This is a genomic window from Chitinophagaceae bacterium, from assembly GCA_016710165.1.
Taxonomy (GTDB): domain Bacteria; phylum Bacteroidota; class Bacteroidia; order Chitinophagales; family Chitinophagaceae; genus Ferruginibacter.
Map to the genome: position 1 here is coordinate 2,249,187 of JADJLJ010000001.1, position 57,671 is coordinate 2,306,857.

The 57,671-nt window shown below is 46.3% G+C and carries 50 protein-coding genes and 1 pseudogene (2 of these 51 cut by a window edge); 26 read left to right on the top strand and 25 right to left on the bottom strand.

What is annotated here, in order from left to right:
- Positions 1-76, bottom strand: the 5' end (the start) of a protein-coding gene (locus IPJ02_09865) for a TIGR04255 family protein (GenBank protein ID MBK7375841.1). It extends 734 nt beyond the left edge of the window; the window shows 76 of its 810 coding nt (coding positions 1-76); it begins with the start codon at positions 74-76; its stop codon lies beyond the left edge, outside the window.
- Positions 77-323: 247 nt separating this feature from the next.
- Here IPJ02_09865 and IPJ02_09870 point away from each other — a divergent pair, with 247 nt between their 5' ends.
- The 9 genes and pseudogenes from IPJ02_09870 to IPJ02_09910 all read left to right on the top strand — a co-directional run bounded on the left by IPJ02_09870 (position 324) and on the right by IPJ02_09910 (position 6,942).
- Positions 324-2,651: a UvrD-helicase domain-containing protein gene (locus IPJ02_09870; protein ID MBK7375842.1), complete on the top strand. Its 2,328-nt coding sequence runs from the start codon at positions 324-326 to the stop codon at positions 2,649-2,651.
- Positions 2,652-2,936: 285 nt separating this feature from the next.
- Positions 2,937-3,536, top strand: a complete 600-nt coding sequence (locus IPJ02_09875) for a NifU family protein (protein MBK7375843.1) — start codon at positions 2,937-2,939, stop codon at positions 3,534-3,536.
- 114 nt (positions 3,537-3,650) lie between these two features.
- Complete coding sequence (locus IPJ02_09880; GenBank protein ID MBK7375844.1) at positions 3,651-4,241, top strand: YdeI/OmpD-associated family protein; 591 nt, start codon at positions 3,651-3,653, stop codon at positions 4,239-4,241.
- Positions 4,220-4,855 carry a M23 family metallopeptidase gene (locus tag IPJ02_09885; GenBank protein MBK7375845.1) on the top strand — a complete coding sequence of 212 codons (636 nt, stop codon included), beginning with the start codon at positions 4,220-4,222 and terminating at the stop codon, positions 4,853-4,855. Before IPJ02_09880 ends, IPJ02_09885 begins: the two co-directional genes overlap by 22 nt.
- On the top strand, positions 4,852-5,481 hold the full coding sequence (locus IPJ02_09890; GenBank protein MBK7375846.1) for a nicotinamide mononucleotide transporter: 630 nt from the start codon (positions 4,852-4,854) through the stop codon (positions 5,479-5,481). The genes IPJ02_09885 and IPJ02_09890 overlap by 4 nt, the downstream gene beginning before the upstream one ends.
- Positions 5,478-6,025 (top strand): annotated as a pseudogene (locus IPJ02_09895) (DNA-3-methyladenine glycosylase I). Before IPJ02_09890 ends, IPJ02_09895 begins: the two are co-directional and overlap by 4 nt.
- A complete protein-coding gene (locus IPJ02_09900; GenBank protein ID MBK7375847.1) occupies positions 6,015-6,191 on the top strand; it encodes a hypothetical protein in 177 nt (58 codons plus the stop codon). Before IPJ02_09895 ends, IPJ02_09900 begins: the two are co-directional and overlap by 11 nt.
- Positions 6,192-6,196: 5 nt before the next feature.
- Complete coding sequence (locus IPJ02_09905) at positions 6,197-6,376, top strand: hypothetical protein (protein MBK7375848.1); 180 nt, start codon at positions 6,197-6,199, stop codon at positions 6,374-6,376.
- A 2-nt stretch (positions 6,377-6,378) separates the two neighbouring features.
- Positions 6,379-6,942 (top strand): ATP-binding protein, encoded by a 564-nt coding sequence (locus tag IPJ02_09910; protein ID MBK7375849.1) that lies wholly within the window; start codon positions 6,379-6,381, stop codon positions 6,940-6,942.
- On the opposite strand, the gene mtgA is transcribed toward IPJ02_09910, so the two are convergent.
- Genes mtgA through IPJ02_09925 form a run of 3 tightly spaced genes read right to left on the bottom strand, consistent with a single transcriptional unit; the run spans position 6,932 to position 9,108 of the window.
- The gene (mtgA, locus tag IPJ02_09915) at positions 6,932-7,813 is read right to left on the bottom strand and encodes a monofunctional biosynthetic peptidoglycan transglycosylase (protein ID MBK7375850.1); all 882 of its coding nucleotides are present in this window, start codon (positions 7,811-7,813) and stop codon (positions 6,932-6,934) included. The genes IPJ02_09910 and mtgA overlap by 11 nt on opposite strands.
- 32 nt (positions 7,814-7,845) lie before the next feature.
- Positions 7,846-8,403 carry a hypothetical protein gene (locus IPJ02_09920; protein MBK7375851.1) on the bottom strand — a complete coding sequence of 186 codons (558 nt, stop codon included), beginning with the start codon at positions 8,401-8,403 and terminating at the stop codon, positions 7,846-7,848.
- 45 nt (positions 8,404-8,448) lie between these two features.
- Positions 8,449-9,108 (bottom strand): LysE family transporter, encoded by a 660-nt coding sequence (locus tag IPJ02_09925; GenBank protein ID MBK7375852.1) that lies wholly within the window; start codon positions 9,106-9,108, stop codon positions 8,449-8,451.
- Positions 9,109-9,498: 390 nt separating this feature from the next.
- On the opposite strand from IPJ02_09925, the gene IPJ02_09930 reads away from it, so the two are divergent.
- The gene (locus tag IPJ02_09930; protein ID MBK7375853.1) at positions 9,499-10,245 is read left to right on the top strand and encodes an outer membrane beta-barrel protein; all 747 of its coding nucleotides are present in this window, start codon (positions 9,499-9,501) and stop codon (positions 10,243-10,245) included.
- 27 nt (positions 10,246-10,272) lie between these two features.
- On the opposite strand, the gene IPJ02_09935 is transcribed toward IPJ02_09930, so the two are convergent.
- Positions 10,273-11,808, bottom strand: coding sequence for a GH3 auxin-responsive promoter family protein (locus IPJ02_09935; protein ID MBK7375854.1), 1,536 nt, complete (start codon positions 11,806-11,808; stop codon positions 10,273-10,275).
- 177 nt (positions 11,809-11,985) lie between these two features.
- On the opposite strand from IPJ02_09935, the gene IPJ02_09940 reads away from it, so the two are divergent.
- The 4 genes from IPJ02_09940 to IPJ02_09955 all read left to right on the top strand — a co-directional run bounded on the left by IPJ02_09940 (position 11,986) and on the right by IPJ02_09955 (position 15,866).
- Positions 11,986-14,148, top strand: coding sequence for a S46 family peptidase (locus IPJ02_09940; protein MBK7375855.1), 2,163 nt, complete (start codon positions 11,986-11,988; stop codon positions 14,146-14,148).
- 222 nt (positions 14,149-14,370) lie between these two features.
- The gene (locus IPJ02_09945; GenBank protein MBK7375856.1) at positions 14,371-14,685 is read left to right on the top strand and encodes a rhodanese-like domain-containing protein; all 315 of its coding nucleotides are present in this window, start codon (positions 14,371-14,373) and stop codon (positions 14,683-14,685) included.
- Positions 14,686-14,721: 36 nt separating this feature from the next.
- On the top strand, positions 14,722-15,240 hold the full coding sequence (locus IPJ02_09950; GenBank protein ID MBK7375857.1) for a class IV adenylate cyclase: 519 nt from the start codon (positions 14,722-14,724) through the stop codon (positions 15,238-15,240).
- 113 nt (positions 15,241-15,353) lie between these two features.
- A complete protein-coding gene (locus IPJ02_09955) occupies positions 15,354-15,866 on the top strand; it encodes a GAF domain-containing protein (protein MBK7375858.1) in 513 nt (170 codons plus the stop codon).
- A gap of 77 nt (positions 15,867-15,943) precedes the next feature.
- Here the strand turns inward: IPJ02_09955 and IPJ02_09960 are convergent, their stop codons facing one another.
- From IPJ02_09960 to IPJ02_09995, 8 genes are all read right to left on the bottom strand, one after another.
- Complete coding sequence (locus IPJ02_09960) at positions 15,944-16,594, bottom strand: DNA-3-methyladenine glycosylase 2 family protein (GenBank protein ID MBK7375859.1); 651 nt, start codon at positions 16,592-16,594, stop codon at positions 15,944-15,946.
- Positions 16,595-16,715: 121 nt separating this feature from the next.
- A complete protein-coding gene (locus tag IPJ02_09965; protein MBK7375860.1) occupies positions 16,716-17,678 on the bottom strand; it encodes a fasciclin domain-containing protein in 963 nt (320 codons plus the stop codon).
- Positions 17,679-17,820: 142 nt separating this feature from the next.
- A complete protein-coding gene (locus IPJ02_09970) occupies positions 17,821-19,308 on the bottom strand; it encodes a cysteine--tRNA ligase (protein ID MBK7375861.1) in 1,488 nt (495 codons plus the stop codon).
- A gap of 163 nt (positions 19,309-19,471) precedes the next feature.
- Complete coding sequence (locus IPJ02_09975) at positions 19,472-20,602, bottom strand: endonuclease/exonuclease/phosphatase family protein (GenBank protein MBK7375862.1); 1,131 nt, start codon at positions 20,600-20,602, stop codon at positions 19,472-19,474.
- Positions 20,603-20,767: 165 nt separating this feature from the next.
- Positions 20,768-21,694 (bottom strand): rhomboid family intramembrane serine protease, encoded by a 927-nt coding sequence (locus IPJ02_09980; protein MBK7375863.1) that lies wholly within the window; start codon positions 21,692-21,694, stop codon positions 20,768-20,770.
- 55 nt (positions 21,695-21,749) lie between these two features.
- The gene (locus IPJ02_09985; protein MBK7375864.1) at positions 21,750-22,382 is read right to left on the bottom strand and encodes a rhomboid family intramembrane serine protease; all 633 of its coding nucleotides are present in this window, start codon (positions 22,380-22,382) and stop codon (positions 21,750-21,752) included.
- Between the two features lie 16 nt (positions 22,383-22,398).
- Positions 22,399-23,286 carry a 23S rRNA (uracil(1939)-C(5))-methyltransferase RlmD gene (rlmD, locus tag IPJ02_09990; GenBank protein ID MBK7375865.1) on the bottom strand — a complete coding sequence of 296 codons (888 nt, stop codon included), beginning with the start codon at positions 23,284-23,286 and terminating at the stop codon, positions 22,399-22,401.
- A 79-nt stretch (positions 23,287-23,365) separates the two neighbouring features.
- A complete protein-coding gene (locus tag IPJ02_09995) occupies positions 23,366-23,911 on the bottom strand; it encodes a class I SAM-dependent RNA methyltransferase (GenBank protein MBK7375866.1) in 546 nt (181 codons plus the stop codon).
- A gap of 129 nt (positions 23,912-24,040) precedes the next feature.
- Here IPJ02_09995 and IPJ02_10000 point away from each other — a divergent pair, with 129 nt between their 5' ends.
- Entirely contained in the window at positions 24,041-25,483 is a 1,443-nt protein-coding gene (locus tag IPJ02_10000; GenBank protein ID MBK7375867.1) for a DUF4369 domain-containing protein, read from the top strand.
- Positions 25,484-25,496: 13 nt separating this feature from the next.
- Positions 25,497-27,437: a peptidylprolyl isomerase gene (locus tag IPJ02_10005; protein MBK7375868.1), complete on the top strand. Its 1,941-nt coding sequence runs from the start codon at positions 25,497-25,499 to the stop codon at positions 27,435-27,437.
- Between the two features lie 478 nt (positions 27,438-27,915).
- Here IPJ02_10005 and IPJ02_10010 read toward each other — a convergent pair whose 3' ends face one another.
- Entirely contained in the window at positions 27,916-29,154 is a 1,239-nt protein-coding gene (locus tag IPJ02_10010; GenBank protein MBK7375869.1) for a hypothetical protein, read from the bottom strand.
- Positions 29,155-29,471: 317 nt separating this feature from the next.
- On the opposite strand from IPJ02_10010, the gene IPJ02_10015 reads away from it, so the two are divergent.
- Positions 29,472-29,933 (top strand): hypothetical protein, encoded by a 462-nt coding sequence (locus IPJ02_10015; GenBank protein ID MBK7375870.1) that lies wholly within the window; start codon positions 29,472-29,474, stop codon positions 29,931-29,933.
- A 67-nt stretch (positions 29,934-30,000) separates the two neighbouring features.
- The gene (locus IPJ02_10020; protein MBK7375871.1) at positions 30,001-31,074 is read left to right on the top strand and encodes a hypothetical protein; all 1,074 of its coding nucleotides are present in this window, start codon (positions 30,001-30,003) and stop codon (positions 31,072-31,074) included.
- A gap of 317 nt (positions 31,075-31,391) precedes the next feature.
- On the opposite strand, the gene IPJ02_10025 is transcribed toward IPJ02_10020, so the two are convergent.
- Entirely contained in the window at positions 31,392-32,345 is a 954-nt protein-coding gene (locus tag IPJ02_10025; protein ID MBK7375872.1) for a methylenetetrahydrofolate reductase, read from the bottom strand.
- Between the two features lie 55 nt (positions 32,346-32,400).
- Positions 32,401-33,024, bottom strand: a complete 624-nt coding sequence (locus IPJ02_10030) for a hypothetical protein (GenBank protein ID MBK7375873.1) — start codon at positions 33,022-33,024, stop codon at positions 32,401-32,403.
- 311 nt (positions 33,025-33,335) lie between these two features.
- Between IPJ02_10030 and lptB the strand changes: the two genes are divergently transcribed.
- From lptB to fabG, 3 genes are read left to right on the top strand one after another with little or no spacing between them, the layout of a single operon-like run.
- Positions 33,336-34,100, top strand: coding sequence for an LPS export ABC transporter ATP-binding protein (gene lptB / locus IPJ02_10035; GenBank protein MBK7375874.1), 765 nt, complete (start codon positions 33,336-33,338; stop codon positions 34,098-34,100).
- A gap of 20 nt (positions 34,101-34,120) precedes the next feature.
- Entirely contained in the window at positions 34,121-35,641 is a 1,521-nt protein-coding gene (locus IPJ02_10040; protein MBK7375875.1) for a GH3 auxin-responsive promoter family protein, read from the top strand.
- 38 nt (positions 35,642-35,679) lie between these two features.
- Positions 35,680-36,435 carry a 3-oxoacyl-[acyl-carrier-protein] reductase gene (gene fabG / locus IPJ02_10045; GenBank protein MBK7375876.1) on the top strand — a complete coding sequence of 252 codons (756 nt, stop codon included), beginning with the start codon at positions 35,680-35,682 and terminating at the stop codon, positions 36,433-36,435.
- A gap of 49 nt (positions 36,436-36,484) precedes the next feature.
- Here the strand turns inward: fabG and IPJ02_10050 are convergent, their stop codons facing one another.
- The 5 genes from IPJ02_10050 to IPJ02_10070 form a co-directional block, all read right to left on the bottom strand.
- Positions 36,485-38,341, bottom strand: coding sequence for a hypothetical protein (locus IPJ02_10050; GenBank protein MBK7375877.1), 1,857 nt, complete (start codon positions 38,339-38,341; stop codon positions 36,485-36,487).
- Positions 38,342-38,558: 217 nt separating this feature from the next.
- Complete coding sequence (locus tag IPJ02_10055; protein ID MBK7375878.1) at positions 38,559-41,087, bottom strand: DUF2309 domain-containing protein; 2,529 nt, start codon at positions 41,085-41,087, stop codon at positions 38,559-38,561.
- A 47-nt stretch (positions 41,088-41,134) separates the two neighbouring features.
- On the bottom strand, positions 41,135-41,824 hold the full coding sequence (locus IPJ02_10060; protein MBK7375879.1) for a carbonic anhydrase: 690 nt from the start codon (positions 41,822-41,824) through the stop codon (positions 41,135-41,137).
- 37 nt (positions 41,825-41,861) lie between these two features.
- Complete coding sequence (locus tag IPJ02_10065; GenBank protein MBK7375880.1) at positions 41,862-43,412, bottom strand: SulP family inorganic anion transporter; 1,551 nt, start codon at positions 43,410-43,412, stop codon at positions 41,862-41,864.
- Positions 43,413-43,549: 137 nt separating this feature from the next.
- Complete coding sequence (locus IPJ02_10070; GenBank protein ID MBK7375881.1) at positions 43,550-43,924, bottom strand: hypothetical protein; 375 nt, start codon at positions 43,922-43,924, stop codon at positions 43,550-43,552.
- 223 nt (positions 43,925-44,147) lie between these two features.
- Between IPJ02_10070 and IPJ02_10075 the strand changes: the two genes are divergently transcribed.
- Positions 44,148-44,783: a carbonic anhydrase gene (locus tag IPJ02_10075; GenBank protein MBK7375882.1), complete on the top strand. Its 636-nt coding sequence runs from the start codon at positions 44,148-44,150 to the stop codon at positions 44,781-44,783.
- Positions 44,784-44,788: 5 nt separating this feature from the next.
- On the opposite strand, the gene IPJ02_10080 is transcribed toward IPJ02_10075, so the two are convergent.
- Positions 44,789-45,547 carry an enoyl-CoA hydratase/isomerase family protein gene (locus IPJ02_10080; GenBank protein ID MBK7375883.1) on the bottom strand — a complete coding sequence of 253 codons (759 nt, stop codon included), beginning with the start codon at positions 45,545-45,547 and terminating at the stop codon, positions 44,789-44,791.
- Positions 45,548-45,621: 74 nt separating this feature from the next.
- On the opposite strand from IPJ02_10080, the gene IPJ02_10085 reads away from it, so the two are divergent.
- The gene (locus tag IPJ02_10085) at positions 45,622-46,485 is read left to right on the top strand and encodes a DUF389 domain-containing protein (protein ID MBK7375884.1); all 864 of its coding nucleotides are present in this window, start codon (positions 45,622-45,624) and stop codon (positions 46,483-46,485) included.
- Between the two features lie 7 nt (positions 46,486-46,492).
- Here the strand turns inward: IPJ02_10085 and paaZ are convergent, their stop codons facing one another.
- The 3 genes from paaZ to IPJ02_10100 all read right to left on the bottom strand — a co-directional run bounded on the left by paaZ (position 46,493) and on the right by IPJ02_10100 (position 49,836).
- A complete protein-coding gene (paaZ, locus tag IPJ02_10090; protein ID MBK7375885.1) occupies positions 46,493-48,577 on the bottom strand; it encodes a phenylacetic acid degradation bifunctional protein PaaZ in 2,085 nt (694 codons plus the stop codon).
- 70 nt (positions 48,578-48,647) lie between these two features.
- Positions 48,648-49,115 (bottom strand): DUF1569 domain-containing protein, encoded by a 468-nt coding sequence (locus IPJ02_10095; protein ID MBK7375886.1) that lies wholly within the window; start codon positions 49,113-49,115, stop codon positions 48,648-48,650.
- A 145-nt stretch (positions 49,116-49,260) separates the two neighbouring features.
- Entirely contained in the window at positions 49,261-49,836 is a 576-nt protein-coding gene (locus IPJ02_10100) for an adenylate kinase (GenBank protein ID MBK7375887.1), read from the bottom strand.
- A gap of 235 nt (positions 49,837-50,071) precedes the next feature.
- On the opposite strand from IPJ02_10100, the gene msrB reads away from it, so the two are divergent.
- The 3 genes from msrB to IPJ02_10115 form a co-directional block, all read left to right on the top strand.
- Positions 50,072-50,557, top strand: coding sequence for a peptide-methionine (R)-S-oxide reductase MsrB (msrB, locus tag IPJ02_10105; protein MBK7375888.1), 486 nt, complete (start codon positions 50,072-50,074; stop codon positions 50,555-50,557).
- A 73-nt stretch (positions 50,558-50,630) separates the two neighbouring features.
- A complete protein-coding gene (locus IPJ02_10110) occupies positions 50,631-53,885 on the top strand; it encodes a hypothetical protein (GenBank protein MBK7375889.1) in 3,255 nt (1,084 codons plus the stop codon).
- A gap of 315 nt (positions 53,886-54,200) precedes the next feature.
- Positions 54,201-57,671, top strand: partial view of an FG-GAP repeat protein gene (locus IPJ02_10115; protein MBK7375890.1) — the 5' portion only. The gene runs 957 nt beyond the window's last position; 3,471 of the gene's 4,428 nt are visible here — the first part of the coding sequence; it begins with the start codon at positions 54,201-54,203; the stop codon falls past the right edge of the window.

A 57,671-nucleotide genomic window follows, 5' to 3' on the forward strand; every position in this document is an offset into this window, starting at 1 on the left:
AGAAAGTACTTATTGTTGCTTCTTTTATTGAATGGCGACCGCTAAATGGTTTGATTTTTTCTATAAGGCTACTCATGTTCGAGTCATAGTTGACTCAAAAGTAAGTACTTCCATTAATAAAATCACATTCCCTACTTAATATTTAACGTTCTTTGTTTTATTTATGTCATTGTCAACATGCTATCCCAATCCCTTTAAAATGTTGAGTTTCAAAACGTGATTCTTCGTTTTGACTTAACTGCCCTATATTAAACTCACGTATACAACACCAAAATATTTCTTAACAATCAATCTCCCAAACCTCCAATTCGTAACTTCGCCCCATGACGAATTATTTAGACGAGCTGAATGAACCGCAACGGGAGGCGGTAACACATGTGAACGGGCCCATCATGATCATTGCCGGGGCAGGCAGCGGCAAAACCAAAGTGCTCACCACCCGTATTACCCACCTGATGGCGGCACACAAGGTTGATTCGTTCAATATACTGGCGCTTACTTTTACCAATAAGGCGGCGGCTGAAATGAAGGAAAGGGTGGAGCGGATACTGGGTAATACCGAAGCCAGGAACTTATACATCGGCACTTTTCACAGCGTATTTGCAAGGATACTGAGAGCGGAGGCTTCTAAACTGGGTTACCCTTCCAACTTTACCATTTATGATACGGATGATGCAAAGTCTGTTGTAAAGACCGTTATCAATGAGCTGGCGCTGGATGACAAGCAATACAAACCCAATGTTGTTTACAACCGGATCTCTGCAGCCAAAAATTCACTCATCGGCCCGGCAGAATACCTGAACGACTGGGCCCTGCAGCAGGAAGACAACCGGGCCAACCGCTCTGCCACCGGGCTGATATACGACGCCTATGTGAAACGTTGCTTTAAGAACGGCGCCATGGATTTTGATGACCTGTTATTAAAGATGTACCTCCTGTTAAAAAATTTCCCGGAGTCACTGAGCAAATACCAGCGCAAATTCAAGTATATACTGATCGACGAGTACCAGGATACCAACCCGGCACAGTACGAGATCATAAAACTGCTGGGGGCCATGCACGAGAATGTTTGTGTAGTAGGCGATGATGCCCAGAGTATTTACAGCTTCCGGGGCGCCACCATTGAAAATATCCTGCAATTCCAGAAAGATTATGATGAAGTGAAGCTGGTGAAACTGGAACAGAATTACCGGAGCACCAAGAACATCCTTCATGTTGCCAATGAAATAATCGGCAATAACAAGAACCAGATAGAAAAGAAATTATTTACCGACAATGGCGAGGGAGAAAGGATCCGCCTGGTGCGTACCATGACGGATAATGATGAAGGGAAAATGGTGGCCGATACCATACAGGAACAAAAGCTCCGCAACCATTATTTCAATAAGGATTTTGCCATCCTGTACCGCACCAATGCCCAGAGCCGCAGTTTTGAAGAAGCCCTGCGCCGCATGGGCATTGCCTACCGCATTTACGGCGGTATGAGTTTTTACCAACGCAAGGAAGTAAAGGATTTCATTGCCTACCTGCGCCTGGTGGTGAATCCAAGGGATGAAGAAGCCCTGAAACGCATCATCAATTTCCCGGCACGGGGCATTGGCAAAACCACCATCGACAAAACTGTTTTGTATGCCAATGAAAACAACCTGAGTGTGTGGGATATCATCAGCAATGCAGCCATGTATGGTTTCCGGAGTGGAACACTGGAAAGCCTGGACAATTTTGTAACGATGATCAAAATGTTCCAGAGCGAGCTCACAAAAAAGAATGCCTACGACCTGGCCGTGATCGTTGGCAAGAGCACCAATATTGTCAAAGAACTATTCAACGACAAAACAACCGAAGGCCTTGCCCGCTATGAGAACGTACAGGAATTACTGAACTCCATCAAAGAGTTTACCGAAACTCCCTTGAATGAAGAAGATGGAGAAGTGGGAGATAAGAGCCTGGGAAGTTATTTACAGCAGATCGTATTGCTTACCGATGCCGATGAGGACAAAGAAAATGCGGATGTGGTTAAACTGATGACCATACATGCGGCAAAAGGCCTGGAGTTCCCGGTGGTATTTGTAGGCGGACTGGAAGAAACGCTTTTCCCAAATGCCATGTCCATTAATACAAGGGAAGAGCTGGAGGAAGAACGGCGCCTGTTTTATGTGGCCATCACCCGGGCAAAAGAGAAACTGTGGATGAGTTATGCCAATGCCCGCTACCGCTTCGGGCAGTTGCAGCAAAATGACCCAAGCCGTTTCCTGGAAGAGATCTCTGAAAATTATTTAGATAAAAGTTATGCAGGAGGCGGTTTAAGGGACGGCAAGGCAAAGAACAACTGGTTTGGCGATGACCGGAATTCCGGAGGCGGAAACCAGTGGGCAACCAGCGGCAGGCCCGTTGTTGAAAGCAGGAAGCCTGCCTATGTTGTACCCGCTGCAAGGCCCCAGGTGAAAGAACATACGCCATCAGAGAATTTTAGGCCCAGCGATACCAGCAACCTGCAGGTTGGAAATAAAGTAGAACACCAGAAATTCGGTTTTGGCGAAGTGACCAAAATGGAAGGTTCGGCACATAACCCAATCGCTACGGTTAAATTTGAGTTGAATGGAGAGAAAAAGATCATGCTGAATTATGCTAAGCTTCGCATCGTTGAATAAAGGCCCCTCTCTATCTCTCCCCAAAGGGGAGAAGAAATGAAGAAGATAAAAGCGAAGACCATGTTTTGTGATACAAACAGGGTTTGCTTTATTGATGAATACCCTTTGCGGCTGATTTGTAAGATAAAATGCCTGGATTTGCACAAGATTACCGCCCCTTTTCATAAGAGAAGGAGAAGGAATGATGTCTTTCGAAATCCGAAAAATCTCCCTCTTAAGGCCGATTTCAGGCTTAAACAGCCCGATTCTTGTTAATTTTGCATTGAAATTCTTAAAAACCGTTTTATGATCAAGACAGGAAACCCGGTCATCAGTATCTATACCGAAATGACGCCCAACCCGGAGACCATGAAGTTTGTGGCAAACAAACTCCTATACCCCGGCAAGAGCATAGATTTTTCAGATGAGGCAAGTGCGAAGCCATCCCCGCTGGCGCAGGAACTGTTTACCTTCCCGTTCATCAAAGCGGTCTTTATTGCCAGCAATTTTGTTACCCTTACCAAAACAACCGAAACCGAAGACTGGCAGGATGTGATCCCTTCCATTAAACAGTTCTTGAAAGAATACCTGGAAGAAGGTAAAGTGGTGGTGAATGATGAAGACGTGGCCGCCATGAAACCGGAGAGCAGCAATGCCGTAAGCGCTGATGACGACGATGTGGTAAAGCGTATAAAAGAACTGCTTGAAAATTATGTAAAGCCAGCCGTTGAAATGGATGGCGGCGCCATACAGTTCAAAAGCTATGAAGATGGAAAGGTGAATTTAATGATGCAGGGATCCTGCAGCGGTTGCCCCTCCAGCATGATCACGTTAAAGGCAGGCATTGAAGGAATGATGAAGCGGATGATCCCGGAAGTAAAGGAAGTGGTGGCAGAGTCGGAATAGTTAATCGGCTGATCGGTTAATTCGTTTATTTGTAAAGCGCTTCGTGAATGGAGTGCTTTTTTATTGGGCGTAAATTTTATTTTAACTTCAATCAAATAAGCGCATCCGTTAAACATGGAAGTTAAACGCAACGAATATTATCCCAGGAACCGGAAAGCATGGAGGAACTGGTTGCAGAAAAACCACGCCCGCCGGAAACATGTGTGGCTTGTTATGTATAAAAAAGGTACGGGGAAACCAACACTCCGGTATGAAGAGGTGGTGGAAGAAGCCCTCTGCTTTGGATGGATAGACAGCGTATCAAACAAACGGGATGAGGAAAGCCGTTTTCTTTATATCACAAGCCGGAAACCAAAAAGCGGCTGGAGCGCCCTGCATAAAAAACGTATTGAAAGATTGACGGTAGAAAATAAGATGACCCCAGCCGGCCTGCAGAAGATCGAAGCAGCTAAAAAAGATGGTTCATGGTCTGCGTTAGATAAGATAGAAGCATTGGAAATGCCTGCTGTTTTAAAGAGGGCGTTTGCAAAGAACAAAAATGCGCTTTCCGGTTTTGATCGGTTTCCGCCAAGTGCAAAGAAGCAGCTCTTTTATTGGGTGGAAAGCGCCAAAACAGGCTCCACGAAAGAAAAGAGGGTTACAGAAACCGTAACACTGGCCGAAAAAAATATCCGGGCCAACCAATGGAAACCAAAAAAATCATGATGCCCCGCAGTGTACTTTTTTTATGCTCCCTGTTCTTTGTCCTGGCATTGATGAGTTGCGCTGTCAGCAATAATCCACAGCGAACGGAAATAAAAATGCTCCAGAAAGGGGTCATTAAAGACGATACAAGCTTTGTGTACCAACTGCCGTATGAAGCAGGCAGGACCCACATCCTGGTACAGGGTTATTTCAGCCGCTTATCACATAAGGAAAGGGCGGCCCTTGATTTTAAAATGAAAAGGGGAACCAATATCTGTGCAGCAAGAAGCGGTGTGGTGGTACGGGTGAAGGAAGACGGCAATAAAGGTGGCTGGAAAAAAGAATACCGGCCTTATGGAAATGTGATCGTGATACAGCACGAAGACAGTTCAAGAGCCGGGTACTGGCATTTGCAATTGAACGGGGCATCCGTGAATGTGGGCGACACCGTAAAAGCGGGCCAGGTGATCGCCCTGAGCGGGAAGACCGGTTACGCATTGTTCCCACACCTGCATTTCATTGTATGGAAGTCCGGTGGCCGGGGCCAGTGGAGGCAGGTAGCCACCCGTTTTCAAACCTCCAGAGGGATCCGTTATCTTCGGCCCTTCCGGTTTTACCGTGATAAAAAGCAATGAGTTTAGCAGAAATATACCAGCAGTTTGTTTCCGACATGTATCGCACCAGCTGGTACGAATACCTGGCAGTTTTTGCCGGCATCGCCAGTGTCTGGTATTCCCGGGCTGAAAATATCCTGGTGTACCCGGTCGGACTCATCAACACCATCATATACATCTTCATCAGTGTAAAAGGACATTTGCTGGGTGAGGCAACCGTGAATTTGTATTATACCATCATGAGCATTGTTGGCTGGTACATGTGGATGAAAAAAGATGCAAGGCAGGAAGTGGTTCTGCACATCACCCGTTCGTCCGGCAAGGAATGGATGCAGCAGGTCTTGTTCTTCCTGTTCTTTTATACCAGCATCTTCATCGCCCTCACGTATTTTAAACACGCTTTCTTTGAAGGCGTGATCCCCTGGGCCGATGCATTTGCTTCGGCAACCGCTTTCACCGGTATGTGGCTGATGACCAGGAAGAAGGTGGAAAGCTGGTACTGGTGGATCGCAACCAATATTGCATCTGTTCCGCTGTATTTTGTAAAGCACTATGTGTTTACCAGTGTATATTATGTAGTATTGCTGGTAATGGCGGTGGCAGGTTTGATGGAATGGATGAAAAAATCAAAAACAAACAAAACATGAGTTACTGCAAGGCGATCAATACCATGAAGGATACGGAACGGAATGTTCATAAAGTATACCACGACACCCAATATGGTTTTCCCATTGAGGATGACAATGAATTGTTCTGCCGGCTGATCATGGAAATAAACCAGGCCGGCCTTAGCTGGACCACCATCCTGAACAAACAGGAAACATTCCGGAAAGCCTATCATAAATTTGAGATCAGGAAAGTGGCGGCTTATAAAGAAAAAGATGTACAGCGGTTGCTGAATGATGCCGGTATCATCCGCAACCGGCTTAAGGTGAATGCCGCCGTTGAAAATGCCAAAACCATCCTGGCCCTGCAGAAGGAATTCGGTTCCTTTAAAAAATGGCTGGCGCATCATCATCCCAAAAGCAGGGAAGCATGGACAAGCCTGTTCAAAAAACCTTCCGGTTCACCGGCGGTGAGATCGTAAATGAATTCCTGGTCAGTACGGGTTATTTGCCCGGCGCACATGACGCAAGCTGCCCGGTGCATAAAAAAGTACTGAAGGCCAAACCCAAGTGGAATGAGAAATAAAAAAACCTGGCTGATCATCAAGGCCGTACTGATCCTGTTATTTACCCTTGTGATCTTTTTAATGCCCACAGAAGATGATTTCAGGAAATGGCTGCGCTTTGCCATGCTGGTGGTTTTCGTGATCAGTTTTTTACTTGACCTGAATAATTACCGGAAAAGCAATTGATACCCATGAATATTTTTAAAGGAAAGCCGGGAATTATTTTTAAGGGTTCCCTGCTATTGCTTTACATCCTTCTTGTGTTACTGGCTGACAAAAGCGATCCTTTTAATAATTTCATGCGGATATCATTTATCCTTTTCTCGCTGATCATTCTGGTGATAGATATTTATGACCACAAACAGAAATAACTTTGAAAAAGATCGTCGTCATAGGACCTGAATCAACCGGCAAAAGTTTTTTGTGCGAACAGCTTGCCAGGCATTACAATACGGTTTGGGTAAAAGAATATGCCCGTGAATATCTTTTAAAGAACGGCACTGATTATACTTTTGAAAACCTGCTCGACATAGCAAAGGGGCAGATCCAAAGTGAACAGTTGGCCGTTGATCGTTGGCCGTTGGCCGGGAATACCCCCGGCGAACAACGATCAACGAACAACGATCAGTTTTTATTCATCGACACCAACATGTATGTAATGAAAGTATGGTGTGAGTTTGTCTTTGATAAATGCCATCACTGGATATTGAACCGGATCGCCGAAAGAAACTATGACCTGTACCTGCTTTGTAACACGGACCTCCCCTGGGTAAAAGATGAATTAAGGGAATACCCCGACCTGGAAACCAGGGAAAGACTTTTCAGGCACTATAAAGACATCATGGTTAATCAAAACGTTCCCTGGGTGGATATCCGTGGTGGTTATGAAGAACGGCTGCAGGAAGCGATCAAAGCCGTTGATGCCATCACCGGGTGATTGCCTGCACATCCGCATCTCCCGCCAGGTTATTCATTTGCCGCATGATATCATCATACCGGCCGGCAACATACCTGCTCAATGGCTTTACGGTATATCGTTTGGGGTTGGGCAAGCAGGCAGCGATCTGCGCCGCTTCTGCCATGGTCAGGTCTTTGGCGTTCTTATTAAAATATTTTTTTGCGGCGGCCTGCACACCAAAAACGCCCCGGCCCATTTCGGCAATGTTGAGGTAGCGTTCCAGGATCGTTCTTTTTGACCAGCCTGTTTCAATGGTGAATGTATAGAACATCTCCAGGCCCTTCCTGAATTTGCTTCTTCCCTGCCAGAGAAAGATATTCTTTGCTGTCTGCTGGCTGATGGTGCTGGCGCCGCGTACTTTACCCGGGTGCCGCTTATTGTATTTTATTGCCCGCTTGATGGCTTTCAGGTCAAACCCGTCGTGATCCGGGAACTGCTGATCTTCGCTGGCTATTACCGCTAATTTTATGTTTGGCCCCATCTCATCAAAGCCAATATAATCCCTTGACAGGCCATTTCCCTGCAGCAAACTTCCTGCCTGTGTGAGCGTAAGGGGAGGATTGAATACAAAACCAAGCAGGAAATAAAAGAAGGAGAGGATGTATATGGTGTAAAAAAGATCCCACACAAAGAAGGTTATTTTTTTTACCCTCCTGTTTTTCCGCAGCCAGAAATAATATACAAGCGCAATCACCGCCACCCCCGAGATCAGTATCAGCAGGTTTTGTTTACTGTCCTTTATCTCGATGGCTTCTGAAAGATCTGCAAAAACAAAGAACAGGAACCAGCTTACATGGATGATAAGAATACCCAGGAATATTCTTTTTATCCAATTCCATGTTTTTTTCATCCGTGGTGGTTTAGGTTGCTGCAATATAAAGATTAACCCTTTTTATTGCTCATGTTCATGTACACCAGCCTGTATTTTTTACCAATGATCATGGCGCCCCCGTTCTTTCTTCCTTTTGCCATAAAGTAACCGATCGTTCCCAGGCCAACAGAAGCCAGCAGGAGCGGGGCACTGAACTTACTCCGGTCGGCAATATATACCACGCCGCTTGCCAGGGTAAGCAGCACTCCGCCGCTAAGCAATGCAGCACCGCTGCCCCTGGTATTGAAGTTTGTTCTTTCCTTCCGTCCGATGGCTGCCACCTGGTTGTAGTGGTACGTATAGTGATAACTTCCAAGTGTATCAATAATATAGGTGCCGATGGTGGTAGGCTGGTAGCGGATGATGAACTCCTGCAAAAACAGCGTGTCGTTCTTAATGCCGTTGATGGTTGCATTTATGAAAGAACCCCTGTCTGTGGTAAACGCAATATTGCCCCCGCTGTAAAAGGTCTCTATTGTTTTGTTTTTCTTTTTCAGCAGGATGAAATCGGCAGATTGGGCAAAGGAAGCGACCTGGATAAAAAGCAGTATCGGCAGTAAAAATTTCATGCAGCAAAATAAACCGGTGGATTTTTTACTTCCTAATGAAGGATGTTAATCTTTTATCAATGTATAAATGATGCCGGCGAGTATCACCACCCCAAACACCAGGTATAATATCCCCGAAATGCGGTTGATGAGCAGTATCACCCGGTCGCTCAGCCTTTTACCGATATAACCGGCACCCATCACCTTACCCACATCTGCCAGGATGGTCACTCCAAGGCAGGTGGAAAAAATGATGATGCGGTCGTGTAAAGAATAAACAGAAGCGAGGGAAGCAGCCATCAGCACCCAAAATGAGATCACGGCAGGGTTAAGGGTGTTAATGATAAAACCGGAACTCAGGATGGCAAAATAGTTTGTCCGTTTTCCTGCAGGGGTGATCTCGTCGCCGGCAATTTCAGCTGGTTCCTGCAGGCGGCGGGGCTCTATTTTTTTCAAAAAAGCAAAATAAATACCCATGCCTATCAAAAAACAGCAGCCGGCAATGCCAATGGGTATTTTAAAATCCAGCAAAACCTTTATCGCCTCGCTGAAGCCATTACTGAGAACCACCCAGATAATATCGCTTAACCAGACACCGGCAATAAAACTAAAACCGCCCCGCCTGCCATGGTTGATGCTTTGCTTGATGGTGGTGAATATGACAGGGCCTACCGAAAAGATCAGCAGCAAACCGATTGCAAGTCCTTTTAAAACCACATCAACCATGCGCTAAATGTAAGAAAGGATTCTTAGAAGTTGTCTAAGAATCAATTTTTCGTTTCCCATCTTGCGGTTGGTGAGGACAGCAACCGCGGCAGAACATCGTGGCTGCTGTCCTCACCGGCCACGTTTTCAATTATTGAAAACCCTTGTTCTCAGCAACGTCTCCGATAGGGATGTTGCGTAATGCCGAGACGAAACTTCTTCAGCCTTACTTAGAGAGACATTGCCTGAAAAACCAGATACACTATTCTTATTATAAATCATTTAACATTTCAGACAAAATCAGTAAGGCTATTTGCCGTTTAAAGAAAAACGCACCAAATGGATACAATGCTACCCGATTAATTACCTCAACGCTGCTTTCATTTCATAATCCGTAAAAAAGAGTACCATTTGAAAGCAAAAAGAAAGATCCTGGTCATTGTATCATTCCTTTTAATCATTGCCGGTAAAAGCCAGGCCCAGTTCTATAAAGACATGAGCATCGGCCTCAATGCAGGAATGTATGTTTACCAGGGCGACCTTACCCCGGACCCGCTGGGTTCTTTCCGGACCATAAAGCCGGGCCTGTCCCTGTTCGCAAAAAAGCCCATCAACCATTTCCTGGCTGCCAGGCTGCACATGAGTTTTGCCAGCCTGCAAGGCAACGACAGCCGTTACAGCAAACCCGATTACCGGCAGCAGCGTAACTTTTATTTCTTCACTCCGTTAATGGAATTTTCCGGGCAATTGGTATGGAATATACGGGGAAGGAATTATGACGACTATGGGATACAACCCTATGTTTTCACCGGGGCTGGCGTTTCTTTTGTAAGGGTACAAAAAGATTACAGCCGGATGAATGCCGCTTATTTCGGCGAGTCATCAGATATATATGCCGGGCTTGTTGCCGATGATGCACACGGGACTTCGCCCGCCCTGTTATCTGTTCCGGTTGGTGTGGGGGCAGAATACCCGCTATCCGAACGGTTTTCTATAAACCTTGAAACCTCGTACCGGTTCATTTTTACCGATTACTTAGACGGATTCAGTCAATCAGCCAACCCAAAGTTGAAAGATCACTACCACAGCACTTCCGCAGGGTTAATATATAAGTTTGGAAAAAAGAAAAAGGGCATTGGCTGCCCCTCTGTAAATTAAACATCTATGAAACAGGTAAAAGAAAAATTATGCCACGGTTTCCTTTTGAAGGAACTGTTCCCAGTCTTCAAGCATTTTCCCTTTAAGCACCCGTGGAAACTTATGCTGGCCCCCCACTTTTCCCTTGACTTTCATAAAGTCCATAAAGGTCTTTTCGGGCAACACTTTCACCAGCACATCCTTTAATGCATGCCGGCGTTCCACTTCATAGTCGTCATTCAGTTCCTTCAGTTTTGAATCAATGCGGCGGCGCAGGTCATCCGCATCGGCTTTATCGTCGGTAGCCACATACCACTGGTGGGCAAAGAAGTTGCCATAGGGGATACCCGCCACAGTAAACTCGGGGATAAAGATATTCAGGTCGTCGCTGACCATTTCAATGGCCTTATTCATATTGTCAACACTCATGTGTTCGCCAACAAGGCTTAAGAAGTGTTTGGTACGGCCGGTGATGATGATCTCACTCCTTTCCCGGTCAACCAGCCTTACCGTATCGCCAATGGCATAACGCCATGCCCCGGCATTGGTGCTGATGAGGATGGCATAATCCCTGTTCTCCTCTATTTCGTGTATCATGTATGCTTCCGGGTCTTCCACCATATTTCCCTCGCTGTCGAAATTCTTTTCGTCAAAGGGAATGAATTCAAAGAACACATTATTGTTGAGCGCCAGGTGCATACCGGGGGCATCCTGCCGGTTCTGGTAAGCCAGGAAACCTTCACTGGCCAGGTAGGTCTCAATATACGTGATGGGCTTTCCCAGTATTTTCTCAAATCCTTTTTTATACGGCTCCAGCGCCACTCCGCCATGAACATAAAAAGCCAGGTTGGGCCATAATTCATGAATATTCTTCAGATTGTACTTCTCAATGATCTTTTCCATGCACAACTGCAGCCAGGCGGGCACCCCCACAATAAAACCGATGTCCCAGTTGGGCGCATTGTTCACCACTTCTTCCAGCTTGGTAGCCCAGTCTTTTACTTTAGCAATTTTTTTTCCGGGCTTATAAAGTCCCAGCCCCTGGAACCAGAACGGGATATTCTTTTGCTGGATACCGCTCAGGTCGCCGGCAAAATAGGTTGGGCCTTTTTGCAACTGTGTGCTGCCTCCTAAAATAAGCCAGCCTTTTCCCACAGCACTTTTGGGAACATTCTCGTACTTGGTCAAACTCAGCAACTGTTTAAAACTGGTGATGGTATTGCTGCGTATCAGGTCTTTGGTGATGGGTATGTATTTGCTGGTGGCATCGCTGGTACCGCTGCTGAGGGCAAAATATTTTATCACACCCGGCCAGCATACATCCGGGATCCCTTCTTTGGTCTTATACCACCAGGAGTCGTATAACTTGTTGTAATCGTATGCCGGGACCAGTTGCTGGAATTTTTTCCCGGGGTGGCTGCTCAGGAGAATATCATCAAATCGGTAGCGCTGTCCGAATTCGGTGAACCTTGCCTTGCGGAGAAGTTTTTTCAGCACCTTTATCTGCTGCCTCCGGGGATCGCTGATGGGAATATTGAGCGCCCGCGCAATGGATTTTGGAAGTTTGATGTCAAATATCGCCATCTGCAGTTATAAAGGTTAAAGTGAGCAAATATAGTTAAAAACACCTCACCCCAACCCCTCTCCCTTAAGAGATGGGAAGGGGGTGAGGTTCAATAGCGAAACTGATATAATTCATAAAAAGGGCGGGACGGCCGTATCTAAAAAATGAGTAGGTTTGTCATCCAAAAATAAAACTATATGAAAAGGATTTTAATTGCTGTCGTGTTATCAATCAGCGTATTTAAAGCCAGTGCCGATGAAGGTATGTGGTTACCCATGTTGCTTGGCCAGCAGGTGTACAACGACATGGTGAAAAGAGGACTCAAACTCACCAAAGAACAACTTTATTCCATCAACAGATCGTCCTTAAAAGACGCCATCATCATTTTTGGCGGCGGCTGTACAGGTGAAATTGTAAGCAGCCAGGGATTGATATTCACCAACCACCACTGTGGGTATGGGGCCATATCAGCAGCCAGCACAGTGGAGCATAATTATTTAAGGGATGGATTTTATGCCTATAACAAGGACCAGGAATTAAAAAGCCAGCTAACCGTTCAGTTCCTCGACCGGATCGTGGACGTTACCAAAGAAGTAGAAGAAGGGGTGAAGGGCCTTGCCTGGGCTGACCGCGTTAAAAAACTGCCGGAGGTTTATAAATCCATCACCGATAAAGTGGCCGACAAAGAGAACGGGCTGACCGGGAGGATATACAGCATGTTCAAAGGAAACCAGTACATCATGTATGTGTACAAAATATACCGTGACATCCGCCTGGTAGGTGCACCACCAGAAAGTGTGGGCAAGTTTGGCGGCGATACCGACAACTGGGAATGGCCCCGTCATACCGGTGATTTTTCTGTCTTCCGGGTATATACCGGCAAAGATGGCAAGCCGGCCGATTACAGCAAAGACAATGTGCCCCTGAAGCCAAAACATTTTTTACCGGTAAGCATCAAAGGTTTTAAAGACGGCGATTATGCCATGATCTATGGTTATCCCGGCAGCACCAACCGCTATGAGACCAGCTACGGTATCAAACTGAAAAATGAAATTGAGAACCCTGCATTGGTTGGTTTGCGTGACATGCGCCTGAAGTACATGTACGAACAAATGATAAAAGACCCCGCCGTGAAATTAAAACTGGCAGATAACTATGCCGGCGTTGCCAACTACTGGAAATTCTTCGACGGCGAAACAAAACAACTGGTCAAGTTCAATACCTACGGGCAAAAGCAGGATTATGAGAACCGGTTCAATGCCTGGGCAAAGGGAAAACCCGAATATGAGAATATTCTGGCTGAGTATGCAAAGAACTATGCGGCCTGGACCCCTTACAGCAAACACCGCCAGTATATCAACGAAGGCATTGTTGGCTCCCCGCTGATCGCTGCTGCCGGCGGACTTATTTCTTTAGAAGATAAGCTGCTCAAGAACAATACAGCAGCTGCCGATATTAAAAAAGCAACCGATGCAGCCACCGCAAACCGCAAAGGCTTTTTAGAACATGAAGACCTTCCCAGTGATGAGAAGATACTGGCTGCTGTTTGCATGATGTTTTACAACGATGTGGATAAGAGCCAGCACCCCATTGGTTTTTACGAAGGACTTAAAGCCAGCTACGGCGACCTGAAAGAGGAAGCCACCTATAAGAAATGGGCGCATGACGTGTTTACAAAGACCCTGTTGCTCGACGACGCCAAATGGAATGCCTTTGTGGCAAACCCGGATGGCGCTGTGCTGCAGGCCGACCCGGCATTTGCCTTTGCATCGGCTTTTATTAAGAATTACAATACCAAGTATTCCCCCCTCTACACGGCGTTCGTTAACAAGAATAATGAACTGGGCCGCAGCTATATGAAGGGCATCATGGAAATGAACCCGGCTGCCGTGAACAAGATGTATCCCGATGCAAACTTCAGCATGCGGGTGAGTTATGGCAATGTAAAAAGTTACCGCCCCCGGGATGCGGTATTCTACGATTACGTGACCACCAGCAAGGGCATACTTGAAAAATACAAAGCAGGCGACTATGAATTTGACCTGCCTGCCAAACAGGTGGAGCTTTTGAAGAAAAAGGATTTTGGCCAGTATATCGACAAGCGTACCAATGACCTGGTTGTTGGTTTCATCACCACCAACGATATCACCGGCGGCAACTCCGGCTCCCCGGTCATTGATGCCAATGGTAATTTACTGGGACTTGCTTTTGACGGCAACTACGAAGCCCTCAGTCATAAGATCGCATTCGACAAAGACCTTAACCGCACCATTTGTGTGGACGTACGTTATGTGCTTTGGTGCATTGACAAACTGGGTGGTGCAAAGAATATTATTGATGAGTTGAAACTGGTGAGGTAAGAGGTTTATTGTGATTGAATTAAACCGCTCCAACGTATTGGGGCGGTTTTTTATTTCTTAGTGCCGGAGCTTCTCCGGTCATTTTTTCAATGTAACATTTATCACCAACCGCCTGCCCCCTGGCTGGTACTTTTGCTGCACCGGTCTTCCTGTTCCTTATTAAGCAAAACAGGGAAAGAACTGGTGGCAGATTACTGTACGGTTCATTTTAAAAAAACCATTATGATCAATACATTAAAAAAACTACTGGGCATTGGCCCGAAAACGAATTATGCCGAACTGGTAAGGCAGGGCGCCCTTATCATTGATGTACGAAGCAGGGGTGAATATGCCGGCGGGCACATTAAGGGTTCTGTCAACATTCCGGTTGATAAGCTCCGGAATAACTTCGGTAAACTGAAAGACAAGAACAAGCCAATCATCACCTGTTGTGCATCAGGTATGCGGAGCGCTTCGGCCAAAGGCCTGCTCAAGGCAAATGGTTACGGCGAAGTGTATAATGGCGGAAGCTGGGGAAGCCTGAAAAATAAACTGTAAGGAAACCGGAACGGGTGGTTTGTTTATCTTTAGCACATGCCAACCCTTAATATCGAATTTAAGGCAACTACCCGCCGGCTTGCAGAACTGGAAGCGCTGCTTCAGCAATACGATCCCTTATACATGGGAGAAGACCACCAGGTGGATACCTATTTCAATATTCCTTCCGGCCGTTTAAAACTACGGGAAGGTAATATTGAAAATGCACTGATCCATTACGAACGGGAAGATACAGCCGGTGCCAAAGCCAGTCATGTTCTATTGTATCATCACAAGCCCGATAAAGCATTAAAGGATATCCTCATCAAGACGCTGGGTATAAAAGCCGTGGTAGATAAACGGCGGAAGATCTATTTCATTGAGAATGTAAAATTCCATTTTGATACCGTGGATGGCCTGGGAACATTTGTGGAAGTGGAGGCCATTGATAAGGATGGAACGATCGGAAAAGAAAAGTTACAGATTCAATGTGAGAAATATGCTTCCTTGTTTGGCATTGCTGCGATGGATTATTGTTCGGGTTCCTATAGTGATATGATCTTGAAAAAAGTTTAATTTCTTTCTTTTACCACAGATTTGCACAGATTGTTTTCACAGATTACACAGAATCTGTGGTTATCTGTGACCTTGATCTGTGGCCATCTGTGGTTAAAACATATCTTTGCCCCATGGCAGAAGACTTAACGATCATACAGGGAAGCAAAGCCGAGATTTATCAATCACTCATCCCTCAAATAAAAGGGTTATTATACGGTGAACCCGATCTCATTGCCAACCTGGCCAATGTTACCGCAGCACTTAAAGAGCAGTTCGGCTGGCTATGGGTGGGATTTTACCTGGTGAAGCCTTCCCCCGCTGAAGTTTCGGAGGATAAAAACGAATTGGTGCTGGGACCCTTCCAGGGGCCGGTTGCCTGCACAAGAATAAAAAAGGGAAAAGGCGTTTGCGGAGCGGCCTGGCAAAAAGCAGAAACACTAATCGTTGATGACGTGGAAAAATTCCCCGGCCATATCGCCTGCAGCAGCTTATCCAGGTCCGAGATCGTGGTACCCGTCATCCGTAATAATGAAGTGATTGCTGTGCTGGATGTGGACAGTGAATCGCTGGCCCAATTTGACGAAACGGACAAAAAGTATTTAGAAACGATTATAGAAGCGATTCCTTTTGCCCCTGTCCCCTAAAGGGGAACTTATATTGTTACACTATGATTTTATTCTGATAATAATAAAATCATAGCTACCAAATAAAGAAAAGAGCTTTAACTTTTTTTACTCTTAGTTCCTCCGCCAGCTGGCGGAGGCGGAGGGGGTGGTACATTATCCTTCCATCCCCACAAATACCTGCAGGCATAGGTTCTATACGGGCTCCATTTTTTTGAAACAGCCAGCATCCTTTCCTTCATCGCTTTCTTATCCTCCGCATCGATCTTATACAGTTTGCATATGGCCTGTTGTATGCCCAGGTCATCCAGGGCAAAAACATCCTCTCTTCCTAACGTGAACATGAGTACCATTTCCACGGTCCACTGGCCCACCCCTTTTATCTGCGTAAGCTGTTTTATCACTTCTTCGTTACTCATCTTATGCAGCTTTGCATCGGTGATCTTTTCTTCAATAAAAAACCGGCACACATTCAGTACATAGTTTGCCTTGGCATTGCTGAGACCGATGCCCCGCAATGTTTCAAACGGTGTTCCCACGATCTGTTCCGCTTTTGGTTCTTTGCCATTATACAGGTCAAGGAACCGGCGGTGGAATACATCGGCAACTTTGGTGCTCAGTTGCTGGCTCATGATGGAATAGCAGAGATGCAGGTACACTTTTTCTCTTTTCACCAGCACATGAGGCTTCTGCTGGTCGATGATCTTTTTTAATTTTTTGTCTTTGGAAAGATGGGCAATATGCTGCATCAGCAATTAATTTGAACCCAAGTTCTGGAATTTATCTTATTCCTAATAAAAAACCCAAACGGTGAACATTAAATAATTGTTCACCGTTTGAGCAGTAATTACCGGTTTTTGTTTTAGATTATTAAGGTAATAATACCCTGTCAATCACATGCACCACGCCATTACGGCACATCAGGTTAGTGCCCACAATATTCGACAGGTTGGTGCCATTGCCATTCCCTTTGATCGTTGGGCCTCCGCCTGTGCCGTTGGTTAAATTAATGGTAGTATTGCCGCCCGCCAGCATGGCCAGGTTACCGTTAGCCAGGTCAGAAGAAAAAGCCCTGCCGCCAACTACATGGTACCTTAATACCGCCAGCAAAGTCGGCATCGGGATATTGTTAATATCGGTTAAGCTGAGTGCGCCTAAAAGCTGTGTAAATGCTGCATTGGTTGGTGCAAACACGGTAAGGGTTGCCGAACTTAATGTAGCAATCAATGTAGGATCTCCTCCGGGGCCGTTATTAGCCCTTACAATGGCTTTTACCAGTGAGTCTAAACCCGATCCGGGCGCCTGGGCAGTTGCCACAATATTGCCGGATGGTTTGTTTAATGCTTTTGATAACTGGTGAATAACCCCATTGTCGGCATTAACATCAGCAACGGCAACTTTTATACCATTTACATAAACTCCCGATGTGTTCCGGGTAACAAAAACCGAATCGCCACCGGCGGTTATCACTTTGGCATTAGGACCAGCCGGTACCGAAGCAGCCAGAATTTTTGAACCAATGGTATGGTATAATAACAGATCGCTGAGCTGGGTTGAACTTAAGGATGCAACAGTGGTTGAATTGATGCCTGCACTTGCAAAAGCGGCGTTATCGGGCGCAAATACAGTAAATGGGCCTGCTCCACTTAATGTGGAAGCTAAATTGGCCTTTACTACCGCTTCTTCCAATACACTGAAATTTGCTGAATTAACCACCACATCGGTGATGGTATTGGTGGTTACAATTGGATCATCGTCTTTATCGCAGGATGATAAACTGATCAATGAACCCGCTAATACAGCGAATAATAATTTGTTGAATGTCGTTTTCATTTGTTTAATTTTTTTGTTTTTTTATTAAACAGAATGAAACTTCATTTAGTTCATAGCTTTTTTAAAAAAATTTTTTGTGTTTATGATTTCAATAAAAAAAGTTTTCTTTATTAAACAGTTTAGTATAAAACAGTTTCAGAATTCAGTTCACATCCCAACTCATCTCCCCGCCCTTTTCATCTTTCAGACTGATCCCGATAGAGGCTAACTGGTTCCTGATCTTATCACTGGTGGCAAAATCCCTTTTCGCCCTGGCTTCTTTTCTTATTTCTACCAGGAGGCTCATCACCTCATCCAGCTTGCCGCTTTCAGAAGCAGTATTCTTCAGACCAAACACGTCTTCCAGGTATGCTTTGAACTTCTGTTGCAGTAATGCCAGCGTGGCCGGCGAAACTGCATCCGCATTTATCAATCCGTCCTTGATTGAATTGATCACCGGCACCAGTTCAAACATATTGCCTAAAACCTTCGCTGTGTTAAAATCATCGTTCATGAATTCATCAAACTCATTCACCAGTTTATTCACTTTGGCATCCAGCTCTGCATCGCTTGCCAGTTTTTTATTGTCAATGGCCAGTTTTTTCAGTGTTTCATACGCATCCCACAACCGCTTCAATCCTTTCTCTGATGCCTGCAATGCTTCATTACTGAAATCAAGTGTGCTCCGGTAATGCGTTTGCAGCATGAAAAACCGGACCACGACCGGTGGATATGCTTTTTCCAGAAGCGGGTGGTTGCCGGTGAATAATTCTTCCGGTAAAAACCCGTTGCCCAGCGATTTGCTCATCCGGGTGCCGTTCACGGTAAGCATGTTCGTATGCATCCAGTAATTGGCGGGGCTGGTATGGTAGCAGGCCTGGCTCTGTGCGATCTCGTTGGTGTGGTGTGTGGCAGCAAGGTCCATGCCGCCGCCGTGTATGTCAAATTTCTTTCCCAGGTATTTTTCACTCATGGCCGAGCATTCAATATGCCAGCCCGGGAACCCCATGCCCCAGGGACTTGGCCATTGCATGAGGTGTTCGGGCTTAGCTTTTATCCACAAGGCAAAATCAAGCCGCCCTTTTTTTTCATCCTGGCCACCCAGCTCCCTTGTTCCTTCCAGCAGGTCTTCCATTTTCCGGTTGGTGAGAATACCATAGGGCTGTTCCTTATTGTATTTCTCCACGTCAAAATAAATGGTGCCGTTCACTTCATAGCCATACCCGTTGGCAAGTATCTGTTTGGTCATTTCTATCTGCTCTGCAATATGGCCGGTAGCAGTTGGTTCAATGGAAGGCGGCAGGTTGTTGAGCAACTGCATCACATGGCGGAAACCCAACGTATATTTCTGAACGATCTCCATCGGCTCCAGCTGCTGAAGCCGGGCGATCTTGCTGAACTTGTCATCGCCCTCATCGCGGTCGCCTTCCAGGTGCCCCGCATCGGTTATGTTGCGTACATAGCGCACTTTGTACCCCAGGTAAAGCAGGTACCGGTAAATGATATCAAATGATATGAACGTGCGGCAGTTGCCCAAATGCACATCACTGTAAACCGTGGGGCCGCACACATACATGCCCACATGGCCGGGAGTGATGGGTTTAAACTCTTCTTTTTCTCTTGAAAGGGTGTTGTATATTTTTAAAGACATGGTTGGTTTGTAGTTTGTAGTTTGTGGTTTGTATTGCATCACCTGCAATCCAACAAGCTAATAAGAAACAGGATGTAATTCTTTGCAAAGATATTAAGCTATGCCGCAAGGGCAACAGAAATCCTGGTATGGGAAGAATGCGTTCATGTGAACCGCTAAGGTATTATTTTTTGCCCAATTGCACATCGGCAAAAATGGGGAAATGGTCGCTCAGCTTTTTATGGATGCGTATGAACTGTTTCACTTCAAACCGGTCGTCAACAAAAATATTGTCGATCCGCAATATGGGCGATATCCCGCTGAAGGTCCTTCCCAGCCCTGTGCCCTTTTCAACAAAGCTGTTCTTCATGGTACCGCCAATGGTATGATAGGCATAGCTGTTGGGAAGGTCATTGAAGTCGCCGCTTAAGATGACCGGGTAAGGGCTCTTTTCCAATTCAGCCCGTATCCTCTCGGCCTGCACCTGCCTTCTTAAGAACCCTCTTTTGAATTTGCCCAGGATGTTTTTTGATTCTTTGATCGTTTTTTCCTCCCCGATGGTCGGTTCTTCAATATACTTTAAGTTAGACCGGCTGAACCGCAGGGTCTGCAGGTGGATATTGAATACCCGGATCGTATCGACTCCCTTTACAACATCTATATACTGAAAAATGGAATTATAATCATGGGGATAAAAAGAAACCGTTCTTTTATTGATGACGGGATATTTTGAAAAGATGATGATACCGAAATGGGCATATCCCCAAAAATCTTCTTTTACATTGTAGGAATAAAAATAATCCGGGTAACTGAGTTTCTTCAAAAACTCATCCATGTGGCCATGGTCCCTGATGGTACTGTCTTCAGCAACCATTTCCTGGAAGCAGGCAATATCGGGCTGGTATTCGTTGATGATGTCAAACATGCGCTTCTTTACTTCAGGATGTTTTTTATCATCCAGCACATTGAACTGGGCCACGTTCCAGGTCATTACCCGGATGGTACCTGCGGGTTTTTCCTTTTCCTGTGCAGGAGAGAGCCGGAAGGGCAGTATGTTGTTGATGGGCTTGTATGCAAACAGGATGGCAACCACCGAAATGAGCGCCCGCCTGGGTTTTACAAACAGCCAGAAAACAATAAAAGCAACAAGGACCAGTAAAATATAGAATGCGGTCAGGTTTAATAATCCCACCGGCCAGAAATATGCCGGGCTGAACAGATAGCTGTAGCTTCCCAGCAGGAAAAGAACCCCTGCAAGGATATTTGCAATGATGAAGATCCGTTTTGTCTGCCGGCGAAGAAAACCTTTGGCCATTGTATAAAGATAATGCTAAGCGAACTAAAAGGATTTTAAAGGAGCGAAACTGCAGAACCCTGAGGCTTATAACATTGCCACACTGCCGGTATGAGGTATTTGTCATTACCCGCCTTCGGCAAGCTCAGGCTGACAGCCCGTTTAAAAAAAGACATTATTGATACGCTATTCTTCGCTGGCCTTTTTTAAAATATCCTTTTCCTCCCTGGTAAGGTGGCTGTATCCTTTCTGGCTTATTTTGTCGAGTATCTCATCAACCCGCTGCTGTGTAATGTTCGATGTCTTATGATAGGGGCTCCTGTTCCCGGTATTGTAAAAGACCTTTTCTTTAACCGACTGTTTTTTATTGCCCGGGTTGGGATTGAACAGGTTGATGAACCAATGGTAGAGTTTGTTCATCCAGGTGCCGGCATCGATCTTATTTCTCAGGAGCATTACAAACAAAAACCCGGCAAAGGCCCCGCCTATATGTGCTGCCGTGTAAACCGGGGGCTGGCCGGCAACGGAAACCAGGTCGATGGCAACATAAACAACCGTGAGCACCCAAACCGGTATCCCACCCATGATATGCCTGAAAAAACGGTAGCCGGGAGCGATGATGGTTGCAGCAAGCGCCACCGCCAATACCGCGGGGTTTGCACCTATTATCCAGGTATCAGCAACTGCCGGGGAAGGGACGATATAAGCGGTGGCCACAAAGAACAGGGCTCCCGTAAAACCTCCGTATAAATAGACCGGGATGAGTTTCCGGTTGCCGGTAAGGTCCTGCAATACAGAACCAAAGGCCCACAACCAGAGCATATTGCTGAGGATCCGCAATAAAGCCACATCACTGAACATATAGGTCAGTACCGTCCATGGCCGTTGGACCAGTTTATTCATATTGGCCGGCAACTGGAACCAGTTGACCACATCGGTATAAAAAGCAGCATCGGAGTTTGTGTTCACCGCAACGGCCGTTTTAATTACAAGCAGCACCAGGAAAAAGATGGTATTGAGCACAAAGAGCCACATCAGCGCATTATCCGGCTGGCCCAGCGTAAAACGCTGCTTTTTTACTTTATACTCCTGGTAGCGGTCTGCTTCTCCCATGGTAGAAAACTTTGTACTGTGAAATTACAAACAGTTGCTGCAAACTAATGTTGTGTCAATAGAAAGTTTTTTTATTACCCTTGTTCCATACCAGCACCAGTATGAACCCCATGGCCAGTCCGCCCAGGTGGGCAAAATGGGCAATGTTGCTGCCGGTGGAAGATACGCCGCCAAAAAGGTCAATGGCGGCCATGATGGCAACAGCATACTTTGCTTTTATGGGTACCGGTAAAGGAAATATGATCAGTTCGGTGTTTGGGAAAAGATATGCAAACGCGGCAAACAATCCCATGATGGCACCGGAAGCACCCACTGCCGGAGAGAATTCAAGGACCAGATGGGCAAAACCGGCAGCAAGGCCGCAGGCAAAATAGAAAATGAAGAACCGTTTGGGCCCCCATACCCTTTCCAGCATGGTGCCAAACATCCAGAGGGCAAACATGTTAAAAAGCAAATGAGCAAATCCTCCGTGGGCAAACATGTGCGTCACCAATTGATAGGGGCTGAAGTAAGGTGTCTGGTAAGGATAAAGGGCGATCTTACCGGTTATCTTCTGGTCCAGTATGGTTTCCGGGCTTGGGCCGTCAAACATCATCTGTATAAAATAAACCAGCACATTGATGATGATCAGGTTAAGCACCACCGGTGTTGTGCGCTGAAAACTGCTTCCGTATTTGTTATATGCCATTGTACAAATTTAGTGGTTAATCGGGTTTCAATTTCAGCAGCACCACACATTCAATATGGTGTGTGTGTGGGAACATATCCACCGGCTGGATCTTTTCCACGCTGTATCTTTCTGCCAGCAGGTTCAGGTCCCTGGCCTGCGTGGCGGTGTTGCAGCTTACATACACGATCCTGGGCGCTGCGATCTCCAGCAGCTTATTGACCAGCTTCTCGTGCATGCCGGCACGGGGCGGATCGGTTCTCACCAGATCGGGCCTGCCGTGTGTGGCAAAAAAATCATCGTTGCATATTCTGGTCACATCGCCTGCAAAAAATTCGGCGTGGCCTATGTTATTCAATGCCGCATTTTCTTTGGCGTCCTCGATGGCCTCCGCTATTGCTTCCACACCAATTATCTTTCCGGCATCCCCGCTTACAAATATGCCGATGCTCCCGGTGCCGCAATACAGGTCGTAAACCGTCTCCTTGCCGGTAAGCCCCGCAAAGTCGCGGGTGATGCGGTATAATTTTTCCGCCTGCCGGGTATTGGTTTGAAAAAATGACTTCGCAGAGATCTTAAACCGGTATTCTTCCGTGCCCGTTGACAGTTTTTCAATGACATGGCCTTTGCCGGAATATACCCGGGGCTCCAGGTCGTAAATGCTGTCGTTCCATTTGGGGTTGATGGTGTACAGCAGCGTGGTTATTTCCGGCACTTCCTGCAACAGGTGATCGAAAAGTCTTTTTCGGTCTTCTTCGGCATCATGGTTAAGGCAGATGTTCACCATCAGTTCGCCGGTTGTACACAGGCGGACGATGATGTTGCGGAGCCAGCCCGTATGTTGCCGTATATCGTAAAAGGAAAGATCATTTTCCAGGGCAAAAGACCGGATGGTATTCCGGATGCGGTTATTCACATCATCCATCAGGTAACATGCATCAATGTCGATCACCTTATCAAAGATCCGGGGAACGTGAAAACCCAGAGCCCCACCCCCTCGCCCCCTAAAGGGGGAGATTTGGAGTCTGCTGATTCCGAAAACCCCAATAAGTTATCAGGTTCTTCACAGGCCCCTCCTTTGGAGGGGTTTGGGATCTCCCTTTAGGGGGTGGGGGGGTCAGCAAATATCTTTTATTACTGAAAGTAAACTCCAGTTTATTTCTATAATGTACCGTATCATCTGCTCCGATGATCGGTAAGATCCCGGGTAGATCTGCTTTGCCTATCCGCTGCAGGTTTTGCTCCACTTCCTGCTGTTTGTACATCAACTGCTTTTCATAAGGAAGCATCTGCCATTTGCAGCCGCCGCAAACGCCAAAATGTTTGCAAAAGGGTTCCACCCTTTCCTTTGAATATTCATGGATCTTTAACGCCCTGCCTTCGGCCCAGTCCTTCTTATTTTTGATAAGCAGTAGATCCACCACATCGCCGGGTACGGCCCCGGAAATAAAGATCACTTTCCCATCCAGCTTTGCCAGGGCCTTGCCCTCCGCCGCATACCCCGACACGGATATGTTCTCCAGTATTTGTTTTTTATTTTTCTTTCGCACGGCAGCAAAAATACCGTTTAAATCCTCCCGATTATTTTTGTTAATGATTTGTAATTGTTAAACAATGCCCATCGGCCCGGATGAAGAATAACCGGTGATTTTAAATACATTTGCTATCCTTAAATCACCATGAAAAAATACCAACTACTTCTTTTTGCACTGGCGGTTTGTAATGCGGCGTTTAGCCAGGGCTACCAGGTAAGCCTGAAAGCCCCCGACTTTAAAAGCGGCATCACCTACCTTACCTATTACATGGGCAGCAATTTTAATGTGGCCGACTCGGCTGCCATCAGCAACAAAGGCACCGCAGTTTTTAAAGGGGCAACCAAACTTCCACCGGGTATATATGCCATCTTTTTCCCCGGAAACAGGCAACGGGTTGAATTCCTGGTTGATAAAGAACAGGTGATCGCTGTTACTGCCGATACCTCCGACCTGATCAATAAAACAATGGTAACCGGTTCAAAAGAAAACATCCTGTACGAGCAGTACCAGCGGTTTGCTGCTGCCAAAGGAAGGCAGATACAACAGGAGCGCAACAGTTATGCGGCGTCCCAAACAAGGGAAGATTCCCTGCTGCACGAAAAAAATTACAACACGTACAACAAGCAGTTGAATGACTACCGGGAGGGCATCATAAAGAACCAGCCCAATTCCATGATGGCTACGTTGCTGAAAGCCATGAAAGAGCCCCCGGTGCCAACAAGGGTGCCGGTTACCAAACAGGATTCCCTGAACAATTATTACGAATACAAGAACCATTACTGGGACGGCATCAGCTTCATGGATGACCGCATCATAAGAACACCCTTCTTCTTACGCAAACTGGAACGTTATTACCGGGAGGTGATCTCGCCGGTGGCCGACAGCATCATAAAAGACGTGGATTATAAATTATTGCTGGCCAGGTCGGCACCGGAGATGTACAAGTTTTTGCTTAACTGGCTTACCGATGAATTCATCAACCCGAAATACATGGGGCAGGATGCTGTATTTGTACACCTGTTCGACAAATACCACAGCAAGGGGTTAAGCAAATGGCTGAACGAAAAACAAATGGAGGCGATCAACCGCCGGGCCTACATGCTTATGGCAAACCTGATCGGCGATAAGGCGGCCGACCTGGAAATGCTGGACCCTTCCGACAAGCCTTCTTCGCTTTATAATGTAACTGCTGATTATACGGTCGTTTGTTTCTGGGACCCCAACTGCGGCCATTGCAAGGAAATGGTTCCCAAACTCGATTCGGTATATAAAGCCAGTTGGAAACAGCACAATGTGAAGATCTATGCAGTACTTACCCCGGACGGGAAGGGCGACGTTAAGCCGGAATGGATGCGTTTTATCAGCAGCCAGAACCTGGGAGACTGGACGCATGTGTATCAAACCAAAGAAATGGAAGCCCGGAATAATGCTGAACAGCGGCCGAGTTTCCGGCAACTGTACGATATTACCATGACACCTACCCTATACCTGCTGGATAAGGAAAAACGCATCATTGCCAAAAAACTTACCTGGGAACAACTGAATGAATTGCTGGAAGTGAAATGGAAATCTCCTTCCGCCAACTAAAACAAAACTGCTGATGAAAAAATTTTATTTGCTGCTCCTTATTGCCTGCTGCTGCTACCCGGCGTTTTCCCAAACACTGTTCACCTATGGCAGCAAGGCGGTTGATAAAGACGAGTTCCTGCGGGCCTACAACAAAAATAAAACGCCCGTTACCGATAAGGAAAAGGCCCTGAGGGAATACCTTGACCTGTACGTGAGGTTTAAGCTGAAAGTAAATGCCGCCCTGGATATGAAGCTGGATACTCTGCCCCAGCTTCAATACGACGCACAGAGTTTCCGTGGCCAGATAGAAGACAGCTATCTCAATAATGAAAAAGCGCTCAATACACTGCTTGACGAAGCCTTCAGCCGCAGCCAGAAAGACCTGCATGTGCTGCATTTTTTCGCCCCCGTGGGTAATCCGCTTACGCCGGATGACACGGCAAAAATATACAAGGCCATTTCCGGTTTATATACTTCCCTGGCTTCCGGCAAAACAGATTACAATAACCTTGTTGAAGAGGCGGGGCCCGGGAGCATCCGGCTGTCGGATATTGGTTTCATAACCACATTCTCCCTGCCGTATGAATACGAAAATATCATTTACGGACTGGGCAAAGGACAGGCAAGTAAGCCAACCCGCTCAAAAAGCGGCTGGCATGTATTTAAAGTGATCGACGAAAGGAAGGCAGCAGGCAAATGGAAGATCGCCCAGATACTGCTGGCTGTACCCCCTGAGTTGCAGGCGGGAGACCGGTCCCTGCTGGAAAAAAAAGCCGATTCGATCTACCAACTGTTACAAAAGGGCGCCGACTTTGGGATGATGGCCAGGCAATTCAGTGATGATAAGTTAACCTATGGCAACAACGGAGAACTGCCCGAATTCGGTTCGGGAAGATACCAGGCCTCTTTTGAAAAGGAAATTTTTAAACTGGGCCGGGATGGCGAAATAAGCAAACCCTTCCTGACCGATTACGGGTACCACATTGTAAAAAGGATAGCGCACAGCCCGGTATCAACAGACAAGAATGACCTGGCCTTTCTTTTTGAACTGAAACAAAAAGTGCAACAAGACGCAAGAATTAATATAGCCAAAGAGCTTTTTGTAAAAGAAGTAATGAAGCAGGTAAGTTTTAAAAAGACCGGGGCCGTTCCGGATGCAGAACTTTTCCGCTATGCAGACAGTGTGCTGGCAAAGCCCGCTTCAGAAACAGGCAATACTGCTCTTTATCCCATCAGCAATAAAACCATCTATACTTTTGCCCGATCAAAACTCACCGGAAAGGACTGGCTGGACTTCATCCGCAACTACAAAGGCAGCGCTGAACTTTACCAGGGTGAGACCAACGCTGCGCTGGTTGAAAAATTTGTCACCGCAAATACGCTGGATTACTATAAAGCGCACCTCGAAGATTTTAATCCTGAGTTCAGGTACCAGATGCAGGAATTTAAAGACGGGAATGTGCTTTTTGAGATCATGGAAAGAAATGTGTGGGGAAATGCCTCTGCCGACAGTTCCGCTTTGCTGAAACATTATAACACTAATAAAAATAAATACCTGTGGGCATCCAGTGCAGATATCCTGCTTTTCAATTGCTACAACAAAACCATTGCAGACGGTGCACGGGAATCTTTGAAGGGCGGAAAAGACTGGAAAAAGATCCTGGAAGAAGCCAACAATACCATCCAGGCAGATTCGGGCAGGTTTGAACTTACACAGATACCCGTGGGCATTGATCCAAAACTCCCTGCAGGGACCATTACCGAAACGGTCATCAGTCCCCAGGATGGTTCGGCCGGTTTTGTCAGGATCATCCGGCAATACGAGGCAGGATTACAAAGAACATTTGATGAGGCAAGGGGACTTGTTATCAATGACTTCCAGAATATCCTGGAGGAAAAATGGATCGGGGAATTAAAAAAGAAATACCCGGTGAAGGTAAACGAGGCGGTCTTCCGGTCCTTGTTGAAATAATGACAATAGTTTTACAGACTTAAAACCTGCCTGCAGCAACCGTTGGCAGGTTTTTTGCGTATATGGGTTGAACAGGAAAACCGGCAGTAAATCTTTGCCTTATTCCTTTCTTTAATACCCAAATGCATTACCCCTTTATGAAAACTAAAAAGCCTTCTTTATCCAGGAGGGCTTTTTGTTTTTTACAAGAGGAAGACATAAGGAACCGGTCTATTGTTGGCGAATAAAGAAGCCTTTCTTTTCCGGCTATGTGAAACGTACGGCGTATTTGTAAGGATCTGCCCCTGGCAGCTGTTTTGAGCAGTTGGTTTCAAAATCCGGACACAACTTGTCCCGCTTAAAGCGGGAGCCTGGTAGAATTATACGGGCCCGGGTGATCCCGTAATCAATGCGTTTGTAAATTGGTCATTATGGTGTGAACACCTGTCTGCCGACAGGCAGGCTTACGCCAGTGGGGGCTGAAGAAAACCATTTCAGCCTATTTACATTTTCCGCTGCCAAGGCATCTTGTACAGGTTTGGTCTTCATAAACATAACCCGATTGTTTAATTTTTCTAACATTACCATAACTATCTGTACCATTAGTTATTTCCCAGGTTTTAAAAGATGACACTGTGATTTTTCCGCTTCCATTGCAGCGCTCACAACTGCATATGGCTTCGGCTTTAGGTTGGGTAACAACGGGGGCCGGAGATGTATTGGCAGATTTTTTTTCATCCCATGCTTTCTGCTGCCTTGCAATTTCCCGGTCCCTTTCTACTTTAGAAACAAACTTTGATGAGCCTGTTATACCAAATTCCTTTAACAGGTTTGTCCTTTCTGATGCCGGGTACCTATCGTAAAAGCTGTAATAGCTTTCATTAAAATTACCTGCAGCTTCCAGGGAGATATAGACCAGGAAGTTCAACCTGGGAAATTGATAATTCAATTGATTAAAACATTTATTCAGGTCTTTTGACGCTTCAGCGTATCTACCCATTTTTAAACCCAGTATGCCACGGTAATAATAGGCATCAGCATATAAGTTATTTAGATTTATGGCTTCCGTGTATTTTTCGTAAGCAGTTGTTCTGTTCCCGGCTTTATCATATTCCTGCGCTTCATTAAATAACTCTTCCCATTTAACACGGATGTTTTTTTCGGTAAGTCTTTCATGATAGATATCTGAAAGCGTTTTTTTTATGCCATAGGAAGTATCACTCAGGTAATTGTATTTTAAGGCGTTTTCGTAATCTCCCATATTGGCATACATTCGTTTTATGGGAATGGAATAATAGTAAATATAAACCGATTTATGTGTTTGTTTTTCATAGGCAATTTGGGCTTTCAGATAAGCTTCCAGTGCAGGTTCATATTTGTCCTGCCTATCCAGTATCTTCCCTTTCAGGGCCATCCTTTGCTCAATCTCATCCTGGTGAAAATCCCCGGGTGTACAGTTATCAAGTTCAGAAAGAGCTTTATCAAATTCTTCCATCTCTTTATACACGAGCGCTTTGTAATAAGAAGTGTTGCACCAGCCATATTTTTTATAAGGCTTATCGGCTTTGGTTAAGTTTTTAATAGCTTTTTTTCCTGCTTCCTTTACATCCGCATTTTCTTTAGCCAGGTCACTTTTAAATTCGTTGTACGCTTCCTGCAATGCAACAATATAAGTACCCTGGCATAATACGGTTTGCGTAAAACTGTAAAATGTAATCAGCAAAAGTGTTTTTTTCATGGTTTAAAATTAGCAAATGCTTTATATGCAGCTATACCCACTGTATGGTATTTTTTACTTAAAAGTAAGAGATATATATGTTCCACTGGCGCAAGCCTGCCTGTCGGCAGACAGGCTTGCACCAGTAGGGGGTGTATTTTATTCCGTTTAGTGAGCTACGAAACGGGGCTTGGGGATTACAAGAAAGAAAATACCGTTAAAAGACTATATGAAAGTTCATTTAATTATCCAATCTTTGGTATCGTTTTAAACCATTTTATCACTAATAATGCCAAAAATTGAATCTATTCAAGGCGAGGCTGATAACGTTAAGTAAAATGAAAAAGTATATTGTTACGATTCTGTCATCCTTAATTTTTACCATTTCCTGCCAGAAAAATTACGAGGTTCAGGGTACAGTTAAAGGAAACCTGCTAAATGATAATGCTTATATAGTGGATAGTTCTGCGGTTAATGCATCAGGAGTGAATAGCTTATCCATAAATAAAGCAAAGACAAGCTACCGGCCTAAAATTGGAGACATCATACTTTCCGGACCATCTGGTATTAATCCATATGGACTTCTGAGAAAGGTTGTTAATATTACCGACCAGCCTGCTGAGGTCGTATGTCAAACAGTTCAGTCTGATTTAAATGAGGCATTTAAACAGCTTTCAATAAACCAAAAATATCTTGACACATTCACATCAAATGCAACCTTCCTCACAGGTCCGAGTTTAACCTTAAATTTTAATAATAATATCACACTGGCAAACGGTATAAAGCTGAATGGGGTTTAAAGTTCAATCTTCCCGAGATCAATATCCAATACGAAAAAAAAGAAGGTTCTTTGTTACCAGAAAAGTCTTGATAAAAGCGGAATTAAACACAGAAGGAAGCACATTGGAAATCCAAAACCCCAATAATACAAATCTTGAACTCCTTTCAGAGAAGATCATCAGGGATTTTTCCTTACCCCCGATCACCATACGCATACCTGTTGTTACACCACTTGGTATACTGGTTTTGCCTGTCATTTTTACTCAAAATATTGCGATAAAGATGTTCCCGATCAAAATAACAGGTAAGGCAAAATGGGTGATCTTACCAAAATTTACAGCAGTTTTAGGGGCAAAGTTTGAAAATGAAGTCTGGACTAATATAAGTTCATTTACTTCAGATGTTTCAGCAATGCATCTTGCAAGAGGTGATTTCGCTCCAACATTATCAGTGGAAGCAACAGCAACCTTGCTTAAGCCTGTATACGAGATCAGGCCTTATGGTCTTGATATCTTTAAAGGCTTTTTTGAAGTTCCAAACGACCTCACCTTTAAAGTTCAGACGGCGTCTCCTAACTATTCTTTAAAATACAAATTGAAAGTTGCCGGTGGAATTAAAACAAAGTTTTGGACAGATAAAGAAAGTGAATTTTCCATTTCAACTAATATACTTGATATTACAATCCTTGAGGGTGATTTTTCACCCTTGGTACTTATTTCTAACCCTTCCAATTATCCTATTACGCAATTAATTTCAGGCACTCTTTGTGCCGGGTATACAATCTGTGATTTTAAGTGTTCGCAAAGCGACTGGAATGCAACAACCGGTACCCCAAAATATGTTGATGCTTCAGGCACTTCAAGAGACGTTAATGGGGCGCTTCTTCAGAATATCATTAATACCTGGGGCTTCAATTCCACTTTTTGCACAAACAGTGGTTCAGGGGCATTAATATTTTACAATACCAGCATTGTTAATGGCGAGGTTAGAGGTAAAGTTAAGATACTTGGCGACTTTGGTACCTGTTCTCCCCCTTACCAGGATATGTATTTCAGGTCTTTTAATTTTAAACTGATCTATTCGACATTAAATGCAAACTTGCAAACGACTATTGCAGGGACTTATGCAATAGTAAGTAATGAATTACAGACGAGTCAATAAATAACTTTGTTTGCAATATGGACTAAAGGACAACTGTGGTTGACCTCTTCCCACAAAATCGAAGCGATATAAATTAGAAAATTGGGGCAATATTCATAATTTAAAAAATGAAAAATTGCTCATGAAGAAGTCAAAATTTTCCGAAGCTACTTTTTACAACTGTAAGAAAAATTACGGGGGCCTTTGAGTACCCCACTGGCGCAAGCCTGTCTGCCGACAGGCAGGCTTGCGCCAGTGGGGGGCCAGTGAGGGTTCTTGAGTCACGAACCGGAGCGGGGGGATTGAATAAGGAACAAGGAATTTAGAAGTAGTATCCTCTACAGAAGCTGCTTTACCACATTCCCTACCATATGCGGCCTGCCCAGTGTATAATAGTGCAGGATGGGTACGCCCGATTTTTTCAACTCCTGCGACTGCATAAGCAGCCACTCTGTTCCCACCTGCTCCACCGCTTCCGGGGTCTTGCATTTTAAGATCTCGCTGCTCAGCGCAACGGGAAGGTCAATGTGAAATACTTTAGGAAGCATGGTTAACTGGTTAACACTGTAAATGGGTTTCAGTCCCGGGATGATGGGAACATTGATCCCGGCTTCCCGGCAGGCTTTTACAAAAGCAAAGAACTTTTCATTGTCGTAGAACATCTGGGTAACAACATAGTCGGCCCCCATGTCTACTTTCATTTTCAGGTAGTGCAGGTCGCTTTCCATGTTGGGCGCTTCAAAATGTTTTTCGGGATAGCCGGCCACGCCGATACAGAATTTTGTACGGCTGGTGTTCTTCAGGTCTTCTTCCAGGTAAATGCCGGAGTTAAGATCAACCACCTGCTTCAACAGGTCGCTGGCAAATTTATGTCCCCCCGGTTCGGGCATAAAGGCTGTTTCATTCTTGGCGGCATCGCCCCGCAGCACCAGCACGTTGTCGATGCCCAGGTAGTGCAGGTTGATCAGGGCGTCTTCGGTTTCATTGATGTCGAACCCTCCGCAGATAAGATGAGGTACCGTATCCACGCTGTATTTGTTCATGATGGCAGCGCAGATGCTTTCGGTACCGGGCCGCTTGCGCACCACCACTTTCTGGAATGTGCCGTCGGGGGTTTTTTTGAACACGTGTTCGCTGCGGTGATAGGTTACGTTTATATAAGCCGGCCTGAACTCCATCAGCGGGTCCAGGTGCTGGTACAACGACTGGATACCCTTTCCTTTAAGCGGTGGTAGTATCTCAAATGAAATAAGGGTGTCTTTGGCTTCTTTGATGTGATCGGTTACTTTCATCGGTGAAATTAGTTATGCAAACTTACTTAAGCTGTGCTAAAAATGAACAGCATGCTTAGTAAACGATCTGGTCTAAGAACAGGGTGCTGTATTTATAAAAGACCGGGACTATGACCGACCTGTTCCGGTATTGGGACTTCCGGACGATCCAGGCATTGTTGTTATACCATACCAGGTCGATAAGGATGTTTGATTTATATCCTTCATAATAATTTGTCAGGATGTCGCCGATGCCTGTTGGTAAGGTATCTTTTACTCCTCTTACAATAAAATTTTCTGCTGACCCTTCGTTAAATGTGTTGTAATTATCCCCAATCGCGGCAGGGTATTTACAAAACAGGTTGGAATTGTTATTGGCATATTGATAAAGCCCGTCTGCTTTCACATTCAGGTAGTATACCGTTGTATCGGCATCCACATCTATCACATTCAACCATTTCTCACCACCGAGGGTGTCTTCGCTTTTTGCTTTATGGGTCATGATGTAGGACTGGTATAAACTACCGTCCTGGTTATAAATATAATAGCGGTATGTCCAGGTGGTACCAACCTTTGGTTTCTGGGTTGCCGGGTTCACACCGCCGCTGAATACGGTCCCGTCTATTTCTTTCTGGCAGGAAACCAGGGTTATTGCAGAAAGAATGATGAAAAAAAGAATGCTGCTTACCCGGTTGTACATCTATCCCCGTTTTAATGATGATTGGTTCAATAAAATTAATCAAAAAGTTGGTTATCCCGTACTTTACCTGCTAAGGGTAGTGTCCTGTTTTGAATGGTTGTCATCCTGAGGAACGAAGGATCTCCTGATCAGGATCGTTTGCTTAACCTGAGATCCTTCGTTCCTCAGGATGACAGGTCACAAAATATTCAAAATAGGACACTACCAGCATAAGAGGGCTTGCCCGTTTGCAACCAGCTCCCAAACTGCTGTTAATTATCCGGCCCGCTTCTGCCGTTTGCTGCTTTATCCTATTTTTGCTTAAATACAGCATGTTGAATTTAACCATACAAACCAGGGGCCTCGTAAAAGTTTATGGCAGCCGCACCGTTGTAAACCATGTTTCCTTTGAGGTAAAACAGGGGGAGATCGTTGGTTTGCTCGGGCCCAATGGCGCCGGTAAAACCACCTCGTTCTACCAGGTGGTGGGACTTGTTAAGCCTGATGAAGGAGAGGTTTTTCTCAATGATATCAATATCACAAAGCTCCCCATGTACAAAAGGGCGCAAATGGGTATTGGCTATTTGCCACAGGAAGCGAGTGTTTTCAGGAAGTTAAGTGTGGAAGATAATATCCTGGCGGTGCTGGAAATGACCAAACTCAGCAAAAAGCAGCAAAAAGAAAAAATGGAGACTCTGCTGGACGAGTTCAACCTGCAGCGGGTACGTAAAAATAACGGCGATACCCTCAGTGGCGGCGAAAGGCGGCGAACCGAAATTGCCCGGGCCCTGGCAGTGGACCCTAAATTCATTTTACTCGATGAGCCCTTTGCCGGCGTTGACCCGATCGCGGTGGAGGACATACAGGGGATCGTTGCCAAACTGAAGTTCAGGAATATCGGGATACTTATCACCGACCATAACGTGAACGAAACCCTTTCCATCTGCGACCGGGCTTACCTGCTCATCGACGGAAAGATATTCACCCACGGCACGGCTGAAGAACTGGCCGGTGACGAACAGGTACGCCGCCTCTACCTCGGTAAGAACTTTGAATTAAAGCGCAAGGATTATTTACATGATGAAGCTGCCCGATAATTTTTTATCTTGTCGGGGAAATGAAACTGCTCTCTCCCGCCATATCCAAATTAGCCCGTATGCGTCTCTGGCGTATCGAGAACTGGAGCAGCCATCCCGTGGCCGTTCAGCGGGAGGTATTGCAGGAGCTGGTCACCGCAGCCCAATACACCGAATTTGGCAGGAAGTATAATTTCTCAAAACTGTTCACCCTGCGGGAATTCAAAAAAAATGTTCCCATTCATGAGTACGACGACATAAAGCCCTATATCCTGCGGATGATGGAAGGGGAAGAGAATATCCTGTGGAATACCCCGGTGAAATGGTTCGCCAAATCTTCGGGCACCACCTCCGACAAAAGTAAGTTCATTCCCATCAGCGAGGAAAGCCTGTACGACAACCACTTTAAAGCCAGCAAGGATGTGCTGAGTTATTACTATAAAAATTTCCCGTCCAGCGACCTGCTGACCGGTAAAGGACTGGTTGTGGGTGGTTCTCACCAGATCAGTAAGGTAAACGAAGACATACAGTATGGCGACCTCAGTGCCGTGCTGATGCAAAATTCCCCTTTCTGGGGACAGTGGATACGGACGCCCGAGTTAAGCGTGGCCCTGCTGGACGAGTGGGAAATGAAAATTGAAAAACTGGCACAGATCACGGCCAACGAGAATGTTACCTCCATTGCAGGAGTACCCACCTGGACCCTTCTTTTATTAAAGCGGATCCTGGAGATAAAAGGTAAATCAACCATCCGGGAAGTGTGGCCGAATTTAGAGCTCTACATCAACGGGGGCGTTTCATTCATTCCTTACAAAGACCAGTTTGATAAGCTCATTGGTGAAAAAATAAACTACCTGGAAATATACAATGCCAGCGAGGGCTTTATCGCTGCGCAGGTAAAACCGGATGACGATGGCATGTTGTTATTCACCGAACATGGTATTTTTTATGAGTTCATGCCGGTGGAAGAATACAAAAAGAAAGACCCGGTAACGGTTGGTTTAAAAGACGTTGTTCCCGGGAAGAACTATGCCCTCATCATCAGCACCACCGGCGGGTTGTGGCGATACCTCATCGGCGATACCATACAGTTCACCAGCCTTGATCCATACAAGATAAAAATCAGCGGAAGGCTGAAGCACTATATGAATGCCTTTGGCGAGGAGGTGATCGTTGATAATTCTGATAAAGCCATTGCAATGGCTTCTGAAAGAACAAATGCCGTGGTGAACGATTATACGGCCGCCCCGGTTTATTTCAGTGAGAACAACAACGGCGCACACGAGTGGCTGATCGAATTTGAAAAAGATCCGGATGATTTTGAATTATTTATCACCGAGCTGGATAAAGCTCTTAAAAATATAAACAGCGATTACGAAGCCAAGCGGCATAAGAATATCGCGTTACGCATGCCCATTGTTCATAAACTTCCTAAGGGAACATTCATGGAATGGTTGCGGAGAAAAGGCAAATTAGGCGGGCAGCATAAGGTTCCCCGGCTGAGCAACGACCGGCAGATCCTGGAGGAAATACTTACCATAAAAAATATCGGGCCTGTTTAAGGTTTTGATTTTATCTTGAGAAAAGAAAACGGTCATCTATGAAATTATTAGAAGGAAAGAACGCCATCATCACCGGGGCTGCCCGGGGCATCGGCGAAGGCATTGCGTTAAAATTTGCGGCGCAGGGGTGCAATATTGCATTTACCTATGTAAGCGATAATAGTGCAGAAAAAGCAAAAGCACTGGAAGAAAAGCTGGCTGCCATGGGCGTAAAGGCAAAAGCATGGAAAAGCAATGCGGGTGATTATGCCGCCTGTGAAGGCTTTGTAAACGATGTGCTGAAAGAATTCGGCGCCGTGGACATCTGTGTGAACAATGCCGGCATATCAAAAGATAATTTATTGCTCCGGATGACGCCTGAGCAATGGGACGAAGTGATGCAGGTGAACCTGAAAAGTGTTTTCAACATGACCAAGCAGGTGATACGCCCCATGATGAAGGCAAGAAGCGGCAGCATCATCAATATGAGCAGCGTGATCGGCGAAATGGGCAATGCCGGCCAGAGCAGTTATGCGGCCAGCAAAGCGGGCATCATCGGTTTTACCAAGAGTGTTGCCAAAGAACTGGGCAGCCGTAATATCCGGTGCAATGCGGTTGCCCCGGGCTTTGTGGAAACCGATATGACCCATTACCTGAAAGAAGGCGAAGGCGCTGAAAAATATAAGGCTGATATCCCGTTGGGAAGATTTGCCAGTACCGAAGACATTGCCAATGTCTGCCTGTTCCTGGCCTGTGATATGGGCAGCTATATTACCGGGCAGGTGATAAGCGCCTGTGGCGGATTGAATATTTAATCTCTACATCGCATAAAAACCCCGGGTAGAATCTACCCGGGGTTTTTTATTAGGATGACCGGAACGCTACCGGGTGATTTAATTTTTTATGCGGCCCGAAAAAGATCCGCAACAGGATACGGAATGCAGCCAGCTCAATGAATATGAAACACAATCCCAGTAAAATGATCAATGCTGCCTGGCCGCTGTGTACATAGGTAAAGAACACGTCAACTCCAATGAATGCAGCTGTTATTGGAAAACCCAGCATTCCCAGGGCTGCCAGCAAAAACAGGAAGCCGGTTGTTTCTTCTTCATATACATAACCATGGAACCGGTTGAGTGAAATATCCCTGTCGATGGAATTTATTTTTTGCAGGCAATAATAGCCCAGTAAAAAAGCCATCAGCACGCCGCTGGTATACAACCCCGTCTCCGTGATATTTACCTGGTCTGCATTAAGCAGCAGGGCTGCCAGTATATAAATATGGCCCGTTAACAAACAGAACCACGCCCGCAAGGCAGATCGCCTGTATGAAAATGAAAAAAGAATGACCGACAGGGCAATGCTCATAAATATAAGCGGCAGGCTCACCCCGGTAAACTGCAGCGACCGGGGGTTTACTTGACCCAGGACCAGGATCGCAATACCCGTAATGGCCAGGGCTCCCAGTAAGATAAACGACCGGAAGAACTGTAATTGTTTCCCGATCCATTTGAACGGGCTCCATACATACCGGAACATGATCGTATCTAAATTCCATTCTTTAACATTCAGGATGTATAAAGAAGCTTTAAAAGCCGACACCGGTTTTTGTTGCGGAATGGTATAATGAAAATACTGGTGATGAACCAGGTAATTCAGCACCGAAGGCGAAACCAGCAACTGGTATGTTCGTAAGAAGGCATTGCCGGCAAAATGGATCAATACCAGCCAGTGAAAACCCAGGGCTGTTTCAATGAACATGATACCGATCTGTGCGGCAGAGGAATAAGCGATCTGTGTCTTTACCGTTGGCTGCGCCCTCGCAATAAGAGTGGCCATAATGGCCGTTAATGCACCAATAACAATGATGCTGATCTTTACCCAAAGCATGTCTTCCCAGAAAGGGTGTGTGCGAAGCAGGAAGAAAACACCGATGTGTACACTGAGTGAACCATAAAAAATGGCCGAAGAAGAAGTGGGTCCTTCCATGGCCCTCGGCAACCAGGTGGTGAACGGAAACTGTGCCGACTTAACCGTAGCCGCCAATATGATCATACAGACAATGAACAGGGCCATTCCCGTATGACCCGTTTGAACAGCGATGTCCTTTGCCTCACCCAACTGGGTAAATGAAATATTCTGATGGGTAAGATGATGCATCATCCACATGGCAAGCATAAGCGAAACGTCGCTGATGCGGTAATTGGAGACCGTCTTCAGTGCATTTTTTACAGGCAGGTACCGGTTCCGGTAGAAAGCGATCAGTAAGAATGAACAAAGCCCCTTGATCTCCCAGCCGATAAAGAGGGTCTCAAAATTTCCGGAGAGGATAATGAAGTTATACCCGGCTGCAAATAAAAGAATGGTGTTGAAAAAACGTTTGTACCCCTGGTCACGGTGCATGTAATACTTGCTGAATGTAGCCACCAGGAAGAATAATAGGGCGCCCACAAAACCGAATACAGCCGTTATCTCATCGTAATACAATTGAATGGCAAAAACAAAATGTTCGGTCTGGTAAAGGGTGGCCAGTTTATAGGTCACCGGCTCAAGTCCATTGAATATCCACCAGACCAGGAACACAACGGACAGTACGATGTAAGATACCTTCGTAACCCGCACGATACGGCCAATAGCTTTTTCACTTTTATTCTGCCAGAACAGCGAGATCAGAAAAGCCAGCAATGGCAGGCCGATGAATAAGATGAGCAGTTGTTCCATTTGTTTTATTTCTAGCTGTTAATTTTATTTGTTTCAGAAAACCCTTCCTGTTTTTTGGTAGTGCATCAGTTTGAAAATTTTGGACTACAAATCTTGTCAGGTTGTCCCGATAGCTATCGGGATGTCGAAGCTAATCGTAGTGCTAAAACACCTTCGACAAGCTCAGGCTGACATCTATTTTTTCAAACTGGTGCACTACCTGTTTTTCCTGCTATGGCTAATCCAGCAGGTACACCGGCAGGTTTTCTTCCGTTGCATGCACAATGTGGTTGGTCTCCATTTCTTTTGCCCCTTCTAAGAATTTCTCCATGTTGTGGATGGTCTTTATTTCTTCCGAAGCGGTGATGGGTTCATATTTTTCAAACACCCCGTTCCTGAAATAATAAAACTGTTCTTCTTCCGGGTGCAGCGCCACCACGTGTACCCATTCATTCCGGTACCACTCAAATACTTCCGGTGTGGACTGAATGGCTTTTAAAACAATATCCGGTTTGTGTTCAACGATCACCAGCAATCGTACCGGGTCGTGCACTTCGATCATCTGCCAGGGCAGGCCGGGCCGCAGGTCGCCATCGCTGCTGTTGGCCACACCAAAAAGGCCCATTACATTGTGCGGCAGTTTGGTGCCGGCGCCCATTTTAATATTATCCACCCGTGAGAAATAATATTCCAGGTTGATGCCCCCGCAAACCAGCCCGATCGGCCGCATCACCGCAGTAAGAATGGATCCGTCGGGATCAGTTGCATGATCATAGCTGTTCAGGAATGCACGGCGGTCGAGGAACAGGCCCTTGGTTGTTTGCCTGTGGCCGATGATGGCAAGCGTGTTCGTGCCATGGCCCAGTTCCGGCCGGGGTTCAAACAAAGAAACCGAACGGTCGTGAATGGCTTTACGTACCTGCTCCAGCCGCTGCCGGGTATTGATGGATGCAAAACGCCTGCTTCTTTCTTTGGCGTTTAGGTTCAGCGCTGTTTCAAAATTCTGTTTGTTGATGAGGTGTTCGCCTGCATTCCCGGCGCTCAGAACTCCTTCGTCGTAATAACCCATCACATCGGCTGCCGTATCATGCATGCTGCCGATGAACTGCGTGGAGCCGGGGATCAGGATCCCTTTTGATGCCAGGTTTTCCCTCACTTTTTTATGATTGAGAATAAATGCCTGTACCCTTGCGTTGGTGGCGCCCGGTCTTCCGCTGCAGGCCCCGCAATCGTGAGCGCCGTGGTGTGGATTGTTGGCGCTGCTGCTTCCGTGCGCTACAATGTAAACGATAGGCGCAAAATTTTTAACCAGCCCGATGCCACGTAAAAAACCTTCGGCCCTTGCCGTCATTTCATCAACAGTATAGCCGATCTGCAATCCATTCTCTACATCGGCTGGGTCCCTGTTTTCTATTGTTAGCGCAGATTGCCTGTCCATATGCCCGTATGCATTTGAAATGGCCGGGCTCATTTTCGGGCTGAACATCATCTGCATCTTTTTTCCCAACGCCCAAAAACCATACGTGATGCTTAAAACAAAGCCGGTGAAAAATCCATGCGTAAGCTTGGTATAGATCGGCTCGTCCTTCCGGGGTTCCTTTGCATCGTATTCTTTGATCAGGTATTTGGGTGTTACCGGTGCAGGACAGAGTTTATCATAAAACTTGCTTCCTTCCTGCTGAAAATAGAACTCCACCCCAAAAAATCCCGGGGCGCCGAATGTTTCGCAGTTCTTATCCACCGCTTCGATATGCCGGCGGATAGAATCCTCCCGTTCATCAATGCAGAAGATGGCCTGGAATGTTTTTTCATTTGACGGGGGCCTCGGTGAGGCGATCGTGATCCCCTTGAGCACCGAATCATAATAGCTCCATTCAAAGGCATCCTGCCACAATTCCAGTACTTCGGCTAATTCTGTTTTAGGAACATCCGCAAATAAGTCAAGCGGTGGTTCTGCAACATGATCGGCCAGCGGCTGCCATTTTTTTCCGAGCTGGTGGTTCAGCGCATCCAGCTCCATCAGCAATTCAAACTCCACCAGTTCCTTCAGGGTAATTATTTTCCGGTCGAGCAAGGTCTGTGGGTTGTCTTCCACCGCAGAAACAAAACCACTCCATCCATGATGGGAAAACTGCTGGTCAAATAAATACTGTTCAAAATATTCTTCTTTTCCAACAATGGTCGTTAAAAGTCCGGCAATGGAATAGTCGCCCGACAGGAATTTTTGACGGACTGCCCGGGTTTTAAAGAAGCTGGTGAAACTTTTTTGCTCCAGCTCCTTCAGGCTTTCCATGAATGGTTTACCGGCAACCGGGAAACTTTCAACGGCAATGCCCTGGTCTAAAAAAGCACAGAGGATGCGGAACAGCAGGGGATGAACTTTGTTATCCAGGTCGATATGGTAGACCTCTTTCCAGTATTTTCTTAACTGCCCGATCCGCGAAAGGTTATTGGTATCGTATTCTGCAGCGGTAAGTTTTTGTTTCCATCCTGCAACGGCTCCTTTTCCTTTTTTGCCGGCGATCACCATCTGAAGCACATCTTCCCGGATGCGTCCTGTTTTATGCAGTTCCCGGAATTCGGGTAACTGCAGGTGCACCTGGTAGCCGAAAATCTTTGATGCCTTGAAAATGGCATCATAAAATTTCATGTGCTGAAAAGCATGCAGGGAGTTGTGATGGATAAAATCCTTCAAGGCCTGCTGCGAAGGCAAAAAATGTTTCAGTTCATGAATAACATGTGCTTCGTCAAAGGAATGGTTGCTCATATAAAATAAAATCGGGCTGGAGAAAACCTCCAACCCTGTTTAAAAAATTAATGCCTTAGTTCCGCTAAGCTGAATTTGGGATTTTTTTCATCCTTTATGTATGATACATCTTTATAAAACTCCACTTTACCGGTATCAATATTATACATGGCCCCCACAATACCTATTTCGCCTTTGTCCAGCATTTCCTCCAGGATAAAACTGCGTTCAATAATATTCTTCACACCACGCTTCACATTCAACGTAGCTACATTCTCAACAAATTTTCCGTTTTTTGAATTCCGCTTATCGATGGCAGTTGTTTCAGATTCGGCATAAACAGCGGGTTGCAATTTGGACAACAGCTCGGTAAGGTTTCCCATTTCTACATGGTCGCAGGCGCCTTTTACTGCCCCGCATTTGGTGTGTCCAAGAACGACGATCAGCTTTGATCCTGCTACTTTACAGGCAAACTCCATGCTGCCCAGTATATCTGTATTCACAATATTACCGGCGATCCTGACAGAAAAAACATCGCCCAATCCCTGGTCGAAGATCAACTCAGAAGAAGTGCGGCTGTCAATACAGCTAAGTATGGTGGCAAATGGCCATTGTCCGTCACGGGTGGCATTCACCTGGCCTAATAGATCCCTTTGTGCTTTTAAATTTTTTACAAACCGGGCATTCCCTTCCTGTAATATTTCCAATGCCATCCTGGGCGTTAAACTGGCTTGTGTTTCTTTTGTATGAACTCTCATTTTAAATTTGATTTGCTTTTTTAAAAAAATTAATGTTTTAAGCCGGTTCAATGAACCGGATCGTTTCTACCGTTATATTTTTAGTCTTCGCATTGCTTCTGAAATCGCGGATGAGTTCCACTACATCGTATGCAATGGACCTGGAATTGGTGCAATCAATGATAACTTTTGAATTTTCCGGGATCTCTTCCAGCTCTTTTATAACACTGGCCTTATTAAAAAAGGAAACCTCTTCTGCCAGCACGAGGTGATGTACTTCATGTCCTTCTTCTGTTGTCACCGTTTCTTTCATGTAATGCGAATTCCGGTAGCTATGGCGGAGTGTGTAAAAAATACCAAATAGTATGCCGATGGTAATTCCTTTTAACAGGTCGGTCAACAAAATTCCTACAACGGTTGCTAAAAAAGGAACAAACTGTTCCCAACCCAGTTTGTACATCTGCTTAAATAGAACGGGCTTCGCTAATTTATAACCCACCATGAATAAAATGGCAGCTAAACTGGCAAGCGGGATCATATTCAACACACCGGCAATGGTAATAGCGCTGATCAATAAAAACACCCCGTGAAGGATGGCCGATAATTTTGTTTTGCCACCAAAAGAAATATTGGCTGAGCTGCGTACTATAACCTGTGTAACAGGCAAGCCTCCTATTAATCCTGAAAATATATTTCCAAGTCCCTGGGCTTTCAATTCCCTGTTGGTAGGTGTAATTCTTTTATTGGGGTCCATTTTGTCTGTAGCTTCAACACTCAGCAGTGTTTCCAGGCTGGCAACAATGGCCAATACAATGGCTATTTTCCAGACCTCAAAATTCGTTATGGCTGAAAAATCCGGAAAGGTGAACTGGTTAAAAAACTCCGTTAAATTATTTGCAACCGGAAGCCTTACAACCTGGTCTTCGGCTAAACTGAAATCCAGTGTTCCCGATTTAAACAGGTAATTCATTACGATACCAAGAATTACCACAACAATGGGGCCTTGTATCAACTGAAAGATTTTATGTTTTTTTGTTAACACCGAATCCCACAATATCAATATAGCTAAAGAGATGACTGCTATCAAAACAGCCCCGGGGGTAATAAAATCCAGCGCCTTTGATATCTCGGTAAACGTATTTTGCCCGTCTGCCTGTAAAAAAGCATCATCCCCTTCTGCGTCCTTATCCCAGCCTAAAGCGTGTGGAATTTGTTTTAAGATTATGAGAAGCCCGATGCCCGTAAGCATTCCTTTAATGACGGAAGAGGGAAAAAAGTAGGCGATAAAACCAGCTTTGGCAAAGCCGAGTGCCAGTTGAATAAATCCGGCTATTACAACCGCCAGTAAAAAAGCAGGCCAGGAACCCAGGGTGGTGATGGCGGTTAATACAATTACAGCCAGGCCGGCAGCAGGACCGCTAACCCCCAATGATGAACCGCTTGCAATACCTACAATGATACCCCCCACAATTCCTGCGATGATGCCGGAAAAAAGTGGCGCTCCCGATGCCAATGCAATACCCAGGCATAAGGGCACTGCAACAAAAAATACGACAATGCTGGCCGGAAGATCACTCTTAAATTCCTTAAATAGGTTATTGTTCTTCATGTAAAACTGTTTTAATTTAATGAAAAGAAGATAGTATTACTATCAAATCAGGTATGGTCTAACAGATCCTTACCACCGGGTTATAAAAAAGGTTGAGAAAGCCTGTAACAGGCACTGTGATTTAACTAAAAAGATGATTATGCCACGTTGGGCGGAGGTACCAGCAGTTCGCCGTGGAAAGCAATATAGGTTCCTGCGTTTTCTGTTTTGTGGTATTGCAGGTCGATGGAAAAAAGATAATCGGTCTTGTGATGGTCGTGCAGAAATTCTTCCGAAACAGAACTGATGTTCTTCGGCGTTTTTTCTTCGGTGCTGTTCCCAAACGGGTTGGCACTCTCTTCTTCGCTGCCGGGCATGGGTGACTGGACGGGGGATGATTTTGAACTTTTGGCCAGTTCCTGCTGGCTGGCAAAAACAAAGGGGGTGCTTACCGTAAGCCACATCAGCAGCAGTATCATAAGAACCGCTGAACCTATTTGAAAAATATTATATGTTTTTTTTCTTGTTGTCATTGAAGGAAGCGCAAATTAATACTTCTGCCCGTGCAAACCAAACCTTCTGCTTAATCAGGCGCAGGATGATTAAATTTTACAATTACCTAACAATACAGCAGGGAAATGGTTGAGACCGGGGGTTAGCAGCATGTTCCTGCACTTCCCGTAAAAACAAGTATGCAGAAACAGGAAAAGCCGGTTCAAGGCTGTACATTTAATATATGAACATACCGCCGGTTTTATGACGCCATACGAAAAACTGTTAACAGACAACAAAACCTGGGCAAAGGAACAGTTGAAAACGGACCCCGCGTTCTTTAAGCGGTTGTCTTCCATTCAAACCCCTGATTTTTTATGGATCGGCTGCAGCGACAGCCGCGTGCCCGCCGATAAGATAACCGGAACACAACCCGGCGAAATATTCGTACACCGGAACATCGCCAACATGGTGGTACACACCGACGTCAATCTTTTAAGTGTGCTGGATTATGCGGTGAACCATTTAAAGATAAAACACGTGATCGTGTGCGGCCACTATGGTTGCGGAGGCATCAAAGCGGCCATGAGCAGCCGGGATTTCAAGCCGGTATTGAATATGTGGCTGAGAAACATAAAGGACGTCTACCATATTTACCGGGATGAGCTGGATAAAATAGATAATGAAGAAACAAGGACTGACAGGCTGGTAGAACTGAATGTGGCGGAACAGGTAACCCACCTGGCCCAAACTTCCATTATCCAGCGGGCATGGCAAAAACAATCAGGGCCGCATTTGCACGGGTGGGTGTATGGTTTGAAAGACGGTTTGATAAACCCTGTGCTGGAAATGCCCCCCGGATCTTATATCGATCCCCTGTACACGTACGAAGATCTATAGTCCTTTTACTTTTTTGATCTGAATTTATTGATGGCGTTTTTTGTAAACGTACCCAGCACCAGTTTCCCGCTGATGGCCGCCCTTTCCTTCAGCATTTCATCCCAGTGCTCGGTCCCCTTCCAGAATATTTTTTTCATTTCAGCCATCGCTGCCGGGTTTGAATGAGCCAGGGTGTCTGCCAGTCGGTAAACGGCCTCGTCCATGTTTTCGATACTATCGTGTACTTCAGCAAACAGTCCTTTTTTTCTTGCCCACTCGGTATTGCGCCAGTTGCCGGCATCAATGGCCAGGGCGCTGAAGGCGGATGTTCCGATCTTTCTTTCCACCGCCGGACCAACCACGAAGGGTCCGATACCAACAGCCAGTTCACTTAATTTTATCTCGGCGCCGGTGGTTGCTATTGCATAGTCAACGGCGCTTGCCAATCCCACTCCGCCACCAACACATTTTCCCTGGATGCGGCCAATGATGAATTTGGGGCATTTGCGCATGGCGTTTATCACATGCGCAAAACCACTGAAGAACTTCAATCCTTCTGCTTCGGTTTTAATGCCAACCAGTTCATCGAAACTTGCACCGGAACAAAATGTTTTTTCCCCCGCGCTTTTTAAAATGATGACCCGCGTATCGTCATGGGTCCCGGCAAAATGAATTTCCTTGGCCAGCTCTTCCAGAATCTTACCGGGGAGGCTGTTGCTCTGCGGATGAAAGAACTCAATGGTATTGATGCCGTGTTCAATATGGGATCTTACGTAGGCTTCCATAAAACTGATTTTCGTAACAAAGCTATAAAACCGGGACCAGTTTTCATTCGCCATATAAAATTATCTTTGACAGCATGAAACGCCTGGCTGTATTACTGCGGTTTGTCAGATCCAAGTTTTATCTGAACAAAGAAGAGTATGAAAGCGAAACCATTGCTGAAATAAAAGAAGGAGCGTACTTCAGCGGCCATAATTTATGGATCCTCGGTTTCGCGATGGTGATCGCCTGCATTGGATTGAACACAGACAGCATCAGTGCTGTGATCGGGGCCATGCTTATCTCTCCCCTGATGGGCCCCATTGTGGGTTTTGCATTTGCGCTGGCTGTTAATGATGCCGGGCTGAAAAACAAAAGTATCCGTAACTGGCTTTGGATGACCATAATTAGTTTACTGGCTTCGGCGTTTTTTTTTCTCATCAGCCCCTTTGATAATAATACAACAGCGCTCTCTTCCTTTCAAAAAGCCTCCATTTTTGATGTACTGCTAGCTTTTTTCGGAGGGATGGCGGGCTTTATTGGCATCATAAAAAAAGAAGGCATCAAGGTAATTGCCGGGGTGGCCGTTGCCACAGCCTGCATGCCACCTCTTTGCACTGCGGGGTTTGGTATTGCTCACCTGGATTTTCAGTTTTTCATCGGGGGGCTTTATTTCTATCTGATCAACTGCCTCTTTATAGGATTGGCCACTTTTTTACTTACCCGGTTTACGGGCTATCATATAAATAAAGAAGTTCCCCGGTTCAGGCAAACTGCAAACTGGCTTTGGACATTATTCATAGTTGCCATGATCGTTCCGGCTTCTTATATTGCCTATAAAAAATGGAATGAAGAGCATACGAAAGAAAGATCAATCATGGTTACAGACAAGCAGCGCATTGAAGCGCTGGAGAAGAAAGTATTGTACCTGGACTCTTTACTTCAGTACAAAAAAAAGTAGCTGGTGGCTATCCTCCTTTTCTTGCCACCATCGTTAAAATGGTTGCCACACCGGTTATCTCTCCCGTTTCATCGATCATTTCCACCAGCCACTTCACGATCCCTTTGTCAATATCATCACCCCGTTTAATCCCGATATCTATCGGGACGGGTTTTTCGATCACCCGTTTATCGTTAAGCAGTTTCTCCTTACAGGTAAAGCGGATATGAATTTCGGCGCCGGGATACACCGGTTTGGTGAACCGCAATTCGTCGATGCCGTAATTCAGCAGCACCGGGTTCTTTTCATAACTGTCAACGAACAGGCCTGCGGCAATGCTCATGATGAAATAACCATGCGCCACCTGTTGCTCAAACATGGTACCATTAAAATCCGTTGTTTTTATATGCGCATAAAAATGATCGCCGCTCAGGTCGGCAAAGCGGTCAATATCCTCTGATGTGATCACCCTTTTCGCTGTTACGATCTGGTCTCCTATCTGCAATTCCTCAAAATATTTCCGGAACGGGTGCTTGCCCGGGTCTTTTCCTGCGGCATATTGCTGGTAAACATGGGTGATGGCCGTGATGGTTGTTGGCGAACCCTGCAAAGCGGTCCGTTGCAGGTAATGTTTCACTCCACGCAATCCACCCATTTCCTCACCTCCTCCTGCACGGCCGGGGCCCCCGTGTACCAATAATGGCAGGGGAGAACCATGACCGGTGCTTTCTTTTGCACACTCATTATTCAGCACCAGTATTCTTCCGTGGTGCGTTGCTGCACCAACAACATATTGCTGTGCAATTTTATGATCGGCTGTAACAATGGTAGAGCATAGGCTTCCTTTACCAAGTTTGCTCAAGGCAATGGCATCCTCCGTTCTTTTATACGGCATGATGGTACTTACCGGGCCAAAGGCTTCCACCTCATGTACTTCTTTTGTATCAAAAGGCTTTTCGTTCATCAACAATAGCGGTGACATGAAAGCCCCTTTGGCCGCATCGGCATCCACCACATTCACGCTATCCAGTGAACCATAAATAATTTGTGAGGAAGCCAGCAATTTCTGCACCTGCTCCTTTACTTCGTTGCGTTGTGTTTGCCCGGCCAGCGAACCCATTCTTACTTTCTCATTCAACGGGTTGCCGATGGTTGTTTGAGAAAGCGAAGCGGCGATCGCCTTCCATACCTCTTCCATTTTATTATCCGGAACAAATATCCTGCGTATGCCCGTGCATCGTTGTCCGGCCTTCAGTGTCATTTCTCTTCGTACTTCTTTGATAAAGATGTCCCATTCCGGTTCAGCGGGTGTCACATCTTCTCCCAGTACAATGCAATTCAACGAGTCTGCTTCCATATTAAAAGGAACATTCTCCCTTAAAATATGGGGGTTCGATTTTAATAATAATCCGGTTGATGCCGAACCGGTAAACGTCACCACGTCCTGCGAGGTAACGTGATCAAGCAGGTCCCCGGCGCTGCCGCATAGTAATTGCAGGGCGCCTTCGGGCAGGATCTTCGATGCAATGATCTCTTTCACCACCGCTTCGGTCAGGTAGCTGGTAACCGGGGCGGGCTTTACAACAGCCGGCATGCCTGCCAATAAGTTCACGGCGATCTTTTCAAGCATGCCCCAGACCGGGAAATTGAATGCATTGATATGAACCGCCACGCCCTCCCTGGGTACCAGTATATGTGTGCCCATGAATGTATTGTTCTTGCCCAGGTTGTGGCTGTCGCCGTCAATACAAAAAACCTCGTTGGGAAATTTCCGGCGAAGGGATGCGTTGGCAAAAAGATTCCCGATGCCGCCTTCAATATCCACCCAGCTGTCGGCTTTGGTGGCGCCGGTCTGGTAAGAGATACGGTAAAATTTATCAAGGTGATTTCTCAAATGCATTGCCAGCGCCTTCAGCATGTTGCCCCGCTCGTGAAAGGTCATTCTGCGCAGGGCGGGATTGCCAACCGCTCTTCCGTATTCAAGCATCTGCTTAAGATCAAGTCCTTTTGTGGAAGCGCTTGCGATGGGTTCGCCGGTTACGGCATTATATAATGGTTGTCCTTCCCCGTCCCCGGTGATCCATTTGCCGGCGATATAATTCTCCAGTTTCATTCGTTGCTGTTTTCCCTGCTAAGGTAGAGTAAAAACAAAAGAGGCTTTACGCCTCTTTCTTAAAATTATTTTACAGCAGGCCGAACTGCCTCAGGTGATGTGTTACGTGCTTAAAATGCAACAACACCCACTCTTCAAAATTCAGTTCGCCAAAAACAGGATGCGTTGTTTTTTTCCCGGGATTCTCCCGGAAGTAGTTTTCAAAGTTCCCTATGGAGGCGGCAAGTCCGTCAACAGCCTCCTCCATGTTTGCACAACGCAGGGGGTATGGCTCTTCGCCAACAATATTCACCGGCGCTTTTGTATTTTCCCTGAATTGTTTGTCGCTTAAAAGAAATTCTTTGAATTTAGGCAGGTGCTCAACCGGTGTAACCAGGTCGAATTTTATTTTTTCGGTTGATACGTTAAAGAAGTCTGCCACGTGTTCCGCCATCTGCTGGCCATTCATCTTACCCCATTTACCGGAAGCGTTTGCAGGCAGGGTCTTTACCCTTGGTATGACGCCTGTCTTTAAAAAATGGAGTTTTTCCGTATCCATATGAATTTTTTGTGCCCTGTCATCCTGAGGAACGAAGGATCTCCTGATCAGGATCGTTTGCTTAACCTGAGATCCTTCGTTCCCCAGGATGACAATCATTCAAAACAGAACACTACCCTTTCATCTTATATGACTGCCGGGATCGTCAGGCCCTTTTATCGATCTCTTTGCAGAGCCTCCCGAAAATTTCATCAATGGTTCCTTCCCCCTTTACCATCTCCACTTTATCAAACTGTTTGTAATAATCGGCCACAACAGCGGTCTTGTTATGATATTCGGTGATCCTTGCCCGGATCACGCTTTCGTTGTTGTCATCGCTCCGGCCGCTTGTCTCTCCCCGTTTCAGCAACCGCTTTATTAATTCTGCTTCACTTACTTCCAACGCAAGCATTACGGCGATGGGGGCATTCTTTAATTCCAGCAGTTTATCCAGGGCTTCTGCCTGGGTGGCGGTCCGGGGAAATCCATCAAACAAAAACCCCTTCGCATTCGGGTTGGCATCCAGGGCAGAACTGATCATGCCGATCACCACTTCATCCGGAACCAACTGGCCCTTATCCATAAAATTCTGTGCTTCTTTACCCAAGGGGGTCTGGCGGCTTATTTCGCTGCGCAGCAGGTCACCTGTACTCAGGTGCTTTAAGCCATATTTTGCAATCAGTTTTTCGCTTTGTGTTCCTTTGCCGCTGCCGGGAGGACCGAATAATATCAGGTTAAACATATTGGTTGCTATCGGTATGAAGATAGCAAATATAACAATCGTGCTTTAAATATTCTTCAACAGACGGCTTTATCTGTTCAAAATCTTAAAATTGGTTTATTTCGTACATAGAGAACTATTAATAACGAAATTTGTTGAACCAATGATGAGACCGGTCTTCTATATCATACTGATTTTTGCAGCCATTTTATCCGGCTGTGCCGGCCCATCCGTGAAGCCAACTAAAAAAATAACCATGGACAGCGCTAAAAAAGACAACCCCATTTATTCCAATACCGATTCCGGAAAAGTGAATATGAGTAATGATGAATGGAGAAAAGTATTGCCTTCTGATGTATATGCCATTGCCCGTGAAAAAGGTACCGAAAGAGCTTTTACCGGTAAATACTGGGAGCATAAAGAGGTGGGCACTTATTATTGTGCCGCCTGCGGCAACCCGCTTTTCAACAGCAATGGTAAGTTTGAAAGCAATTGCGGCTGGCCAAGTTTTTTTGAGCCCATCAATAAAGGAAGTATTATTTATGCACCGGACAACAGCTATGGCATGAAGCGTACCGAAGTGATGTGCGGCCGGTGCAAAGCCCACCTGGGCCATGTTTTTGAAGACGGTCCGCCGCCCACCGGACTGCGCTACTGCATCAACTCGGTTATCCTTGATTTTGAAAAGGCAAAAGATGCCGCAAAAGGGTTTGAAGAAAAGAACGAAGTAAAAAACAAATAACCCCGGCCGTTCATACATTTCATTTGTGGCTACGGTGTTTTTTTTGCACCTTCATTGTTCAATTCTTTTGACAATGAAAAAACTAATTGCTGATGCAATACGCCTGGTGCTTATCCTGTCTTTTAATGCGGTCCGTGCACAAAAAACCACGCTCTCGCAATTTAAAAACCTGAAGCCCCGTAATATCGGCCCGGCTGGCATGAGCGGCCGTATCACCGCCATTGATGCCGTGGTGGCCAATCCGAATATCTTTTATGTAGGGGCTGCCAGCGGCGGGGTATGGAAAACAGAGAACAGCGGTCATTCGTGGGCCCCTGTTTTTGATGATCAGCCTATCCAGAATATAGGCGCCGTCTCCATTCAGCAATCGAACCCCTCCGTGGTATGGGTAGGAACGGGAGAGGGCAACCCGAGAAATTCACTGAACCTGGGCGGCGGTATCTATAAAAGTTTAGATGCCGGGAAAAACTGGAAGAAAATGGGGCTCGACAAAACCATTTGCATCCACCGGGTAGTGATCGACCCCGTAAATCCCAACACGGTTTATGCTGCAGCCATCGGCAATCCATATGCTGAACATCCTGAACGGGGTGTTTTTAAAACAACAGACGGAGGAGAAACATGGAGTAAGATCTTATATGCAAATGATACTACCGGCTGTGCCGACCTGGTGATGGACCCTTCGAATCCAAATAAGCTCATCGCGGCCATGTGGCAGTTCAGAAGAACTCCCTGGAATTTAAAGAGCGGTGGAAAGGGAAGCGGCCTGTTCATTACGGTGGATGGCGGGAAAAACTGGAAACAGCTGGGTAAAGAAGATGGATTGCCCGATGGACAACTTGGAAGAATTGGTATTGCATTCAGCCGGAGCATGCCTTCCAGGGTTTATGCAAAAGTGGAGGCCACAAAGAATGGTTTATATAAAAGTGATGACGGGGGTTTTAAATGGACGCTGGTAAACAGCGATGCCACCCAGGTCACAGACCGGCCATTTTACTACCAGGAAATTTATGTGGATCCCAAAAATGAGAACAGGATCTATGATGTACATTCTACCATCACATTCAGTGAAGATGGCGGCAAGTCCTTTTCCACGATGATCCCTTATTCGGGCATCCACCCCGATCACCATGCCTGGTGGATCAACCCCGAAGACCCCAACCTGATCATTGAAGGCAATGATGGAGGTATCGGCATATCCAGGGACCGTGGCAAGACCTGGGTATTTGACGAAAAAATCCCGGTCGGCCAGTTCTATCATGTGAATGTGGACAATGAGATCCCCTACAATGTAATGGGAGGCATGCAGGACAACGGAAGCTGGCTTGGGCCGGCCTATACCTGGACCAACGGCGGCATCCGCAATTATTACTGGAACAATGTGGGTGGAGGCGATGGCTTTGACGTAATGCCCGATCCCGAAGATCCATCCTGGGTTTACAGCATGAGCCAGGGAGGAAGCGTGGGAAGAAGGAACTGGAAGACCGGCGAGAGCTGGTTCATCAGGCCTCCGGCGCTTGATCCAACCCTGAAGCTTCGTTTCAACTGGAATTCAGCCATCGCACAGGACCCGTTTGATAAAAAGACCATTTATTACGGCAGCCAGTTCTTGCACAGGAGCAATGATAAGGGAGTGAACTGGGATATTATTTCACCCGACCTGACTACAAACGACTCGGTAAAAATTGCCGCCTACCAAAACACCGGCGGATTAACCCTTGACATCACCGGGGCTGAAACACACTGCACCATACTTGCCATCGAGCCTTCGCCAAAAGAAGCCGGTACCATCTGGATCGGTACTGATGATGGTAATGTTCAGCTTACAAGGGATGGGGGAAAAACATGGACAAGTTTCCGCGGAAAGATCCCGGGCATGCCGCTGGGTTGCTGGATACCGCAGGTAAAAGCATCGGCGCATAATGCAGGGGAGGTTTTTGTGGTGGCCAACGACTACCGGCGTGGCGATATGAGACCCTATATCTTCCGCACAACCGATTACGGAAAAACATGGACGAGAATGGTTGATGAGAACAAGGTAAGGGGGTATGCTTTGTGTGTGATACAGGATCCGGCAGAGCCGAATTTGATCTTTGCCGGAACAGAGAACGGGCTTTGGATAAGTTTTGATAATGGCGGTTCATTTGAACAATTCAAAAACGGTTATCCCTCTGTATCCACCTATGATCTTGCCATCCAGGAACGGGAAGCCGACCTGGTGATCGCAACTTTTGGCCGGGCATTATGGGTATTGGATGATATCAGGCCGTTGCGGAAAGCAGCATCCAATAAAGGAATGAAGTTCACTAACCCGGTCACCGTTTTCGCAACAAAAGATGCATACCAGGCACAATACAAAGCGGCCACCGGTTATGAGTGGAGCACCTATGGTTTGTACGACGGGGAAAACAGGAGAGGGGGCGCTCCCGTTTCCTTCTTTATCAATAAACCCGATTCTGCGGGCAGGCAACAACCGGCTGCAGCTCCTGCTGAACAACCTGCCGTAGCTGCCCAGCAGGGTGGTGGCCGCGGAGGCCGTGGCGGAGCCGGACAAGGCGGTCCGGGTGGCGGCGGAAGAAGAACAGACAGCGCCATGGTAAGGATCTACAATTCCGGTAATCAATTGATCAGAACATTACGCTGGGCCGTTGATTCCGGCTTTAACAGGATGTATTGGGGCATGGAAGAAAAAGGATTCCGGCAGCCCGGTTCCCCAAAACCCCAGCCCGGGGCTCCCGAGCCCGGTGGCCTGCAGGTATTGCCCGGAACCTATAAGCTGGTGATCAGCTATGCAAGAAGTTCAGATTCCACATTCATTACGGTAAAGGACGATCCACGACTGGGTAACCGAAACGATATAAAACTGGCGCAGCGGAAAATGGCCGACCGCCTGAGAAGGTCTGCTGATAAACTTACAACCGGGATGGACCAGCTTACTGAAAGCGAAGAGCTGCTTACAAAAATGCTGGCGCAATTAAAAGGACTGGAAGGAAAAGAGGTTGATTCGTTGAGAAAGTCAACAACCAAAATGCAAGATGAGATAAAATCCATCCGGGAGTTCATCAGCGGTAAAACAAGTACCGCCCAGGGCATTACAAGAAGTCCCGAGCAAACGGTAATGACCTCCCTGCAAACTGCGCAGCAATCCATCGGCAGTAAAGCGGTTGCACCGGGACCCCAGGTGGAGATCCTTATTGGGAATGCAGAGAAAGCAGTAAAGGATGCCCTTGAAAAAATCAATAATTTCTACAGCGATTCCTGGAAGAAATACAGAAGTTTGGTAGAATCAACACCGATAAAATTATTTAAAGATTATAGTCCGTTATAACCCGGAATATCATTCTGGATTATTGTTGATTTGAAATAGAAAAGCTTGATTTGTCCGTTCTGTGATGAACAAGGTTATAAAGCCGGGCCTCCCTCTCCTTCGGAGAGGGAATGAGGGTGAGGCTGGGCGTCTTACCGCCAGCAGGTGGAAGGAACAAAACTGAACCTGTTTAAGGATTATTAGGTTATAGAATAATACGGCTACCAGGTCCCGTTTTGAAAAGCAGCTAAAAATTAGCTGCTTTTTTTTATATTTATAGAGCGTTCCCTGCTAAACATATGCTGCCTCCTCACTTTATTATTAAAATGATCAAGGATGTACAAATTTTTTATCCTGGCGGTTGCAGTAGCCGTTACCCCCCATTCCCGGAAGATCCCTGTTATCGAATTTAATGTCAACAACACAGCTCAAAAGCAGGTAAGTTTTTTTTCCTTCAAGAACAGCTTCCCAACCAATTTTTGGGAGACCGGGAAAAAACAGGCGGTTGCCTGGTCACCGAACTGGCTGGAGATGGCACAGGAAAACATCCGGAAAAGCGAATACCATTTCAAATGGGAAGAAACGTATAAATCCTGGTGCACACCCAACCGGAAAAACAACCTCCGTTTCTTCTATGATGAGACCGGTTTTGTTGCTGAACCCAGAACAACCCAAATACCTGTCGGTGAAATTGATCCCCTTAAACGTTCCGATGAAATTACATACAGGCAAATTCCTGGCTGGAAAATAAAATTTATCCTTGATAAAAAACAAGTTGGCAAGGGAGCCTGGACAGTTGCGGATAACAAAGCTGAATTCATTACGGATAATATAACCGTTCAGTACATCAATAACGACGAAGGCATGCGGCAGAATTTCATCGTGCATTCTCCTTTGTCAAAAACTGATGAACTGAAAATAAATTTCCGTATCAAAACAAAACTGAAGGCTTTTTTACGCGGTAACCAGTTGCAGTTCTTTCATAAAAGATCCGGCCATGTTTTAAACTACGACCGGTTAAAGGTTTGGGATGCCAAGGGCAAACCGCTGGAAGCAAGGTTTAAAAAAAATAAGAACAACCGGTTTTCGATCAGCGTGTTTACCACAGGTGCCGTTTACCCGGTAACCATCGACCCCATCAGCTCCACGCCCAACAGTACACACGATGACGCAAACCAGGCAAATGCGTTTTTCGGCACCAGCGTTGCCAGTGCCGGTGACGTGAATGGTGACGGGTACAGCGATGTGATCATCGGGGCAAATGATTTTGATGACGGGGCAAATGTGGATGAAGGCCGGGCCTTTGTATATCATGGTTCTGCGGCTGGTTTATCGGCAACTCCCAACAGTACACCCGATGACGCCAACCAGGCCGGTGCCTCTTTTGGGATCAGTGTTTCCGGTGCCGGCGATGTGAACGGAGATGGATACAGCGATGTGATCATTGGGGCATCCCAGTACAATGATGGGGGAAATTCAAATGAAGGCCGGGCCTTTGTATATCATGGTTCGGCGGCCGGGTTAGCTGCAAGTCCCAACAACACGCCAGATGATGCAGACCAAATTGGCGCCTATTTTGGATGGAGTGTTGCCGGTGCCGGGGATGTGAACGGGGATGGGTTCAGCGATGTGATCATCGGGGCCTGGCAATATGATGATGTAGCAATTACCAATGAAGGCCGAGCCTATGTTTATCATGGTTCGGCGGCCGGGTTATCGGCAACCCCAAACAGTACGCCCGATGATGCCAACCAGGCAAATGCCGCTTTTGGATTCAGTGTAGCTTCTGCCGGGGACGTGAACGGGGATGGGTTTAGCGACGTAATTATAGGTGCCTATCTGTATGATGATGGGGCAAATGGCAATGAGGGTTTGGCCTTTGTTTATCATGGTTCGGCGGCCGGGTTATCGGCAACACCAAACAGTACGCCCGATGACGCTAACCAGGTGAGTGCCGGTTTCGGATGGAGCGTGGCCAGCGCCGGGGATGTAAATGGCGACGGATACAGTGATGTGATCATCGGGGCATGGCAATATGATGACGGCGCAAATCTTAATGAAGGCGGCGCTTTTGTTTATCATGGTTCGGCGGCCGGGTTATCGGCAACGCCAAACAACACCCCTGATGATGCCGACCAGGGGGGCGCTACTTTTGGAAATGAAGTAGCCTGTGCCGGGGATGTGAATGGCGACGGATACAGTGATGTGATCATCGGGGCACCCAATTATGATGACGGCGCAAATACCGGTGAAGGACGGGCCTTTGTTTACTATGGTTCGGCAGCCGGGTTATCGGCAACACCCAACAGTACGCCGGATGATGCCAACCAGGCAAACTCCTCCTTCGGAAACTGCGTTGCCAGCGCCGGGGATGTGAATGGCGACGGATACAGCGATGTGATCATCGGGTCTTACTTTTTTGATGACGGGGCAAATACCAATGAGGGAAGGGCCTTTGTTTACCATGGGTCGGCGGCCGGATTGTCCTTCTCCCCCAACAGTACCCCCGATGATGCCAACCAGATAAGCGCCTATTTTGGCTGGAGTGTATCTTCGGCCGGCGATGTGAACAGCGATGGATTCAGTGATGTGATCATCGGGGCCTACAGCTTTGACGATGGGGTATTTACCGGTGAAGGCAATGCATTTATTTATCATGGTTCAGCCGCCGGGTTACCAGCAACCCCCAACAGCATTCTTAATGATGCCGACCAGAATGGCTCCCAGTTTGGGAGGAGTGTGGCCTGCGCCGGAGATGTGAACGGCGACGGGTACAGCGATGTGATCATCGGCGCTTCCTTTTATGACGGTAATTTTGTAAACGAAGGGTGGGCGTTCGTGTATCATGGTTCGGCGGCTGGTTTATCGGCAACGCCCAACAGCACCCCTGATGATGCCGATCAGTTGAATGCCGTATTTGGAGAAAGCGTGGCTTCTGCCGGTGATGTAAATGGTGATGGGTACAGCGATGTGGTTATCGGCGCTTATTTATTTGATGATGGGGCAAATACAGACGAAGGCCGGGCCTTTATTTATCATGGCTCGGCCGGCGGGTTATCAGCATCACCCAGCAGCACCCCCGATGATGCCAACCAGGCAAGCGCGAATTTTGGTCGCAGCGTAGCCGGGGCGGGGGATGTGAACGGCGATGGGTACAGTGATGTGATCATTGGCGCCCCAGAGTATGATGGTACTTTTTCAGGCGAAGGCCAGTCCTTTGTTTATCACGGGTCGGCGGCAGGTTTATCAGCTACTCCAGACAGTAGACCCGATGATGCTGACCAGGCAAACGCGAATTTTGGTTTAAGCGTAGCCGGGGCGGGGGATGTAAACGGCGATGGGTACAGTGATGTGATCATCGGGGCTTACTTATATGATGACGGGCTTAATCCAGATGAGGGTTGGGCTTTTGTTTATCACGGATCTGCCACTGGTTTATCTGCCATGCCCAATAGCACCCTGGATGACGCCAACCAGGCAATTGCCCGTTTTGGCCGCAGCGTAGCCGGGGCCGGGGATGTGAACGGAGATGGGTACAGTGATGTGATCGTTGGGGCTTATTTATATGACGATGGTATTGCTACCGATGAAGGGCGGGCCTTTATGTATCACGGTTCTGCTGCCGGTTTATCTGCCTCACCAAATAACACACCGGAAGATGCCAACCAGGCGAATGCTTATTTCGGGGCAAGCGTTGCATCCGCCGGTGATGTGAACGGTGACGGGTACAGTGATGTTATTATCGGGGCCTATACCTTTGATGATGGGCCAACGGTTGACGAAGGCCGGGCTTTCCTGTACAATGGA

Coding starts and splice junctions, on each gene's coding strand:
- IPJ02_09870 (MBK7375842.1), top strand. CDS start 324: ATGACGAATTATTTAGACGAGCTGAATGAACCGCAACGGGAGGCGGTA.
- IPJ02_09875 (MBK7375843.1), top strand. CDS start 2,937: ATGATCAAGACAGGAAACCCGGTCATCAGTATCTATACCGAAATGACG.
- IPJ02_09880 (MBK7375844.1), top strand. CDS start 3,651: ATGGAAGTTAAACGCAACGAATATTATCCCAGGAACCGGAAAGCATGG.
- IPJ02_09885 (MBK7375845.1), top strand. CDS start 4,220: ATGGAAACCAAAAAAATCATGATGCCCCGCAGTGTACTTTTTTTATGC.
- IPJ02_09890 (MBK7375846.1), top strand. CDS start 4,852: ATGAGTTTAGCAGAAATATACCAGCAGTTTGTTTCCGACATGTATCGC.
- IPJ02_09900 (MBK7375847.1), top strand. CDS start 6,015: ATGAGAAATAAAAAAACCTGGCTGATCATCAAGGCCGTACTGATCCTG.
- IPJ02_09905 (MBK7375848.1), top strand. CDS start 6,197: ATGAATATTTTTAAAGGAAAGCCGGGAATTATTTTTAAGGGTTCCCTG.
- mtgA (MBK7375850.1), bottom strand. CDS start 7,813: ATGAAAAAAACATGGAATTGGATAAAAAGAATATTCCTGGGTATTCTT.
- IPJ02_09920 (MBK7375851.1), bottom strand. CDS start 8,403: ATGAAATTTTTACTGCCGATACTGCTTTTTATCCAGGTCGCTTCCTTT.
- IPJ02_09925 (MBK7375852.1), bottom strand. CDS start 9,108: ATGGTTGATGTGGTTTTAAAAGGACTTGCAATCGGTTTGCTGCTGATC.
- IPJ02_09935 (MBK7375854.1), bottom strand. CDS start 11,808: ATGGCGATATTTGACATCAAACTTCCAAAATCCATTGCGCGGGCGCTC.
- IPJ02_09940 (MBK7375855.1), top strand. CDS start 11,986: ATGAAAAGGATTTTAATTGCTGTCGTGTTATCAATCAGCGTATTTAAA.
- IPJ02_09945 (MBK7375856.1), top strand. CDS start 14,371: ATGATCAATACATTAAAAAAACTACTGGGCATTGGCCCGAAAACGAAT.
- IPJ02_09950 (MBK7375857.1), top strand. CDS start 14,722: ATGCCAACCCTTAATATCGAATTTAAGGCAACTACCCGCCGGCTTGCA.
- IPJ02_09955 (MBK7375858.1), top strand. CDS start 15,354: ATGGCAGAAGACTTAACGATCATACAGGGAAGCAAAGCCGAGATTTAT.
- IPJ02_09960 (MBK7375859.1), bottom strand. CDS start 16,594: ATGCAGCATATTGCCCATCTTTCCAAAGACAAAAAATTAAAAAAGATC.
- IPJ02_09965 (MBK7375860.1), bottom strand. CDS start 17,678: ATGAAAACGACATTCAACAAATTATTATTCGCTGTATTAGCGGGTTCA.
- IPJ02_09970 (MBK7375861.1), bottom strand. CDS start 19,308: ATGTCTTTAAAAATATACAACACCCTTTCAAGAGAAAAAGAAGAGTTT.
- IPJ02_09975 (MBK7375862.1), bottom strand. CDS start 20,602: ATGGCCAAAGGTTTTCTTCGCCGGCAGACAAAACGGATCTTCATCATT.
- IPJ02_09980 (MBK7375863.1), bottom strand. CDS start 21,694: ATGGGAGAAGCAGACCGCTACCAGGAGTATAAAGTAAAAAAGCAGCGT.
- IPJ02_09985 (MBK7375864.1), bottom strand. CDS start 22,382: ATGGCATATAACAAATACGGAAGCAGTTTTCAGCGCACAACACCGGTG.
- rlmD (MBK7375865.1), bottom strand. CDS start 23,286: ATGGATGATGTGAATAACCGCATCCGGAATACCATCCGGTCTTTTGCC.
- IPJ02_10000 (MBK7375867.1), top strand. CDS start 24,041: ATGAAAAAATACCAACTACTTCTTTTTGCACTGGCGGTTTGTAATGCG.
- IPJ02_10005 (MBK7375868.1), top strand. CDS start 25,497: ATGAAAAAATTTTATTTGCTGCTCCTTATTGCCTGCTGCTGCTACCCG.
- IPJ02_10010 (MBK7375869.1), bottom strand. CDS start 29,154: ATGAAAAAAACACTTTTGCTGATTACATTTTACAGTTTTACGCAAACC.
- IPJ02_10015 (MBK7375870.1), top strand. CDS start 29,472: ATGAAAAAGTATATTGTTACGATTCTGTCATCCTTAATTTTTACCATT.
- IPJ02_10025 (MBK7375872.1), bottom strand. CDS start 32,345: ATGAAAGTAACCGATCACATCAAAGAAGCCAAAGACACCCTTATTTCA.
- IPJ02_10030 (MBK7375873.1), bottom strand. CDS start 33,024: ATGTACAACCGGGTAAGCAGCATTCTTTTTTTCATCATTCTTTCTGCA.
- lptB (MBK7375874.1), top strand. CDS start 33,336: ATGTTGAATTTAACCATACAAACCAGGGGCCTCGTAAAAGTTTATGGC.
- IPJ02_10040 (MBK7375875.1), top strand. CDS start 34,121: ATGAAACTGCTCTCTCCCGCCATATCCAAATTAGCCCGTATGCGTCTC.
- fabG (MBK7375876.1), top strand. CDS start 35,680: ATGAAATTATTAGAAGGAAAGAACGCCATCATCACCGGGGCTGCCCGG.
- IPJ02_10050 (MBK7375877.1), bottom strand. CDS start 38,341: ATGGAACAACTGCTCATCTTATTCATCGGCCTGCCATTGCTGGCTTTT.
- IPJ02_10055 (MBK7375878.1), bottom strand. CDS start 41,087: ATGAGCAACCATTCCTTTGACGAAGCACATGTTATTCATGAACTGAAA.
- IPJ02_10060 (MBK7375879.1), bottom strand. CDS start 41,824: ATGAGAGTTCATACAAAAGAAACACAAGCCAGTTTAACGCCCAGGATG.
- IPJ02_10065 (MBK7375880.1), bottom strand. CDS start 43,412: ATGAAGAACAATAACCTATTTAAGGAATTTAAGAGTGATCTTCCGGCC.
- IPJ02_10070 (MBK7375881.1), bottom strand. CDS start 43,924: ATGACAACAAGAAAAAAAACATATAATATTTTTCAAATAGGTTCAGCG.
- IPJ02_10075 (MBK7375882.1), top strand. CDS start 44,148: ATGACGCCATACGAAAAACTGTTAACAGACAACAAAACCTGGGCAAAG.
- IPJ02_10080 (MBK7375883.1), bottom strand. CDS start 45,547: ATGGAAGCCTACGTAAGATCCCATATTGAACACGGCATCAATACCATT.
- IPJ02_10085 (MBK7375884.1), top strand. CDS start 45,622: ATGAAACGCCTGGCTGTATTACTGCGGTTTGTCAGATCCAAGTTTTAT.
- paaZ (MBK7375885.1), bottom strand. CDS start 48,577: ATGAAACTGGAGAATTATATCGCCGGCAAATGGATCACCGGGGACGGG.
- IPJ02_10095 (MBK7375886.1), bottom strand. CDS start 49,115: ATGGATACGGAAAAACTCCATTTTTTAAAGACAGGCGTCATACCAAGG.
- IPJ02_10100 (MBK7375887.1), bottom strand. CDS start 49,836: ATGTTTAACCTGATATTATTCGGTCCTCCCGGCAGCGGCAAAGGAACA.
- msrB (MBK7375888.1), top strand. CDS start 50,072: ATGGACAGCGCTAAAAAAGACAACCCCATTTATTCCAATACCGATTCC.
- IPJ02_10110 (MBK7375889.1), top strand. CDS start 50,631: ATGAAAAAACTAATTGCTGATGCAATACGCCTGGTGCTTATCCTGTCT.